At 70.2% G+C, this 56154-nt stretch carries 56 protein-coding genes (2 of these 56 cut by a window edge); 22 read left to right on the forward strand and 34 right to left on the reverse strand.

The genetic code is table 11. The features are described 5' to 3' along the window. Positions 1-711, forward strand: partial view of an RluA family pseudouridine synthase gene (locus AB0J91_RS13070; protein ID WP_363867633.1) — the 3' portion only. Its footprint begins 195 nt before the window's first position; 711 of the gene's 906 nt are visible here — the last part of the coding sequence; the start codon falls outside the window, past its left edge; its stop codon occupies positions 709-711. A gap of 318 nt (positions 712-1029) precedes the next feature. On the opposite strand, the gene AB0J91_RS13075 is transcribed toward AB0J91_RS13070, so the two are convergent. The 3 genes from AB0J91_RS13075 to AB0J91_RS13085 all read right to left on the reverse strand — a co-directional run bounded on the left by AB0J91_RS13075 (position 1030) and on the right by AB0J91_RS13085 (position 4363). Next, positions 1030-2079: a cyclase family protein gene (locus tag AB0J91_RS13075; RefSeq protein WP_363867636.1), complete on the reverse strand. Its 1050-nt coding sequence runs from the start codon at positions 2077-2079 to the stop codon at positions 1030-1032. Beyond that, positions 2030-3370 carry an MFS transporter gene (locus AB0J91_RS13080; protein ID WP_363867639.1) on the reverse strand — a complete coding sequence of 447 codons (1341 nt, stop codon included), beginning with the start codon at positions 3368-3370 and terminating at the stop codon, positions 2030-2032. The genes AB0J91_RS13075 and AB0J91_RS13080 overlap by 50 nt, the downstream gene beginning before the upstream one ends. Positions 3371-3469: 99 nt before the next feature. Then, the gene (locus AB0J91_RS13085) at positions 3470-4363 is read right to left on the reverse strand and encodes a LysR family transcriptional regulator (RefSeq protein WP_363867784.1); all 894 of its coding nucleotides are present in this window, start codon (positions 4361-4363) and stop codon (positions 3470-3472) included. A gap of 119 nt (positions 4364-4482) precedes the next feature. Between AB0J91_RS13085 and AB0J91_RS13090 the strand changes: the two genes are divergently transcribed. Genes AB0J91_RS13090 through AB0J91_RS13105 form a run of 4 tightly spaced genes read left to right on the forward strand, consistent with a single transcriptional unit; the run spans position 4483 to position 9405 of the window. Then, positions 4483-5421 carry a CoA-transferase gene (locus tag AB0J91_RS13090; RefSeq protein WP_363867642.1) on the forward strand — a complete coding sequence of 313 codons (939 nt, stop codon included), beginning with the start codon at positions 4483-4485 and terminating at the stop codon, positions 5419-5421. An 8-nt stretch (positions 5422-5429) separates the two neighbouring features. Next, complete coding sequence (locus tag AB0J91_RS13095; RefSeq protein WP_363788779.1) at positions 5430-6188, forward strand: CoA-transferase; 759 nt, start codon at positions 5430-5432, stop codon at positions 6186-6188. 57 nt (positions 6189-6245) lie between these two features. Beyond that, on the forward strand, positions 6246-7070 hold the full coding sequence (locus AB0J91_RS13100) for a hypothetical protein (protein WP_363867644.1): 825 nt from the start codon (positions 6246-6248) through the stop codon (positions 7068-7070). 58 nt (positions 7071-7128) lie between these two features. Continuing rightward, complete coding sequence (locus tag AB0J91_RS13105; RefSeq protein WP_363867647.1) at positions 7129-9405, forward strand: molybdopterin-dependent oxidoreductase; 2277 nt, start codon at positions 7129-7131, stop codon at positions 9403-9405. Positions 9406-9412: 7 nt separating this feature from the next. Here the strand turns inward: AB0J91_RS13105 and AB0J91_RS13110 are convergent, their stop codons facing one another. The 3 genes from AB0J91_RS13110 to AB0J91_RS13120 form a co-directional block, all read right to left on the reverse strand. Further along, positions 9413-10333 carry an AEC family transporter gene (locus AB0J91_RS13110; RefSeq protein ID WP_363788784.1) on the reverse strand — a complete coding sequence of 307 codons (921 nt, stop codon included), beginning with the start codon at positions 10331-10333 and terminating at the stop codon, positions 9413-9415. Between the two features lie 188 nt (positions 10334-10521). Further along, positions 10522-13677 (reverse strand): arabinosyltransferase domain-containing protein, encoded by a 3156-nt coding sequence (locus tag AB0J91_RS13115; protein ID WP_363867650.1) that lies wholly within the window; start codon positions 13675-13677, stop codon positions 10522-10524. A gap of 729 nt (positions 13678-14406) precedes the next feature. Further along, entirely contained in the window at positions 14407-14937 is a 531-nt protein-coding gene (locus tag AB0J91_RS13120) for a hypothetical protein (RefSeq protein ID WP_363867653.1), read from the reverse strand. A gap of 130 nt (positions 14938-15067) precedes the next feature. Between AB0J91_RS13120 and AB0J91_RS13125 the strand changes: the two genes are divergently transcribed. Continuing rightward, positions 15068-15625: an FABP family protein gene (locus AB0J91_RS13125; protein ID WP_363867656.1), complete on the forward strand. Its 558-nt coding sequence runs from the start codon at positions 15068-15070 to the stop codon at positions 15623-15625. A 144-nt stretch (positions 15626-15769) separates the two neighbouring features. Here the strand turns inward: AB0J91_RS13125 and AB0J91_RS13130 are convergent, their stop codons facing one another. Then, positions 15770-15973, reverse strand: a complete 204-nt coding sequence (locus AB0J91_RS13130; protein ID WP_125088080.1) for a cold-shock protein — start codon at positions 15971-15973, stop codon at positions 15770-15772. 349 nt (positions 15974-16322) lie between these two features. On the opposite strand from AB0J91_RS13130, the gene AB0J91_RS13135 reads away from it, so the two are divergent. Further along, entirely contained in the window at positions 16323-17435 is a 1113-nt protein-coding gene (locus AB0J91_RS13135; RefSeq protein WP_363867659.1) for an LLM class flavin-dependent oxidoreductase, read from the forward strand. A gap of 43 nt (positions 17436-17478) precedes the next feature. Here AB0J91_RS13135 and AB0J91_RS13140 read toward each other — a convergent pair whose 3' ends face one another. Further along, entirely contained in the window at positions 17479-18099 is a 621-nt protein-coding gene (locus tag AB0J91_RS13140; RefSeq protein WP_363788793.1) for an L-threonylcarbamoyladenylate synthase, read from the reverse strand. Between the two features lie 155 nt (positions 18100-18254). On the opposite strand from AB0J91_RS13140, the gene AB0J91_RS13145 reads away from it, so the two are divergent. Both AB0J91_RS13145 and AB0J91_RS13150 read left to right on the forward strand, forming a co-directional pair. Next, positions 18255-20315: a TRAP transporter fused permease subunit gene (locus tag AB0J91_RS13145; protein WP_363867662.1), complete on the forward strand. Its 2061-nt coding sequence runs from the start codon at positions 18255-18257 to the stop codon at positions 20313-20315. Further along, entirely contained in the window at positions 20305-21285 is a 981-nt protein-coding gene (locus AB0J91_RS13150; RefSeq protein WP_363867664.1) for a TAXI family TRAP transporter solute-binding subunit, read from the forward strand. The genes AB0J91_RS13145 and AB0J91_RS13150 overlap by 11 nt, the downstream gene beginning before the upstream one ends. A 46-nt stretch (positions 21286-21331) precedes the next feature. On the opposite strand, the gene AB0J91_RS13155 is transcribed toward AB0J91_RS13150, so the two are convergent. Together AB0J91_RS13155 and AB0J91_RS13160 are read right to left on the reverse strand one after the other, a co-directional pair. Next, positions 21332-21955, reverse strand: a complete 624-nt coding sequence (locus AB0J91_RS13155; RefSeq protein WP_363867667.1) for an HNH endonuclease family protein — start codon at positions 21953-21955, stop codon at positions 21332-21334. 116 nt (positions 21956-22071) lie between these two features. After that, complete coding sequence (locus tag AB0J91_RS13160) at positions 22072-23289, reverse strand: MFS transporter (protein WP_363867670.1); 1218 nt, start codon at positions 23287-23289, stop codon at positions 22072-22074. A gap of 220 nt (positions 23290-23509) precedes the next feature. On the opposite strand from AB0J91_RS13160, the gene AB0J91_RS13165 reads away from it, so the two are divergent. The 5 genes from AB0J91_RS13165 to AB0J91_RS13185 all read left to right on the forward strand — a co-directional run bounded on the left by AB0J91_RS13165 (position 23510) and on the right by AB0J91_RS13185 (position 27962). Then, positions 23510-25099 (forward strand): long-chain-fatty-acid--CoA ligase, encoded by a 1590-nt coding sequence (locus AB0J91_RS13165; RefSeq protein ID WP_363867673.1) that lies wholly within the window; start codon positions 23510-23512, stop codon positions 25097-25099. Next, positions 25096-25872, forward strand: a complete 777-nt coding sequence (locus AB0J91_RS13170) for an SDR family NAD(P)-dependent oxidoreductase (RefSeq protein ID WP_363867676.1) — start codon at positions 25096-25098, stop codon at positions 25870-25872. Before AB0J91_RS13165 ends, AB0J91_RS13170 begins: the two co-directional genes overlap by 4 nt. Before the next feature lie 145 nt (positions 25873-26017). After that, a complete protein-coding gene (locus AB0J91_RS13175; RefSeq protein ID WP_363867786.1) occupies positions 26018-26992 on the forward strand; it encodes a nitronate monooxygenase family protein in 975 nt (324 codons plus the stop codon). A 14-nt stretch (positions 26993-27006) separates the two neighbouring features. Beyond that, entirely contained in the window at positions 27007-27549 is a 543-nt protein-coding gene (locus AB0J91_RS13180) for a PadR family transcriptional regulator (protein ID WP_363867679.1), read from the forward strand. Next, positions 27546-27962, forward strand: a complete 417-nt coding sequence (locus AB0J91_RS13185) for a nuclear transport factor 2 family protein (protein WP_363867682.1) — start codon at positions 27546-27548, stop codon at positions 27960-27962. Before AB0J91_RS13180 ends, AB0J91_RS13185 begins: the two co-directional genes overlap by 4 nt. A 224-nt stretch (positions 27963-28186) precedes the next feature. On the opposite strand, the gene AB0J91_RS13190 is transcribed toward AB0J91_RS13185, so the two are convergent. From AB0J91_RS13190 to AB0J91_RS13245, 12 genes are all read right to left on the reverse strand, one after another. After that, positions 28187-28975 (reverse strand): endonuclease, encoded by a 789-nt coding sequence (locus tag AB0J91_RS13190; protein ID WP_363867685.1) that lies wholly within the window; start codon positions 28973-28975, stop codon positions 28187-28189. Positions 28976-29109: 134 nt separating this feature from the next. Further along, positions 29110-30234, reverse strand: coding sequence for an MFS transporter (locus AB0J91_RS13195; protein ID WP_363867688.1), 1125 nt, complete (start codon positions 30232-30234; stop codon positions 29110-29112). 210 nt (positions 30235-30444) lie between these two features. Then, on the reverse strand, positions 30445-31227 hold the full coding sequence (locus AB0J91_RS13200; protein ID WP_363867691.1) for a DeoR/GlpR family DNA-binding transcription regulator: 783 nt from the start codon (positions 31225-31227) through the stop codon (positions 30445-30447). Between the two features lie 23 nt (positions 31228-31250). Then, positions 31251-32243, reverse strand: a complete 993-nt coding sequence (gene pdxA, locus AB0J91_RS13205; RefSeq protein ID WP_363867694.1) for a 4-hydroxythreonine-4-phosphate dehydrogenase PdxA — start codon at positions 32241-32243, stop codon at positions 31251-31253. Further along, entirely contained in the window at positions 32240-33436 is a 1197-nt protein-coding gene (locus AB0J91_RS13210) for a four-carbon acid sugar kinase family protein (protein WP_363867697.1), read from the reverse strand. The genes pdxA and AB0J91_RS13210 overlap by 4 nt, the downstream gene beginning before the upstream one ends. Before the next feature lie 152 nt (positions 33437-33588). Next, complete coding sequence (locus tag AB0J91_RS13215; RefSeq protein ID WP_363867699.1) at positions 33589-36735, reverse strand: HAMP domain-containing protein; 3147 nt, start codon at positions 36733-36735, stop codon at positions 33589-33591. A 26-nt stretch (positions 36736-36761) separates the two neighbouring features. Beyond that, on the reverse strand, positions 36762-37418 hold the full coding sequence (locus AB0J91_RS13220) for a response regulator transcription factor (protein WP_363788820.1): 657 nt from the start codon (positions 37416-37418) through the stop codon (positions 36762-36764). Between the two features lies 1 nt (position 37419). Next, on the reverse strand, positions 37420-37839 hold the full coding sequence (locus AB0J91_RS13225; protein WP_363867702.1) for a CBS domain-containing protein: 420 nt from the start codon (positions 37837-37839) through the stop codon (positions 37420-37422). 138 nt (positions 37840-37977) lie between these two features. Continuing rightward, complete coding sequence (locus AB0J91_RS13230) at positions 37978-38214, reverse strand: hypothetical protein (RefSeq protein ID WP_363788824.1); 237 nt, start codon at positions 38212-38214, stop codon at positions 37978-37980. A gap of 87 nt (positions 38215-38301) precedes the next feature. Beyond that, positions 38302-40530, reverse strand: a complete 2229-nt coding sequence (locus AB0J91_RS13235) for a heavy metal translocating P-type ATPase (RefSeq protein WP_363867705.1) — start codon at positions 40528-40530, stop codon at positions 38302-38304. A 28-nt stretch (positions 40531-40558) separates the two neighbouring features. After that, positions 40559-40759 (reverse strand): heavy-metal-associated domain-containing protein, encoded by a 201-nt coding sequence (locus tag AB0J91_RS13240; protein WP_132677730.1) that lies wholly within the window; start codon positions 40757-40759, stop codon positions 40559-40561. Positions 40760-40937: 178 nt separating this feature from the next. Next, on the reverse strand, positions 40938-41180 hold the full coding sequence (locus tag AB0J91_RS13245) for a Rieske (2Fe-2S) protein (RefSeq protein ID WP_363867709.1): 243 nt from the start codon (positions 41178-41180) through the stop codon (positions 40938-40940). Between the two features lie 69 nt (positions 41181-41249). On the opposite strand from AB0J91_RS13245, the gene AB0J91_RS13250 reads away from it, so the two are divergent. Further along, entirely contained in the window at positions 41250-41420 is a 171-nt protein-coding gene (locus AB0J91_RS13250; protein ID WP_363867711.1) for a hypothetical protein, read from the forward strand. Here the strand turns inward: AB0J91_RS13250 and AB0J91_RS13255 are convergent. Further along, the gene (locus AB0J91_RS13255; RefSeq protein WP_363867714.1) at positions 41410-42162 is read right to left on the reverse strand and encodes a lipoate--protein ligase family protein; all 753 of its coding nucleotides are present in this window, start codon (positions 42160-42162) and stop codon (positions 41410-41412) included. The two genes, AB0J91_RS13250 and AB0J91_RS13255, sit on opposite strands and share 11 nt — an antisense overlap. Before the next feature lie 80 nt (positions 42163-42242). Beyond that, a complete protein-coding gene (locus tag AB0J91_RS13260; protein WP_363867717.1) occupies positions 42243-42761 on the reverse strand; it encodes a VOC family protein in 519 nt (172 codons plus the stop codon). Positions 42762-42884: 123 nt separating this feature from the next. On the opposite strand from AB0J91_RS13260, the gene ligD reads away from it, so the two are divergent. After that, on the forward strand, positions 42885-44447 hold the full coding sequence (ligD, locus tag AB0J91_RS13265; RefSeq protein WP_363867720.1) for a non-homologous end-joining DNA ligase: 1563 nt from the start codon (positions 42885-42887) through the stop codon (positions 44445-44447). Between the two features lie 165 nt (positions 44448-44612). On the opposite strand, the gene AB0J91_RS13270 is transcribed toward ligD, so the two are convergent. The 5 genes from AB0J91_RS13270 to AB0J91_RS13290 form a co-directional block, all read right to left on the reverse strand. After that, positions 44613-45311, reverse strand: a complete 699-nt coding sequence (locus AB0J91_RS13270; protein WP_363867723.1) for an iron-sulfur cluster assembly protein — start codon at positions 45309-45311, stop codon at positions 44613-44615. Next, positions 45308-46312, reverse strand: coding sequence for an amidohydrolase family protein (locus AB0J91_RS13275; protein ID WP_363867726.1), 1005 nt, complete (start codon positions 46310-46312; stop codon positions 45308-45310). Before AB0J91_RS13275 ends, AB0J91_RS13270 begins: the two co-directional genes overlap by 4 nt. Positions 46313-46325: 13 nt before the next feature. Next, on the reverse strand, positions 46326-47354 hold the full coding sequence (locus tag AB0J91_RS13280) for an NAD(P)-dependent alcohol dehydrogenase (RefSeq protein ID WP_363867728.1): 1029 nt from the start codon (positions 47352-47354) through the stop codon (positions 46326-46328). Positions 47355-47500: 146 nt separating this feature from the next. After that, complete coding sequence (locus AB0J91_RS13285) at positions 47501-47890, reverse strand: cold shock domain-containing protein (RefSeq protein ID WP_363867731.1); 390 nt, start codon at positions 47888-47890, stop codon at positions 47501-47503. A 101-nt stretch (positions 47891-47991) separates the two neighbouring features. Beyond that, positions 47992-48192, reverse strand: a complete 201-nt coding sequence (locus AB0J91_RS13290) for a hypothetical protein (RefSeq protein WP_132679479.1) — start codon at positions 48190-48192, stop codon at positions 47992-47994. 213 nt (positions 48193-48405) lie between these two features. Between AB0J91_RS13290 and AB0J91_RS13295 the strand changes: the two genes are divergently transcribed. Next, positions 48406-49110, forward strand: coding sequence for an enoyl-CoA hydratase/isomerase family protein (locus AB0J91_RS13295; protein WP_363867734.1), 705 nt, complete (start codon positions 48406-48408; stop codon positions 49108-49110). 157 nt (positions 49111-49267) lie between these two features. After that, positions 49268-49612 carry a hypothetical protein gene (locus AB0J91_RS13300; RefSeq protein ID WP_363867737.1) on the forward strand — a complete coding sequence of 115 codons (345 nt, stop codon included), beginning with the start codon at positions 49268-49270 and terminating at the stop codon, positions 49610-49612. Here AB0J91_RS13300 and AB0J91_RS13305 read toward each other — a convergent pair. Next, positions 49504-49965: a MarR family transcriptional regulator gene (locus tag AB0J91_RS13305; protein ID WP_363867740.1), complete on the reverse strand. Its 462-nt coding sequence runs from the start codon at positions 49963-49965 to the stop codon at positions 49504-49506. The two genes, AB0J91_RS13300 and AB0J91_RS13305, sit on opposite strands and share 109 nt — an antisense overlap. 58 nt (positions 49966-50023) lie before the next feature. On the opposite strand from AB0J91_RS13305, the gene AB0J91_RS13310 reads away from it, so the two are divergent. The 3 genes from AB0J91_RS13310 (at position 50024) to AB0J91_RS13320 (ending at position 51927) form a co-directional block, all read left to right on the forward strand. Further along, positions 50024-50431, forward strand: a complete 408-nt coding sequence (locus AB0J91_RS13310; protein ID WP_363867742.1) for a DUF5313 family protein — start codon at positions 50024-50026, stop codon at positions 50429-50431. A 62-nt stretch (positions 50432-50493) separates the two neighbouring features. Beyond that, positions 50494-51096, forward strand: a complete 603-nt coding sequence (locus AB0J91_RS13315) for an XRE family transcriptional regulator (protein ID WP_363867745.1) — start codon at positions 50494-50496, stop codon at positions 51094-51096. A 90-nt stretch (positions 51097-51186) separates the two neighbouring features. Next, entirely contained in the window at positions 51187-51927 is a 741-nt protein-coding gene (locus AB0J91_RS13320; protein WP_363867748.1) for an SDR family NAD(P)-dependent oxidoreductase, read from the forward strand. A gap of 27 nt (positions 51928-51954) precedes the next feature. On the opposite strand, the gene AB0J91_RS13325 is transcribed toward AB0J91_RS13320, so the two are convergent. From AB0J91_RS13325 to AB0J91_RS13340, 4 genes are all read right to left on the reverse strand, one after another. After that, positions 51955-52908: a threonine/serine dehydratase gene (locus tag AB0J91_RS13325; RefSeq protein WP_363867751.1), complete on the reverse strand. Its 954-nt coding sequence runs from the start codon at positions 52906-52908 to the stop codon at positions 51955-51957. Positions 52909-53055: 147 nt separating this feature from the next. After that, positions 53056-53454 carry an OB-fold domain-containing protein gene (locus tag AB0J91_RS13330; protein WP_363867754.1) on the reverse strand — a complete coding sequence of 133 codons (399 nt, stop codon included), beginning with the start codon at positions 53452-53454 and terminating at the stop codon, positions 53056-53058. Positions 53455-53464: 10 nt separating this feature from the next. Next, the gene (locus tag AB0J91_RS13335; protein ID WP_363867756.1) at positions 53465-54643 is read right to left on the reverse strand and encodes a thiolase family protein; all 1179 of its coding nucleotides are present in this window, start codon (positions 54641-54643) and stop codon (positions 53465-53467) included. A gap of 70 nt (positions 54644-54713) precedes the next feature. Then, on the reverse strand, positions 54714-55664 hold the full coding sequence (locus tag AB0J91_RS13340) for a phosphotriesterase-related protein (RefSeq protein WP_363867759.1): 951 nt from the start codon (positions 55662-55664) through the stop codon (positions 54714-54716). 91 nt (positions 55665-55755) lie between these two features. Here AB0J91_RS13340 and AB0J91_RS13345 point away from each other — a divergent pair, with 91 nt between their 5' ends. Continuing rightward, on the forward strand, positions 55756-56154 hold the 5' portion of the coding sequence (locus tag AB0J91_RS13345) for a gamma-glutamylcyclotransferase (protein WP_363867762.1). Its footprint extends 351 nt past the window's final position; the window shows 399 of its 750 coding nt (coding positions 1-399); it begins with the start codon at positions 55756-55758; the stop codon falls past the right edge of the window.

Consider the following 56154-nt stretch of genomic DNA (forward strand, 5'->3'; position numbering starts at 1 on the left):
GATTCCCCTTACCGGCCGGGCGGTTTCGTGTGGTTCCACCGCGACGTGGCGCCGGAGACGCCGGTGCCGTTCGAGCTGGAGATCCTGCACCGCGACGAGGAGATCCTGGTCGTGGACAAGCCGCACTTCCTGGCCACCACGCCGCGCGGCGGGCACATCACCGAGACCGCGCTCATCCGCCTGCGCAGGCAGCTGGACCTGCCGGACCTCTCCCCCGCGCACCGCCTGGACCGCGCCACGGCCGGTGTGGTGCTGTTCGTGGTCGACCCCGCGCTGCGCGGCGCGTACCAAACCCTCTTCCACGACCGGCGGGTGGACAAGACCTACGAGGCCGTCGCCGGCTACGACCCGGACCTGACGCTGCCCCGCACCGTCCGCAGCCGGATCATCAAGCACCGAGGCGTGCTGGCCGCCGTCGAGGAACCGGGCACCCCGAACGCCGAAACCCGCGTCGAACTCCTCGAACGCCGCGACGACCTCGCCCGCTACCGCCTGCACCCCCGCACCGGACGCACCCACCAGCTCCGCGTCCACCTCAACTCCCTGGGCCTGCCGATCGTCGGCGACGACCTCTACCCCGAGGTCCGCGCGAAGTCCCCGGACGACTTCACCGACCCGCTCCGACTCCTGGCCCGATCCCTGGAGTTCACCGACCCCAGAACCGGCGAACACCGCCACTTCCACTCCCGCCGAACCCTCCCCTGGCCCTAACCCCCACCCCCGCACCACGAAGCTGCGGCACACGGATTACCGGGTATTCCGGGGACGGGAGCGTCCAGACGCGTGTTGGTCACCCGGCTTCCCGGATTTCAGTGGAAATCCGGGTTCCGACTTCCACTGAAATCCGGCAGAGGATTTCCACTGAAATCGGGAAGCCCAGCTGGAGGCGAGGTCACGTGCACCGACAACCCGACCCCGGGGGCGGATTACCGGGGTGCTCGGGGGCCTGGGGCGGGACGTGACAGAGCCGGGCGGTTGCCGATTGTGAGCGGGCGGTTGCCGGTGGACGTTCGGCGGGGTTGGTCCGGGTCAGAGGGTGGCGACCGGGGTGGTCGGGGAGCCGACCGCTCCGGGGAGGTTGAGGGGTGGGGCCGTGAGCAGGAAGCGGGAGCGGGCGAGGCGGTGGAGGTCGTCCGCCAGGGGCGTGAGGTGCCAGAGCTCGCCGAGGTGCACGCCGAGCTTGAACAGGCAGTGGTGGTGCAGCGGCAGCGCCGGTGCCGGAGGGTCGGCCGGGCGTGACGGCAGGTTCTCGACGGCGTAGTTGTCGGCGATCAGGGCGCTCAGCCCGGTGTCGGTGATCCACTGCTGGAGCCGCTCGTCACGCCCGTCCAGGGCCGCGCACGAGCCGTGCAGGACGTCCGGGTCGGGGTCGCCGTCCATCTCGACGAGCCGCTGCGCGAAACCCGTGTGCAGGCACACCAGATCGCCCTCCTCGACCTCGACCCCGTCGGCGGCCATGATCTCGGCGAGGGTGTCGTAGCCGACGACGGTGCGTTCCTCGCCGAGGTGCCTGCGCAGGTCGATGAGCACGCCCCGGCCCTGCGCCCCGGTGCGCGCGAGGTTGTCGATGCCCAGCGCTCCGCCGGTGGAGGTGGTGCGCTCGTGCAGGCCGTCGAACCCGGATTCGTCCAGTTCGGACGGCCCGACGATGTCCTCATCGGCTCGGAACCCGTTGTAGAACACCGGTTCCGCGACTCCGTCGCCGTCGGCGTCGAACAGCGCTCCGGCGTGGGCGAAGGAGTCCCACTGCGTCGAGTACTGCAGGTGCAGCACGGCGAGATCGTCGCAGAGCACGTCGGTGGCACCCTCGACCCTGCGGCGCAGCTCGTAGTTGAAGTTGATCTCGCCGAAGCGGCGGGTGGGACGCAGGACCGGCGGGAACCGGTTGGGGTTCAACCCGTTCCCGCCGGGCAGCGTCAGCGGCATGCTCAGCGCATGGGTGATGCCCTCGCGCACCTCGGCAGCCGCAGCCCGGACCCGCTGCGGGGTCAGCAGGTTCATCCGGCCCAGCCTGTCGTCAGGCCCGAAGTCACCCCAGTTGGACCCTTCCGGCCGCCGGATCCAGCGTGCTCTGGTCACCTTCGCCTCCCGGGATGTCGCGTTCGTCATGACTGGGCCGCCGCAGCAGCAACAGCATGCAGCCCAGGGTCAGCAGCACCTGGAACAGCGCGTAGGCGATGACGACGTTGATCGAGCCCGACGCGCTCAGCAGGAACTGGCCCACCACCGGGGTGGTTCCGCCGAGCAGGGTGCCGCAGAGCTGGTAGCACAGCGAGAGCCCGGTGTAGCGCACCTCGGCCGGGAAGCGGCCGGCGAGGATGCCTGCCATCGCCGCGTAGTACAGGCAGTGCGGCACGGTGGCCACCGCGACGCCGATCATGGCGAGCCAGTAGTTCTCGGTGCCGATGAGCACGAACATCAGCGGCAGCAGCACCACTTCCGGGAGCAGCATGAACGTCACCGCGCGCGACAGGCTGCGCATCTTGGTGGCGATCACGGCGCCGAAGGGCTGCACGAGGATCTGGGCGATGTTGGCGACCAGGATGATCGTCAGGAAGTCGGTCTTGGCGAACCCGAGGTCGCTGGTGGCCCAGGCGAGCGCGAACGTCGACTTGAAGTAGGTGGCCGACAGGCCGATGGTGCAGGCGCCGATGCCCAGCGCCAGCAGTCCCGGGTGCGAGCGGACGACCTCCCACACCGGCAGCTTCGCCGTCTTCCTGGTCTGGATGAGCCGTTCCATCGCCGGGGACTCGGTGACGCGGAGCCGGATGAACAGGCCCACCACAACCAGTGCGGCCGAGGCCAGGAACGGGATGCGCCAGCCCCAGCTGAGCATGTCGGGTTCGGGCAGCTTGCTGATCAGCAGGAAGCAGACTGTGCTGAGCGTGTTGCCGACCGGCGAGCCCTGCTGGGCGAAGGCGCCGTAGAGGATCGACTTGCCCCTGGGGGCGTGCTCGGAGGCGATGAGCACCGAGCCTCCCCACTCGCCGCCGAGCCCGATCCCCTGGACCATCCGGATGCACACCAGCAGGATCGGCGCCCACACCCCGATCTCGGCGTAGCCGGGCAGCAGTCCGATGGCGGTGGTCGCGATGCCCATCATCAGCAGGGTGATGACCAGGGTCTTCTTGCGGCCCAACCGGTCTCCGACGTGGCCGAAGATGATGCCGCCGAGCGGGCGGGCGAGGAAGCCGACCCAGAACGTGGCGAAGGCGACCAGCGTGCCCAGGGCGCCGTCGAGCTCGGGGAAGAAGACCTTGTCGAAGACCAGCGCGGAGGCGGTGCCGTAGATGTAGAAGTCGAACCATTCGATGGTGGAGCCGATGAAGGCCCCGAAACCAGCACGGTTCGCCGTGCGCGCGCTGCTCATGCGTTCCCCTTTGAACCCGGTGTGATCGCGGCAACCGTGGCAGGCCGAACGCGGGGGCGTCCAATACAAAATCGACACCCCTTTGAGACGCAGCTCAGATCAATCGGGGGTGGGCAGGGCGGTTTCGGCGATGCCGAGGACGGTGTGCAGCGCGGCGTTGGTGTTGTCCTCGCGCCAGGCCAGCGCGGCCCGCAAGCGGGTCGGTTCGCCGGCGAGCGCGCGGTAGACCAGGCCGGTCTGCTGGATGTGCTGGCAGGAGGTCAGCGTCAGCGTGACTCCGACACCAGCCGCCACCAGGGCGAGGATCGTGTAGGAATCCGGTGCCTCCTGCACCACGCGCGGGGTGAATCCACCTGCCACGCACGCCTTGACCAGGGCGTCGCGCAGCGTGGACCCGGCGTTGGAGGGGAAGCTGACGAAGGGCTCCTCGGCGAGTTCGGCGATCGGGACGCGGTCCAGCTCGGCCAGCCGGTGGTCGGTGGGCAGGGCGCAGATGAGCTCTTCGACCTCGATGACGCGGGTGTTCACGCCGGGCTGGTTGACCGGCATCCGGACGAACCCGAGGTCCAGGGTTCCGTCGGCGACCTTGGCCAGGGCGACGTCGGCGTAGGTCTGCCCGCGCATCACCAGTTCCAGGCCCGGGTGGGCGGCGCGCACCGCGCGGGTGAGCACCGGCAGCGCCTCGTGGCTGGAGGCCCCGGCGAACCCGACGGTGACGCGCCCGCGTTCGCCTCGCCCGGCGGCTCTGGCCGCGCCGACGGCGATGTCGACGTCGTCGAGGACGGTGCGCGCGGGTTCGAGGAAAGACTCCCCCGCGTTGGTCAGCCGCACCGACCGCGTGTTGCGCTCGAACAGCCGCACGCCGAGCTCCTTCTCGAGCTGCCTGATCTGCTGGCTCAGCGGCGGCTGGGCCATCTGCAGGCGCTTGGCGGCGCGGCCGAAGTGCAGCTCTTCGGCGACCGCCACGAAGGCGGTCAGGTAGCGCAGCTCCACACCCATCCCCGATCTATTCGACTCCGCTCTGGATCTGACACTAATTCGGTATTGGACCTGTCTCAATCCGGGGTGGCAGGCTGAGGCGCAGGCGAACCGCAGAACCCCTGGGGGCATCGATGTCGCAGGTCAGCAAGTCGGACAAGACCACGTCGATGCGGGATGCCATCGCCGAGTTCGTCACCGACGGCGCCACGGTGTCGCTGGAGGGCTTCACGCACCTGATCCCGACCGCGGCCGGCCACGAGATCATCCGGCAGGGCCACCGGGACCTGACCATCGCGCGGATGACCGCGGACGTGGTCACCGACCAGCTCATCGCGGGTGACTGCGTGAGCAGGCTGATCTCCTCGTTCGTCGGCAACTCCACGGCCGGTTCGCTCGGCGAGCTGCGACGTCGGGTCGAGGCGGGCGCTCTGGACTTCGAGGAGTACAGCCACTACGGCATGATCTGCCGCTACCTGGCCGGTGCGCAGCGGCTGCCGTTCTACCCGCTGCGCTCCTACGCCGGCAGCGATGTTCCCGGCATCAACCCGGGAATCCGCAAGGTCACCTCGCCCTATCCGGATCAGGACGGCGGCGAGGAGCAGATCTACGTGGTCCCGCCGCTGAACCCGGACGTGACGATCGTGCAGGCGCAGCGCGCGGACCGGTCCGGCAACACCCAGATCTGGGGTCTGACGGGCATCCAGGCCGAGGCGGTCTACGCCGCGCGCAAGGCGATCGTGGTGGTCGAGGAGGTGGTGGCCGACGAGGTCGTGCGCTCCGACCCGAACCGCACGGTGATCCCCGCGCACGCGGTGGACGCGGTGGTGGAGTGCCCGCGCGGCGCGCATCCGGCGTTCGTGCAGGGCTACTACGACCGCGACGGCGAGTTCTACCGCGAGTGGTCGCGGATCAGCGGCGATCCGGACCGGTTGCGGACGTGGCTGGACGAGTGGGTGTTCGGCACGGCCGACCACTCCGAGTACGTCGCCAAGCTCGGTGAGCAGCGCTGGGCGGGCTTGGCCGTGGGCGAGGCGTGGAGCGAGCCGGTCAACTACGGCCGCAGGCTTTGAGGAGGATCATGTCCATCACGTCGTCGGAGCTGCTGGCTTCGGTCGCTTCGCGTGAACTCGCCGGTGCGAACACGGTTTTCGCCGGGATCGGCCTGCCGACGCTGGCGGTGTCGCTGGCGCAGCGGACGGTGGCGCCGGACGTGGAGATCGTCTACGAGTCCGGGGTGTGCGGAGCGCATCCCGACCAGCTGCCGGAGACGATCGCCGACGCGGTGCTGATCACCGGTTCGGAGGCCGTGCTGCCGATGACCGCGCTGTTCGGCTACGTGCTGCAGGGCGGGCGGATCGACGTCGGCTTCCTGGGTGCCGCGCAGATCGACCGCTTCGGCAACCTCAACTCCTCGGTGATCGGCGACTGGCACTCCCCCGCGGTCCGGCTGCCGGGTTCGGGTGGGGCCATGGAGGTCATGGCCAACTCCGGCGAGGTCTTCGTGGTGATGCGGCGCCACGACCCCCGCTCGTTCACCGCCGAACTCGACTTCTGCACCTCCCCGGGCCCGGATCGCGCCCTGGCCGACGGGATCCGCCCGCGCGGCAAGGGGGTCACCCGGGTCATCACCGACCTCGGGATCCTCGCGCGCGACGGGGCCGGTGAGGAGCTCCGCCTCGTGGCCACCCACCCGGGCGTCACCGCCGATCAGGTCCGCGAGGCCACCGGCTGGGACCTCCAGGTCGCCGACGACCTCAGCACCATCGCCCCGCCCACCGAGGCCGAGCTCCGCACGCTCAGGCACGAGGTGGATCCGGCCCGCGTCTACCTCCGCTGAGGCTTCCGGCATGTTTGGATGACCGGGGCACCTCGAAGGTCGACGAGGAGGTATCGGGTGTTGGAGGAGTTTCTGCGGGACTGGCGGCCGGAGGCCGTGGTCGAGCACGACTCGATGGGGCCGGAGCAGTCGCGGGCGCTGGCCAACGTGCTGGAGGTACCGGCGCCGGTCGACGAGCTGCCTCCGCTCTGGCACTGGGTGCACTTCCTGTCCTGGCCGCCGCACTCCGAACTGGGCCCCGACGGGCACCCGCTCAACGGCGACTTCCTGCCGCCGGTGCCCGATCGGCGCCGGATGTTCGCGGGCGGGCGGGTGACGATCGACGAGCCCCTGCGGTTGGGCACCCCTGCCGAGCGGACCACCGAGCTGGGCGGTGTCAAGGTCAAGCAGGGTCGTTCCGGCGAGATGGCGTTCGTGACCGAGCGCCGCGAGTTCCGCCAGGACGGCCGGCTGCGGATCGCCGAGGAGGTCGACTACGTCTACCGCAGCGGTGAGACCGACACCAAGAGCCCGGACCGGTTGCGGCCCACCGACTTCCCGTCCTCCGGCGCGCCGTGGCAACGGCGGTTCGTCGGTGAGCCGACGCGGTTGTTCCGGTTCAGCGCGCTGACCGCCAACACGCACAGGATCCACTACGACGAGCCCTACTGCCGCGAGGTCGAGGCCTATCCGGGGCTGGTGGTGCACGGACCGATGCTGGTGCTGCTCATGACCGAGCTCGCCCGCGAGCACGGGAGCCTCGGCTCGGTGTCCTACCGGCTGCGCCGCCCGGTGTTCTCCGGTGATCCGGTGCTGGTGTGCGGCGAGGAGGACGGGACGATGTCGGTGCGCTCGGATCAGGTCTCCGCCGAGGCGTCGGTGACGTTCTCCGAGCGCCGGTAACATCGGGGCCGACCACGAGTTCGCAGGTCGGAGCACCTCCGGCCACGGGAGGAGCCGGATGCCGACCGAGCGCTGGGTGCCGACGACCGCGCATTGGGGCGCCTACCGGGCGGCGGCCGACGCCGAGGGCGGTGTCCGGGTCCGCCCGCACCCCGACGACCCGGCCCCCTCGCCGCTGCTGGGCAACGTGCCGGGCATCGCGCGGCACGACACGCGCGTCATGCGCCCGGCGATCCGGCGCGGCTGGCTCACCGGTGGACCGGGTCCCTCCGCGCAGCGCGGCCGGGACGAGTTCGTCGAGGTCGAGTGGGACACCGCGCTGGACCTGGTCGCCGCGCAGCTGGACCGGGTGCGGGTCGAGTCGGGCAACGAGGCGATCTTCGGCGGTTCCTACGGCTGGGGCAGCGCCGGGCGGTTCCACCACGCGCAGTCGCAGCTGCACCGGTTCCTCAACACCATCGGCGGCTACACGTCCTCCCGGAACAACTACAGCTTCGGGACCTCGCAGGTCCTGCTGCCGCACGTGGTGGGCAGCTCGGCCGCGGTGCTCGGCTACGCCGACAGCTGGGCGACCGTGCGCGAGCACACCGACCTGATCGTGGCCTTCGGCGGGCTGCCGACGAAGAACCTGTCGGTCTCGCCCGGCGGCGTCACCCGGCACACCAGCGCCGCCGCGGCGGCCGATCCGGGAGTCGCGGTGGCCTCGATCAGCCCGCTGAGCGCCGACGTTCCCGCGGGCGGGCGCTGGTACTCGATCGAGCCCGGCACCGACGTGGCGATGCAGCTCGCCCTGGCGCAGGTCCTGCTCGCCGAGGACCTGCACGACACCGACTTCCTGTCCCGCTGCTGCACCGGGTTCGACGTCTTCGCCGACTACCTGCGGGGCGAGACCGACGGCGTCGCGAAGACACCGGAGTGGGCGGCCCCGATCTGCGGGATCGCGGCCGACGACATCCGCGAACTGGCCCGCCGGATGACCTCGGGGCGCACGCTGGTGACGGTCACCTGGTCGTTGCAGCGCGCCCGGGGCGGCGAGCAGCCGGTGTGGGCCGGGATCGCGCTCGCGGCGATGCTGGGTCAGATCGGCTTGCCCGGCGGCGGTTTCGGGCACGGCTACGGTTCGATGGCCGACGTCGGCGACGAAGGACCGGTGCTGTGGCTGCCGACGCTGCCGCAGGGCCCCAACCCCGTCGGCACGTTCATCCCGGTCGCGCGCATCGCCGACATGCTGCTCAACCCGGGAGCGCGGTACGACTACAACGGACAGCGGCTGACCTACCCCGACATCAGGCTGGTGCACTGGGCGGGCGGCAACCCGTTCCACCACCACCAGGACCTCAACCGGCTGCGTCGCGCGTTCGCCCGGCCCGAAACCGTGGTGGTGCACGAGACGCACTGGACCGCCACCGCCCGGCACGCCGACGTCGTGCTCCCGGCGACCACGACGCTGGAACGCGAAGACCTCGGCGCCGGGCGCCGCGACACGCACCTCACCGCGATGCACCGCGTCCTGGACCCGGTCGGCGAGGCGCGCGACGACTTCAGCATCCTGAGCGGGCTCGCCGAACGGCTCGGCGTGCGGCAGCGCTTCACCGAGGGGCGCAGCGCCCGGGGCTGGCTGGAGCACCTCTACGACAAGTGGCGGGACCAGCTGGGCGCCCAGGGCCACGAACTGCCGGACTTCGACACCTTCTGGGCGGACGGTGAGCTGCGACTTCCCGCGATGCCCGAGAACCCGCCGCTGGTGCGCTTCCGCGCGGATCCCGAGGGCGACCCGCTGCACACGCCCAGCGGACGCATCGAGCTGCACTCGGCGACGGTCGAGTCGTTCGGCTACGACGACTGCCCGGGGCACCCCGTCTGGCTGCCGCAGGAGCGTCGCGGTCCGCTGCACCTGATCGCCAACCAGCCACCGACCCGGTTGCACGGGCAGGGTGACGTCGGCGCGGTCAGCCGCGAGTCCAAGGTCGCCGGCCGCGAACCGGTCACGCTGCACCCCGACGACGCCGCCGCGCGCGGCATCACCGAGGGCTCGGTGGTGCGGGTGTTCAACGACCGGGGCTCGTGCCTGGCCGGTGCCCGCATCAGCGAGCGGGTGCGTCCCGGTGTCGCGGTGCTGCCCACCGGGGCGTGGTTCGATCCGCAGCCCGATCCGCAACAGCCGGGCCAGGAGTTGTGCGCGCACGGCAACCCCAACGTCCTCACCGAGGACGTCCCCGCCTCACGCCTCTCGCAGGGGTGCGCGGGCCAGCGCACCCACGTCGACGTCGAGCTCTTCACCGGCCCGCCCCCCGAGGTCGCGGCCCACACCCCGCCGCCGATGCACCGGGCTTGAGCGCGGGTCAGCCCAGCAGGGCGGTGACCGTGACCAGCACCGGGACCGACAGGATCGTGGAGAGCAGGATCGACTCCCGGGCCAGCCGGACTCCGACGTTGTAGCGGGAGGCGTAGACGAACAGGTTCTGCGCGGCGGGCAGCGCGGAGATGACCACCGCCGCGAACAGCGGGGCGCCTTCCATGCCGAACAGCCCCGCGCCGATCGCCCAGGCGATGACCGGGTGCACGAACGACTTCAGCCCGACCGACACCAGCACCGGCCACCGCTCGGCCCCGCCCGCCGGCAGTTGCGAGCCGCGCAGCGACACGCCGAAGGCGAGCAGCACGGTGGGCACCGAGAGGTGTCCGAGCAGCGTCAGCGGTTCGGAGACCGGCCCGGGGATGCGCCAGCCCAGCAGGGACAGCGAGACGCCCAGCAGCGAGCAGATCACGATCGGGTTCTTGAACGGTGCCAGCAGCCGCGACCACGTCGAGGTCTTCTCCCCGGCCTGCGCGAAGTCGATGACGGTCAGCCCGATCGGCGTCATCACCAGCAGCTGGAACAGCATCACCGGAGCCACGAGGGTCGCGTCGCCGAGGACGTAGACCGCCACGGGGATGCCCAGGTTGCCGGCGTTGACGTAGCTGGAGCACAGCGCGCCGATGGTGGTGCGCCGGACGTTCCACCGCCGCCACAACGCCACCAGCACGAACAGCGCCGCCGCCGCGAACGTGCTCAGCGCGGTGACCAGCAGCGGAGCGGAGAACAGGACGTGCACGTCGGACTCGGAGAGCATCTGCAGCAGCAGCGCCGGGGTGCCGACGTAGAACGAGATCTTCGCGAGCACCTCGCGCCCGTGGTCGCCGAGCACCTCGGTCCGCCCCAGCACGTAACCGACCAGAACGATGGCGCCGATGACGCCGAAGCCCTGGATCACACCCGACACGACGCCTCCACCCCCAGCGCGCGGTCCACTGTGGAAGCGCGCGCGAAGCATTGCTGTTCTTCAACGCGGTTTTCGGCGCTCACTGCGGCGTCATCGCCCGGGCGCCCACCCGTTAGCGATCCTAATCGATCACAACCGGTGGAGCGGTGTCCGAATGGCCACTCTCACACCACGAGGCGCTGCGAGGGTCAGCTCTCGTCGCCGATGATCGCCGGCTCCACCGGGCGCAGGTCTGTCCGGCCGTCGGAGGTGGGCACCCGGCCCGGGAGCTTGACGGCGTCGGTGAGCGGACCCGGGCTCCAGTCGCCCCAGTGCGTCTCGCTCCGCACCTGCATCGCCGCCTCGGCACCGACGGTGTCCGGGTTGTACGGGTCGACCACGTAGATCGTTCCCCAGTCCCGGTTCGGCGAGCCCTGCAGGTAGGCGGGCAGCTGCCGGACGCTGGCGCCGACGTTGAGCCAGCCGAACGGGCCGCCGCCGCCCGGGGCCGACCAGGACTGCCCCATGTCGCGCATGATGCCGCCGCCCGCGATCCGGAACCGCGGCATCTCGAACACGCCGTTGCGGATCTTCGCCGGCTGCAGGCACGGGTGCACCAGCGCCGCGGGCCACTCCACGAACGTCGGCTGGCTGCCGATCAGGTTGGTCATGGTCGTCAGCACCGGCACGCGAGGCGCGCTGAAGGCCAGCCACCCGCCCTCGTCGTCGCGCTGGTCGGCCGCCACGATCCGGACCTTCTGGGCTCCGGGGGCGTCGAACCGCACGTCCTGCCAGGCACCGCTGTTGAGCGGGAAGTCCCGGTGCCCGCTGATCTCGAAGCCGCCGGGCAGTTCGCGGCCCCACTCCACGCGCAGCGAGTTCCCGCCGGTCGAGGAGCCGGCGAACTGCATCACCACCGGTGTGGTGCCCTCGGTCGCCTGCGGCGGCAGGTCGTACCACGGGGTGCGGATCTCGCCGGTGCCGGTCGCGTCGGCGTCGAAGGTCCCCCAGACCGGCGCGTCGTCACCGCCGTAGCCGAACGGCGGCGTGTACTGCGCGCTGCCGGGATGGCCGAAGCGGTGGAAGCCCTGCTGCTCGGCGCGCAGGTAGTCCGGGGGCTGCGCGGGGTCGCTGGACGCGCGCGGCTGGTTGCCCGACGGGGTGAGCACTCCGCGGCGGGGGTCGGCTTCGACGTTGATGTAGTCCGACAGCCCGCAGCTGCTCCCGGTGATCTGCTTGACGTTGTCCGGGCCCAGGCTGTAGCTGCCGCGCTGCTTCTCGATGCCGACGGCGAACAGCCCGACCTCGCCGACCAGGCACAGCGCGCAGGTGATCGTCAGCGGTGCGGCGCCCAGGCTCAGCACGCGCTTGCGCGCGGTCGGGGTCACCACCGGCGGCTCGCCGTGGCGCACGTGCTCGACGAAGGCGACGACCAGGGCGAGGAACCCGACGACCAGGAACGCGGTGCTGGCGTGCCGCCCGTCGAGGCTGGGTGCCTTGTCGAACCACGGAACGCCCCAGCCGGAGACGTACCACCAGGAGTTGGTGCCGGTCACCGAGTACGCGCACACCACCATCAACCCGGCGAAGAACCCGGCCCGGTTGCGGCGGGAGCGCAGCACGGCGGCGCTGGTGGCCAGCGCGGTCAGCGCCGCCAGCACCGCTCCGATGGCGGCGAACACGCCGAAGTGGTGGGTGTGCTTGGTCGGGGTGGCGGCCAGAACCAAGAAGCACAGCACCGCGATGCCCAGCATCCGCCTGCTCGGCCCCACAGCGGCGCCGCGGATCTTGCCGCGGCGCAGGAACACCACACCGCTGGCCACGATGCACAGCATCAGCAGCAGGACCGGGAAGCGGCGGGTCAGCGAGCCGTCCGGCCACTTGTCGAACAGCTTCTCGTAGCGGCCGAGCTCCTCGTACCAGGAGTCGTTGGGGCCGAACTCGGTCTTGAGCTCGACGGAGTCCAGCACCGACTGCAGCGTCTGGTCGAAGAACACCCCGACCAGGATCACCAGACCGGCCGCGGCGATCGGGGCCAGCACGGGCAGCGCGCCGACCTCCCGGATGCGCCGCCACAGCAGCCGCAGCAGCGGTTTGGCCGCGGCGAGGAACGGCAGCGCCGCGACCATGCCGTGCGGGTTCGCGCCCAGCCCGAGGGCGGCGGCCAGCAGTCCCAGCGCCGCCGGGGTCAGCCGCTCGGTGGCCACGGCGCGTTCCACGGCGCAGACCGAGAGCAGGAAGAACAGCACCACGACCGGTTCGGGCCGCAGACCGTTGTTGTAGGGCAGCCAGAACGCGAGGAAGACCGCGGCGGCGGCCCACCCGGCCGATTCGCTGCGCCGGACCTGCTGGCCGAGCCGCGGCAGCACGCCGCGGCTGAGCAGCAACCAGCTCACGACGCCGAGGAACAGCGCGGGCAGCCGCACCCACGGGGTGGCAGCGGAGATGTGCACCCACAGCGCGTAGATCTCGTAGAACCAGCCGAAGGGCGATTCGGGGTTGCCGAACCAGCGGAAGTAGTTGGTGACGTAACCGGCGTCCGGGGCGGCGCGCAGCATCGTCAGGATGTAGCCGTCGTCGGCGGTCATGGCGCCGATGAGCCACCAGACCGCGAGCGCGGCGAACACCACGACGTCGCGCGCTCCCAGCCGCCACCAGCCCACCGGCAGCCACCGCACGGGTGCGCGGATCTCCAGCTTGCGCAGCGCGAGCAGGGAACCGATGAAGCACAGCACGGCCAGCACCATGGCCGTGGTCTTCAGCGCCGTCGGGGTCGTGGCGAAGCGGGTGTCGACGCCGGCCTGGAAGTCCAGTCCGCGCACGTCATCGCGCTGGTGGTCCAGCTGCGAGTAGATCCCGGTGAGCTGCGGCCGCTGGTCACCGCCCGCGGAACCCAGCGGCACGCCCGCGACGTCCGCGCGGGTCTCCCCCGCGTCGGAGTTGACGGTGATCGCGCAGTCCCCCGCCGGCAGGGCCGCCGCGCCGATCTGGTGGCCGCGCGAGAAGAAGCTGACCTGCCCGTTGTCGATCTGCAGGTGCATGCCGGTCAGGCCGCCGTAGGTGCCCGACGGCGCGTTGGTGGCCAGCAGCTCGCCCGCTCCGTTGACGCGGTCGTCGAGGTTGCGGGCCGCGGCGCAGGGCACGGTGGCGTTGAGCCAGAGGGGTTCGTGGGTGAGCAGCGGAGCCGACACCGCACGGGTGCCTTCGGCCGTGGGCCACTTCAGGGTCGTGACGTCGTGGTTCACCGGGAGAAGCGGTACCGCGACCGCCAGCAGCGCTGACAGCAAACCGAGTACCGCGGCCAGGATGCGCGCGCCTCGCCGCGCCGGGTCGCGACGCGTGAACCGCGTCGAACGCTGACTCACGCGCTCGCCACCTAACCTCGCAGGACTGCTCCTCGCAGAGCTTAAACGGTGACGACGGTCCACTTACCCCTGGCGGGTGAGAACCGGGAGTCTGCGTGGTCAGGCGAGCATCGAGGGCGCATCCTCGTCACCCGGCTTCCGCCGAGGACCGACGGGCGGACCAGCCACCGCGGAACGGGCGGAGGATCAGGCCGCGAGGGCCGGTTCCATGTCACCGGTCATCGGGTTGCGCCGGGCGTCGAACAAGTATCCGACCCAGAACCCGATGACTCCGGCACCAACGACAGCCAACGTTCCGACAGCACGCACCATGGGAGGATTCCTCTTCTCGGCGGCGCCCGATCCACTGGACCCGACTACCTGCTTCTCATGGGGAAATGCTCAACCCGTCGGGTGGCAGCGCCGTTGCACAAACGATAACCGGCAGTTAAATGACCGACCACGCCACCCCCCGCAAGCTTCCAATCACGGTCAGTCATCCCGCCGACCCGCGAACGGAGTAGCCGGTGCCCGTTGGGGCGTGCGGTGAAGGGCCTCGGTGAGCTGCGCGCGTGCGCGAGATCCGGTCTCGGGACCAGGCCACCACCCGGCCGTAGCCGTCGCCTCCGATGCGGACATTTCGCAACCGTTTGAGCGATGTCACTCTCTCGGGAAAGCGTTGCGAATAGCCCTCGGAATTCACGTTCTGCTCAGAACCGGCACGTTCTTGAAATCCACGATGCAACGGGGTCACATGTTGATCTGCGCCAATCCGCGTTCGTCGCGAGTCACCTCGGGCCAGGGTTTGCGGGCTTCGGCGAGGATCTTCGCGACCACGTCTGTGATCTCGCCCGCGGACTCGGCCATCGCGCTCACGTCGCCGACGTGCGCGGCGGGATCCAGCCCCGCGCGCCGCAGCAACGGGCCGACGTCGCGGAGGGCCCGCGCCATCCAGGCGATGGGGTCTGCCGACAGCTCGGCGTCGAAGACGCGCGCGCCGGGCTCACCGTCGGACATCTCCGGGTGCCAGTGCATGCGGTCGGCCGCGTGCGGCCGCGATTCCAGCAGGTCGAAGCGGCAGATGGCACGGCTGAGCCACGCCGCCCTGGAGGAGTAGATCGAGCCGGCCTCGGCGGACTCCGACAGGCCGCGCAGTTCGAGGCGAACACCTCGTTCACGCACGTCGGGTTCGTCGGCGAGCGCCGGGTCGGCGAAGTCGACGCCTTCCACGGTCACCGCGAGCTTCTGGAAGCAGTAGATCCGGTACACACTCGCAGACAAGCACAGCGTCGCCGGTGACGACAAGGACGATCACCTACCACGCGCAATGTCCACTGTGGATTTCCTAGATGCCGGTACACGCCGCCGTGTCGGTGCCAACACCGCTCGCACCGGCTTCTAGGCTGCCGGGGTGAGCACTCCCGAGGACTTCACCCGGTTGCCGATCCCCGCCGACACCGCCGAGCCGGGCAGCGGTCCGCCACTGCACGACGCGTGCGCGCCGCTGCGGGAGCTGGTCGGCGCATGGCGCGGCGAGGGCGAGGTGGACTACCCGACCATCGACGGCCCGTTCCGCTTCGGCCAGCAGGTGACGATCTCCCACGACGGGCGCCCCTTCCTGCGCCACCAGGCGCAGGCGTGGCTGCTCGACGCCGAGGGCCAGGTGCTGCGCCCGGCCGCCTGGGAGACCGGCTGGTGGCGCCCCGGCGCCGAGGGCCGACTGGAACTGCTGCTGACGCACGCCACCGGCCTGCTCGAAATCTTCTACGGCAGCGCGCAACCGGGGCTCTGGACGCTGGAGACGGAGACCGTGCTGGCGACGGCCACCGCCAAGGACGTTCGGGCGGCGCAACGCTCCTACGCGCTGCGCGGGGACGCCCTCGACTACGCCGAGAGCCGGGAGATGGTCGGGGAGCCGATGACTCCGCACGTCTCCGCGACCCTGCACCGGGTGAGCTCCGCCGGTTGAGACCAATCGGGTTGAACCGCAAGAAGCCCCGCACTCGTTTCCGAAGTGCGGGGCTTCTTGTCTGCGGGCCGTGTGACCGGCTCTTTGAAGTGGAACGGCTACCTCAATCGGCAGTTCGTTCCGGTATTACGTGAGACGCCGTGTTCAGATGACGCGGACGTCGGCCGCCTGCGGGCCCTTCGGGCCCTGGCTGACCTCGTAGCTCACCTTCTGGTCCTCGTCGAGGCTGCGGAAGCCGCGGGCGTCGATGGCCGAGTAGTGGACGAAAACGTCCGGGCCACCGTCGTCCGGGGCGATGAAGCCGAAGCCCTTTTCCGAGTTGAACCACTTCACGGTTCCCTGTGCCATGCTTGCTCTCTCCTTCTGGGAGCCGGTACTACATCAGACCGTCACACTGCGTGACGGCCTGGGCCGCGGATCGAACGGCGACTTGTCCAGCTACAACCAGAAAGCAGCACGCTCGCATCACCATCCTGCGAGTGTGCGCGAACACGACCCCAGAAAAATACGACCGCCACGAACACTACACGGTCCCTCGTGGACACGTCTGCCTCTTTCGCCCGGCCGTGTAGTGACCGGCGTCACATTTTCCTCGGTAGTCCGAGCGCGTGCGGGGACGCCGTTCCGGGAAGAAGAGGATCTTGTCCCAGCCCTCCCGTTCGAGGTGAAATCCATTCACAACCGGATGAGGAGAACCATGTCCAGCACGTTGCTCACCAGCCGGGACTTCAAGCTCGGCCTCTTCTCCCCCAACTGCTCCGGCGGTCTCGCCATCACCAACGTCGCCGACAGGTGGGGTGCGAGCTGGGCCGACAACCTCCGGCTGGCCCGCCTCGCCGATGACTCCGGGATCGACTTCCTCCTGCCCATCGCCCGATTCATCGGATATCCGGGCACTTCCGGCTTCCACGAGAGCGTTCTGGAGCCCATCCCCTGGGCCGCAGGACTGCTCGCCGCCACCCGGCGGATCACCGTGTTCGCCACCGTCCACACCGCTTTCAACCACCCGGTGGTCAGCGCCAAGCAGCTCGCCACGCTCGACCACGTCGGTGAAGGCCGAGCCGGGCTCAACGTCGTCGCAGGCTGGAACCAGCCCGAATACCAGGCGATGGGCCTGGAACTGCCCGAATCCCACGACGACCGCTACGCCCTCGCGCAGGAGTGGTGGGACCACGTCCGAGCCCTGTGGACCCGCGAAGGCCGGTTCGACCTGTCCGGCAGGTTCTTCGACCTCAAGGGAGTCGGAGCGAGCCCCAAGCCGGTCAACGGCACGCTGCCGCTGATCAACGCCGGATCCAGCCCGCAGGGCCGCGCCTTCGCCGCGCGCAACGCCGATTTCGTCTTCACCGCGCTCAGCGATCCCGGCCACGGCTCCGAAGTGGTCACCGAGCTGCGGCGGGACGCGCGCACCCGGCACGGCCGCGACGTCGGGGTGATGGCGCCGGCTTTCGTGGTGTGCCGCGAGACCCGCGCCGAAGCCGAGGAGTTCCTGCGCCACTACGCCGAGGAGAACGCCGACTGGGACGCGGTCGAGGAGCTGATGCGGCTGCAGGGCATGCACGCCCAGTCCTTCGCGAACGACATCATGGACACCCTGCGCACCCGATTCGCCGCAGGGCACGGGACCTGCCCGCTGATCGGCACCCCGCAGGAGGTCGCCGACGAGATCGAGCGCTACGCCCAGGCCGGTCTCTCGGGCATGACGCTGGCGTTCCTGGACTACGTCGGCGAGCTCGAGGACTTCGTCGCCGAGGTGCTGCCCCGCCTGGAGGCCAAGGGCATCCGGCTCCCGCTCGCCGCGCGGAGCTGAAAGCGGAAGCCGCCGCTTCGGATTCCGCCAACCGGGCCCTCGATCACTCGAACCGCGAAGGGTCGCCCGCGCCGACTCGCACCACCTCGGGTTCGTCGGTCGAGAAGTCGACGACCGTGGTGGGTTCGACGCCGCAGTCACCGGAGTCGATGACCGCGTCCAGGACGTGGTCCAGCTCGTCCTTGATCTGCCAGCCCTGCGTCATCGGCTCCTCCTGCCCCGGCAGCAGCAGGGTGCTCGACAGCATCGGCTCGCCCAGTTCGGCCAGCAGGGCCTGGGCGGCGACGTGGTCGGGGATGCGGACCCCCACGGTCTTCTTCTTGGGGTGCAGCAGCCGGCGCGGGACTTCCTTCGTCGCGGGGAGGATGAAGGTGTAGCTGCCCGGTGTGGACGCCTTGATCGCGCGGAACACCGCGTTGTTGATGATCACGAACTGGCCGAGCTGCGCGAAGTTCTGGCACACCAGCGTGAAGTGGTGCCGGTCGTCGAGGTTTCGGATGGAGCGGATCCGGTCCATGCCGTCCTTGTTGCCCAGCTGGGCGCCGAGGGCGAAGCAGGAGTCCGTCGGGTAGGCGATCAGTCCGTTGCCCCGGAGGATCTCCACCACCTGCCCGATCGAGCGCGGCTGCGGGTTGTCCGGATGAACGTCGAAGTACTTCGCCATGCGGCCCAGCATAGGAGTCGTGTCACGGTTGCCAAGCGCAACCGAACCCGGCGAGTCGATCTGTAGACATCCCCTGTTCGCCCGCGCATCCTGTTGCACCGGGAAGTGACCTCGGTTACATCCCACCGGAGCACAACGGGCCGAAAGGGCGAAGCATGAGCCGGGCGACACGGCCTGATCGCGAGGAACTTCCCGAAGACACCACCGATCCCGGCGAGATCGCCGCGACCCACGACGAGGAGAAACCCGCCCGTCGGCTCTCCCGCCGACCGGAACTGCTGGTCTACCTGGCGGCCCTGGCGGTCGCGCTGCTGGTGCTGCGGCAGGTCTTCTTCCCGCTGACCAAGGGCAACCAGTTCTACCTGGTCATCTTCCTCGGATGCACGCTGCCGCTGGTGTTCCTGTCCTACCGCCCCGGCGGCAGGCGCGGTTCCGGCGAACGCGACGATCCCGGCTGGTACGACTGGGCGCTGTCCGCGCTGGCGCTGCTGGTGGGCTTCTACCCGGTGCTGCCGTTCACCTCGGGCGGTTTCGACGCCTTCCTCGACCGGCAGGGCGGCCTGTCCGGTCTGGACATCCTCGCGGGGTCGCTGCTGCTGCTGTTGGTGCTGGAGGCGACCCGGCGCACCACCGGCTGGATTCTGCCGGTGATCTGCGCCGCCTTCGTCGGTTTCGCCTACTACGGCGGTTTCCTCCCGCAGCACTGGGGCATCGCGCACGCCGGGGTCGACTTCAGCCAGATCATCAACGCGCTCTACAACGACGCCAGCGGGTTCTACGGCACTCCCCTCGACGTCGCGGCCAGCTACATCGTGCTGTTCACCCTCTACGGGGCGGTGCTGTCGGCCAGCGGCGCCGGGCAGTTCTTCGTGGACTTCTCCTTCGCGGCGTTCAAGCGCTCGCGCACCGCTCCCGGCCGCACCGCGGTGCTGTCGGGTTTCCTGCTCGGCACCGTGTCCGGTTCGGGCACAGCGACGGCGGTGAGCCTGGGATCGATCACCTGGCCGATCCTGCGCCGCGCCGGATACCCGCAGGAGAACGCCGGTGGCCTGCTCGCGGCCTCGGGCATCGGGGCGATCCTGTCGCCTCCGACGCTGGGCGCGGCGGCGTTCATCATCGCCGAGTACCTCCAGACCTCCTACCTGACGGTGCTGATCTGGGCGTGCGTGCCCACGCTGCTGTACTACCTGGGCATCGTGTTCTCGGTGGAGGCCGACGCGCGGCGCTTCGGCGCCGAGGCCGTGGACACCGAGCACGGCAGCGCGTGGCGGATCCTGCTGCGCGGCGGGTACCACTTCCTGTCGCTGGCGATCATCGTGGTGTTCCTGGCGATGAACATCCCGCCGTTCGCCGCCGTCGTCTACGCCACCGGTGTCGCGGCGCTGTTCGCGCTGGTCTCGAACCTGGTGCGCGCCACCGGTGGTCCTGGCCGGGCGGTGCTGGACTGGGCGCGGAGCATGGTCGACGCGCTGTCGCTCGGGGTGCGCGGGGCGCTGCCGGTGGTGGCGGTGTGCGCGGCCGCCGGGATCATCACCTCGACGATCACCAAGACCGGCCTCGGCCAGGAGCTCGCCGACGCGCTGGTGCAGGCGGCGAACGCGATCTCGTCCGACCCGACGGTGATCCTGGTGCTCACGGTGGTGTTCTCGGCGCTGGCCGTCGGGGTGCTGGGGCTGGCGGTGCCGGTGACGGCGTCGTTCATCATCGCCTGGGTGGTCATCGGCCCTGCGCTCGGCGAGCTCGGGGTGGCCGACGCCGAGCGGGCGATGTTCATCTTCTACTACGCGGTGCTGTCCGAGGTCACGCCGCCGACGGCGCTGGCGGCGGTGGCCGCCGCCGCGATCACCGGCGGCCGGGTCATCAGCACGATGATGCAGGCCTGGAAGTACACGCTTCCCGCGTTCCTGGTGCCGATCGCGTTCGTGCTCACCGACAACGGCGCGGCGCTGCTGCTGCAGGCCGATGCGGTGACCGTGCTGTGGGTGCTGGCGGTGTCGGTCGTGGCGGTGGGCGCGTTGAGCGTGGTCACCGGCGGCTGGTTGTTCGGCCCGGTGCCCGCCCTGGTGCGAGCGCTGTTCGCGCCGGGCGCGCTGTGCCTGCTCTACCTCGAACCCCCGGTCATCGCCGTGGGGCTCGGTTTCTGCGTGCTGGGCCTGCTCGCCCAGCTGGTGTTGCGCCGCAAGGCGAAGTTCAAGGAGGAGCTCGATGCGGATTAAGGCATTGCTGGCGACCGCGGCCGCGGCGGCGCTGGTGCTCACCGGCTGCGGTGGCAAGCAGGTCCAGGAACCACCCGCCGGGCAGGCGGCGTCCTGCGAGGCCGGTGACGGCAGGCTGACCATCGCCACCGGCAACACCGGCGGCGTGTACTACGTGCTCGGAGGTGGTCTGGCGCAGGTGATCAGCCAGAACACCAAGCTGCGCGCCACGGCCGCCGAAACCGGTGCCTCGGTGCAGAACATCCAGCAGCTGGTGGCCGGCGACTACGACATCGCCTTCACCCTGGCCGACACCGCCGCCGACGCGGTGGCGGGCAAGGGCGCCTTCGACGGCCAGCAGCAGTCGATCCAGGCGCTGAGCAGGATCTACCCGAACTCCACGCACGTGGTGGTGAAGGCGGATTCGGGCATCAACAGCGTCGCGGACATGCGCGGGAAGCGGATCTCGACTGGGTCGCCGAAGTCGGGCACCGAGGTGATCGCGAACCGTATGCTGGAGTCCGCGGGCCTGAACCCGGGTGCCGACATCCAGGCGCAGCGGCTGGCGCTGGGCAAGTCGGTGGACGGGATGAAGTCGGGCACGATCGACGGGCTGTTCTGGTCGGGCGGTCTGCCGACGCCGGAGATCACCGATCTGACCACGACGCTGGGCGGTGCGGTGAAGTTCATCGACATCACCCCGCTGCTGCCGGAGCTGAACAAGATCAGCCCGGTCTACGAGCAGGGCACCATCCCGGGGGCGACCTACGGTCTTCCGGCGGACGTGCCCACGGTCGAGGTGCCGAACCTGCTGGTGGTGCGGGATGACTTCGCGGCCAACAACGCCTGCGCGGTGACCAAGCTGCTGTTCGACCGGAAGGCGGACCTGGAGGCCGTGCACCCCTCCGCGAAGCAGATCGACCGCGGCCAGGCGACCAAGAGCGACCCGGTGCCGCTGCACCCGGGCGCGAAGCAGGCCCTGGGCGGCTGAGCGCGGCGGGTGGGGGAAGCCGAGCTCGATCCCCCACCCGCGCAGCTCACTCGCAGGTGGCGAGCATGTCCGTCAGCGCCTTCTTCTCGGCGTCGGTGACGGACAGGCCGTAGCTCTTCTTCACCGTGATCCAGTCCGTGGCGTAGACGCACCACTGGCCCTGGGCGGTGGGCTTCCAGGTCGACGGGTCCTGGTCGCCCTTGCTGCGGTTGGAGCTGGAATCCACCGCGACCAGCTGCGGCAGGCTCATGTCGTTGGCGAACTGCTGGCGCTTGGCGTCGTCCCACTTGCCGGCACCGCTGCGCCAGGCGTTGGCCAGCGGAACCATGTGGTCGATGTCCACGCCCTTTGCCTGAGCGACCTTCTCGCCGGTGTAGAGACTCGTCCACGAACCCGAGGTGACCTCGCACGCCGAATTGGCCTTGACGCTCTGGCCGTCGCGCGCCAGCACCGCTTCGCGCGTGTTGCAGTTCTTCCCGGCGTCCGGCTGCGGGATCCAGTGCTTGAACTTCTCCCGCGAGTACCCGGTCATCGAGCCGGCCGGAGCGACCGCGAGCTCCGCGAGCTGGTCGCCGGCGGGACCGGTCGCCGCGCTGACCTTCGAATCGAGCAGCCCGGACTCGAAGACGAGCCACATCGCGCCCAGCAGCACCGCCGCCACGACCGACATCCAGACAGGTTTCTTGCTAGCCGACACCCGACTCCCCCTTCTCGGCGAGGTGTTCGACCAATTCGATCATCCGGGGTGTCCAGCGATCACTCCACCACGCGGGCCATGTGTCCCAGCTAACGATCACTCGGCAGGCTCAGCGCGGGCTGGCGCGGTACGTAGCGCGGCGTGTACCGCAGCAGCAGACCGGCGCCGAGGATTCCGAGGACTCCCATGCCCGCACCGGCGATCCCGACGCCGGCCAGCGCGGTGAGACCGGAGATGACCAGTGGTCCGACGGCCTGGCCGAAGTCGCCGGTGAAGCGCCAGGCGCCGAGGAACGGGGCGGGTCCGGGGTGCGGGGCGAGGTCGGCTCCGAGGGTCATCAGGATGCCGCTGCTGGTGCCGTTGGCCAGCGCGAGCAGGACCGCCACGGCGGCGAAGGTCGGCACGTCGGTGACCGCGAACAGCAGCATGTGCCCGATGGCCAGGCCGGTCATCGACGGCACCGCCGCCCAGAGCCGTCCCCAGCGGTCCATGATCTGCCCGGACGAGTAGGACAGCGCGAAGTCCACACCGCCCGCGATGCCGATGATCAGGGCGGTGGTCGACGGCGGGAGTCCGGCGGCGACGGCGACCAGCGGCAGCACCACGTTGCGGGAGGCGCGCAGTCCGCCGAGCAGCGCGGCGCAGGAGCCCATCCGCAGCAGCACGCCGCGGTGGCGGGTCATGGTGGGCAGCAGGCCGTGGTGGGCTTCGCGCCTGCCGGGGTCGTCGGCGCCGGTGAGGTTGCCGGTGAACAGCAGGAGCACGAGCGTGGCGACGGCGAAGCCGACGTGGATGAGGAACACCGATCGCTTCTCGGGGCTGATCACCAGCACCAGCGAGGACACGAAGGGGCCGATGAAGTAGCCGGCGCGGAACAGCCCGCCGAGCACGCTCAGCGCTCGGGCCCGGTAGCGCAGCGGAACGCCGGTGGTGATGAACGCGTGCCTGGCCAGTGCGAACACCGCCGTGGCCAGCCCGACGAGGAAGACGCTGGCGCCGAGCAGCCACGGGTTGGTGGAGAAGTAGCAGCCGAGCAGTCCGGCGATCGACACCAGCGAGGCGAGGATCATCGCGGTGCGTTCGCCGAGCCGGTGCACGAGCGCGCCGCTGGGCAGGTCGCCGACGAGCTCACCGACCATGATCATGGCCGCGATCAGGCCGAGCGCGCCGAGCCCGGCGCCCTGGTCGGCGGCGATCAGCGGGATCATCGGCAGGATCGCGCCTTCGCCGGTCGCGAAGAGCAGGGTGGGTCCGAAGGCCGCGAGGGCAACGGTTCTCAGCTCGAAGGGCTGCTCTTTCTCGGTCACTCTCCGTTGACACCTCGCCGCGACAATGGCTCGACCACTTGCTCCGAGATCAGCCTTGCACGCCGAAGACCAGGCCTGGAACAAGAGGAGCTCCCGAAACCCCTTCGCGCAGCGTGAAGTTCATTACGCCGGGGTGGACAAAACGCCCAGTCTTCGCCTTGACCGCCTCCGGTCGCGCCCGCACGATGAGTTGGCCCATCCCCTCAACGGCGAGGTGACGATGTCCGCACAGCCCGGCCAGGGCATGACGCTCAGCGACCAGCTCGCGCGTCACGCCCGCAAGATCCCCGACGAGATCGCGCTGCGGCACGGCGAGGTCTCCCGCAGCTACGCCGAGTTCGACGAGCGGGTCACGCGGCTGGCCGGCGCCCTGCGCGACCGCGGGTTGAGCGCGGGTGACCGCTTCGCGGTCGCCACGCTCAACCACCTGGAGACCATCGAGGCGTTCGTGGCCGGTTCGCGCATCGGGGCGATCTGCGTGCCGGTCAACTTCCGGCTGGTGGCCGACGAGATCGCCTACGCCCTCACCGACAGCGGCGCGAGCGCGGTGATCACCGATTCGTTCCTCGCCGAGACCGTGGCAGAGGCCCGCCAGCGGGCTCCCGAGACGCGGTTCGCGCTGGTCATCGGAGGCGGCGACGCCGGTCCGGGGTCGGCGGACTTCGAGCAGGCGCTGGCCGCTGCCTCGCCCGAGCACGACGAGGTCGAGGTGGACCTGCACTCCCCCGCGTTCATCATGTACACCTCCGGCACGACCGGGCGCCCCAAGGGCGCGGTGCTGTCCCACTACAACCTGCTGATGCACACCTGCAGCCTGCTGATCCACAACGGGGTCTCCGAGGACGACCGGGTGTACCTGGTCGGGGTGCCGCTGTTCCACATCGCCGGGGTGTCGGGGCTGATGGGGCCGCTGCTGCGCGGCGGCCGGATCGTGCTGTCGTCCTCCGGGCGGTTCGACCCCCGCGAGACGGTGGAGATGCTGGCGCGGGAGCGGATCTCGGGCTGCTTCTTCGTGCCGGCCCAGTGGCAGGCGATCTGCTCGCTGCCCGACATCGCCGAGTACGACCTCTCGGCGTTGCGGCGGATCAGCTGGGGCGCGGCACCGGCGTCGACGACGCTGCTGCGGGAGATCATGGCGACGTTCCCGCAGGCGGAGCTGAGCACGGTGTTCGGGCAGACCGAGTGCAGTCCGGTGACCACGGCGCTGCGTGCCGAGGACGCGTTGCGCAAGATCGGTTCGGTGGGAACGCCGATGCTCAACGTCGAGGTGCGCATCGTCGACGACGAGATGAACGACGTCGCACCCGGCGAGGTCGGCGAGATCGTCTACAGGGGACCGACGGTGATGAGCGGCTACTGGAACAAGCCGGAGGAGACCGCGGAGTCCTTCCGCGGCGGCTGGTTCCACTCCGGCGACCTGGTGCGCCAGGACGCCGACGGCTACATCTACGTGGTGGACCGCAAGAAGGACATGATCATCTCCGGCGGCGAGAACATCTACTGCGCCGAGGTCGAGGAAGCGCTCTCGGGACACCCCAAGGTCGGCGAGGTGGCGCTGATCGGCGTTCCGGACCCGCGATGGGGCGAGACCCCGCTGGCGGTGATCGCTCCGCGCGAGCCCGGCGATCCGCCGACCGACGAGGACATCGAGAGCTGGTGCCGCGCCCGCCTGGCGGGTTACAAGCGGCCCAGGCAGATTCGCGTGGTCGAGCAGCTGCCGCGCAATCCCAGCGGCAAGGTCCTCAAGACGACGCTGCGCAGCCGGTACCGCGAGCAGTCCCACACCCCGCAGGGAGGCGGCACCCCGTGAGCGAGAAGCCCAATCCGTTCGACCTGACCGGGCACGTTTCGCTGGTCACCGGCGGCAACTCCGGGATCGGCCTGGCGATGGCCGACGCGCTGGCCGCGGCCGGGGCTTCGGTGTGCGTCTGGGGCACCAACGCCGAGCGCAACGAGGTCGCGGCGCGCGAGCTCGAAGGGCACGGCGGGAAGGTGCTCGCCGTGCGCTGCGACGTCGGCGACGAGGAGCAGGTCGAGCAGGCGATGGCGCGGACGGTGGAGACCTTCGGGCGGTTGGACTCCTGCTTCGCCAACGCCGGGATCGGCGGCACCGGAAGTCGTTTCGTCGACACCGAGCTCAGCGAGTTCCGGCGGGTCACGCGGGTGGACCTGGACGGGGCGTTCCTGACGCTTCGGGCGGCGGCGCGGCAGATGCTGGCGCAGGGCGAGGGCGGGAGCCTGGTGGGCACCTCCAGCCTGGCGGCACGGCAGGGCCAGCCGCGCGGGCAGGCGTACGCGGCGAGCAAGGGCGCGCTGGTGTCGATGATCAAGTCGATCGCGATCGAGCTGGCCCGTCACGGCATTCGCGCCAACGCGGTGCTGCCGGGCTGGGTGAGCACTCCGCTGGCCGATCCGATGCTCGACTCGGAGGCCTTCCACCGCAAGGTGCTGCCGAGGGTTCCGGTCGGCCGCTGGGGCGAGCCGGGCGACTTCGGTTCGCTGGCGGTGTACCTGGCCAGTCCCGCCAGCGCGTACCACACCGCCGACGCGCTCACCGTCGACGGCGGCTACGTGAACTTCTGACCCGCGGATCTCTCGCCGTCCCGCGAGCGCCCTCCGGGAGTCCACCCGATCGCGCACCTATGCAACCAGTTGCATTGCAACTCGGTGCACAGTACCGTCGAGGTTCGCCGGAGCGGTTTTGACTTTCAGAAGGGCAGTGAGCATCGTGCTGCGGACCAGGTTCACCGAGGAGTTCGGCGTCGAGCACCCCATCGTGCAAGGCGGCATGCAATGGGTCGGCCGCGCCGAGCTGGTGGCTTCGGTCGCCAACGCCGGCGCTCTGGGCATGATCACCGCGCTGACCCAGCCCACGCCGGAAGATCTGGTCAAGGAGATCGCGCGCTGCCGCGACCTGACCGACAAGCCCTTCGGCGTCAACCTCACGATCCTGCCCGCGATCACGCCACCGCCCTACGCGGAGTACCGGCAGGCGATCATCGAATCCGGCATCACGATCGTGGAGACCGCCGGGTCCAACCCGGCCGACCAGGTCGCGGCCTTCAAGCCCGCCGGGGTGAAGGTCCTGCACAAGTGCACGAGCGTGCGGCACGCGCTCAAGGCCCAGCAGCTGGGCGTGGACGGCGTGAGCATCGACGGCTTCGAGTGCGCCGGGCACCCGGGCGAGGACGACATCCCAGGTCTGGTGCTCATCCCCCGGGCCGCCGACGAGCTCAACATCCCGATCATCGCCTCCGGAGGCTTCGCCGACGCCCGCGGCCTGGTCGCGGCGCTGGCGCTCGGCGCCGACGGGGTGAACATGGGTACCCGCTTCATGTGCACCCAGGAGTCGCCGATCCACGACGACGTCAAGAAGCGCATCACCGAGGCGGGCGAGCGCGACACCGAGCTGATCTTCCGCCCGTTGCGCAACACCGCGCGGGTGGCCAGCAACTCGGTCAGCCGCGAGGTCGTCGCCAAGCTCGACGACGGTGGCGCGTTCGAGGACGTCCGGGAGCTGGTCGCCGGTGCCCGGGGCCGCCAGGTCTACGAGCAGGGTGACACCGAACTGGGCATCTGGAGCGTCGGTATGGTCCAGGGACTGATCAACGACGTTCCGACCGTCGGGGACCTGGTCGACCGCATCGTCACGGAGGCGGGCGAGCTCATCCACCACCGGCTCGGGAAGCTCGTCGCCGGCTGAGAGGGAGGCTGCCGTTGTCTCTGGAGTACGCGATCCTGGTGTCGTTGCGGGAACGCGCGGGCTCGGGCTACGAGCTGGCGCGGCGGTTCGACAAGTCGATCGGGTACTTCTGGGCGGCGAGCCACCAGCAGATCTACCGCAGCCTCAAGCGCATGGTCGAGCTCGGCTGGGTCGACTGCGACGAGGTCGCTCAGCAGAAGCGGCCGGACAAGAAGGTCTACCGGGTCAGCGAGTCCGGCGGCGAGGAGCTCGCGCGCTGGATCGCTGAACCCGCCTCCACCCGCAACGACCTGACGGTCAAGCTGCGCGGGGCGTCGTTCGGCGACGTCGCGCAGGTGCGGGAGGAGATCGCGCGCCATCGAGACCAGCACGCCGCGCGGCTGGCGATCTACCGCGAGATCGAGCGGCGGGACTTCCCCGACACCGCGAAGCTGTCCGGCCAGGCGTTGCACCAGCACTTGGTGCTCAGCGGCGGGATCCACACCGAGCAGGCGCTGCTGGAGTGGTGCGAGGAGACGATCCGAGCACTCGACGACGACCAGGATCGAGGAACATGAACGCCGCAGAACGCTTTCGCGCAGCCATCGAAGCGGGCGACTTCGACGCAGCGGTCGAGGAGTTCACCGAGGACATCCGCTTCTTCAGCCCGGTGAAGTTCACGCCGTTCGAGGGCATCGACACCGTGCGCGCGCTCTTCCGGGTGCTGCAGCGGACTTTCGAGGACTTCCGCTACGTCGGCGAATTCCCCGGCGAGGGGCAGACACCCGACGGCGAGAACACCCGGGCCCACGTCCTGCACTTCCGCACGGTCGTCGACGGCAAGCAGGTCGAGGGCATCGACCTCATCCACCTCAACGCACAGGACCGGATCACCACCTTCACGGTGATGATCCGGCCCATGTCCTCGCTGCAGGTCGTCAGCGAAGCCATCTACCGAGGCCTCGTCCAAGACGGAGTCATCCCGGGCTGACCGAGAAGGCGAATGGCGCACGTCAGGCAAGCGACGAAGTCGCTTTCTCCTCACCCCACCTGAGCAACTCGCACCGCCGCGGGTTCTGAGGCGGTTCTCCTGTGAGGACGCCTCGACGCCGTGTATTGGCATACATGAGTCGAGGCGCCCGGAGCAGGAGGGCCGCCTCAGGTTCCGCTACCCGCACCGCCGAGCAAGCCGATCAGCGAAGACTCAAAAAGAGATCACCAGATTTCTTCGACCCATTCCGGGTGGTCCACGAACGGGTTCCTGTTGTGCTGGATGTCGGTGAAGATGACCTCGTTGCGGCGCTGCTCGAAGGCGTCCGGCGGGTCCTGCTCGTTCCACTGCTTGAGGACCGAGAGCTTGCCGATGTTGGGGGCGCTGCCGTTGCCGACCTGGTCGTTGACCTCGAGGTCGGCGAAGCCGTCGGTGCCCTCGTAGCGCACGGACATGTAGAAGATCATCCGGGCGACGTCGCCCTTGACGGCGTCGCGGGGCTCCCACGAGTCGTCGTCGGTGAAGTTGCCGGGGGCTTCGGCGGACTCGGTGCCGCCCATGTCGAAGTCCTTGCTGCCGCGGTCGGCGTTGACCGTGACGTCGGTGGGCCGCAGGTGGTGGACGTCGGTGCCCGGTCCGGGCACGGTGTCGAAGTCACCGTGGGACTTGGCCCAGACGTGCTCGCGGTTCCACTGGTCGGCGTCGCCGCCGTTGGTGTCCTTGGCCTGGGAGCGGCCGGTGTAGAGCAGGACGACGTTGCCGGTGTTGTTGGGGTCCTCGTCGGTGACCTTGAGGGCTTCCCAGACGTCGTCGTAGTTCAGGGTGGTCACGCCGTTGCTGATGATGCCGTGCAGGGCGGCTTCCAGCTCGGGGCCGGTCTTGCCGATGGCGTCCTGGTAGTAGTCCTCGGCGGTGGGCTGGGCGGGCGAGGCCACCGCGACGGCGGCGGTCGGCACGGCCACCAGAACCGCTCCGCACAGCAGCGATAATGGCTTCCAGCGGGTGATCTTCATGATTCCCTCTCCCCGTGGTCGAGTCGGGGGAAGCGTGACACAGAAACGATCACCATTGGGTGACACAAATCTGGTGACGAGATGGCGTGAAATGGACGCTTCGGTGCCCGAAATCCGCTGCGAGCTGCGATAAGTCAGTCGGAGGCGCGGGGCGTCCGAGGCCACCAAATGGAAACAACGGGAATCATGAGTGCCAGCAGCAGGCCCGCGAGCCCGAATCCGAGGGCGGGATCGCGGTAGTACAGCCCGGTGAACACCGCGGGTGCGGCCGACATCCCGAGGAAGCGCCATGCGGTGACCACCGAGATGGCCCCGCTCCCGCCGCTTCCGCCGAGCACGGTGGAGTGCACGGCGACCAGGATCAGCTGTCCGCACACCCCGGCGGCGGCCCAGGCGAGCACGACCACGGGCAGCGAGTCGACCAGGCCGATCGCGGCGACGGCGACCGCTGCGGACAGGACGCCGGTGATCAGCATGGCTCGCACGCCGAAGCGGTCCACGGCGCTGCCGGTCAGCCGGGCGCCGAGCACGCCGGCGACGCCGTAAGCGGTCAGCGCCAGGCCGCGCGCGCCAGGGCTGAGGGCGAAGGCGTCGTCGAGGCGGAAGGAGACCAGGAACGGCAGTCCGGCCGAGCACATCCAGGCGACGCCGGCGATTCCGCCGCTGAGCAGCACCATCGGCGTCCAGGCGTCGCGCAACGCCGCAGGTGCGCGGGTGCCCGCGGGCTCGGAGTCGGGTGGCAGCGGGCTGACGGCGAGCAGCGCGGCGACGACGGCGACGCCGACGAAGGCGAGCTGCCAGGCGCTCTCCGCGGCGAGCCCGCCGACCAGCGGTGCGGTGGTCTGACCGATGGCCTGCATCGCGCCGTAGGTGCCCATCGCGCGGCCGAGTCGTTGCCGGGGTGTCCCGGCGGCGATCTTGGAGAGCAGCAGCGGCGTGGTGAAGGCGTTGGCCACGCCCTGCAGCGCGCGGGTGACCTGGAACAGCCAGAACCACGGCGCGATGGCCCCGAGCACCGCGACCACGGCGTACCCGATGTAGGCGACGCGGATGGTGCGGCTGCTCCCCCACCGCTCGCCGAGGTTGCCGGACACGAGCATGACCAGGGCGAAGGGCAGCAGGTAGGCGGTGGTGGAGGTCGCGGCCAGGCTCGGCGTCACGGCGAAGTCGGCGCTGAGCTCCGGCAGCATCGCGGCGACGATGCCCGCGCCGAAGGGCCCGAGCAGCCCTCCGATGTACAGCGCGACCCGGGAGTTCACCGCGTCACCTCCACACCGCGACGGTCGTTAGCCGCGCGAACGGTAACACCGGGAACGCGACCGCGAAGTCCACTGTGGCCGAGATCCCGGGCAGCGGGCGGTTGTGGTCCGGACCGACCGGGCGAAAAGGACATCGACCACGGTCAGTTCAGACCACAACCGCCCGCTGCGCACCACCACCGCTGGGCGGCGACACCGTGAACCCCGAGGTCAGACGGTGATGATGCTGACCCCGGCGAGGCAGCGGAACGGAGCCAGGTCGGTCTCGTCCGCGTTGGTGTCGGTGACGAGGGTCCACGTCGCCGGGAGCGGCGCCCAGGCGTTGAAGGGCTTGGCGCCGAGCTTGCTGCTGTCGGCGAGGATGAAGACCTCGCGGGACTGGGCGATCATCTGCTCCTTGAGGCGGGTCTGCAGCAGACTCGCCTCGCAGATGCCGTGGCGGGAATCGAGGCCGTCGGCACCCAGGAACGCCTTGTCCGCGGTCACCCGGGACAACGTCAGCTCCGCCAGCGGACCGACGAAGCCCTGGCTGATGTGCCGCAGCTCGCCGGCCAGCGAGACCACCTGCACCGGGTCGGCGTCGACCAGCTCGGTCAGCGCCATCACGCTGTTGGTGATCACCGTCAACCCGGAGCGATCGCGCAGCCGGTGGGCCAGCTTCCCGGTGGTGGTGCCGGCGTCGAGGATCAGCGTGTCGCCGGTGGAGACCTGGTCGGCCGCCCACGCGGCGATGCGATCCTTCTCCGCCGAGGCCAGCGCCGTGCGCTGCCCCAGCGAGGGTTCCGCGCTGGTCGCCGGCATCGCACCGCCGTAGGTGCGGGCGAGCTTGCCCTGGTCGGTCAGCAGTTGCAGGTCGCGCCGGATCGTCGATGGCGTGACCGCCAGCGACGCGGCCAGCTCCTCGACCTGGACCGCGCCCTGCTCGGTCACCAGCCGCTCTATCAACGCCCGGCGCTGCCCTGCCGAGAGGCGTCCTTCGACTTCCGCGCTCACGTCGCGATCCTCCCAGAACCGGATCATGGTCTTCCGGCCAGTGCCGCCGCTTGGCGCAGGGCCTCCAGCATGCTGCCCGCCTCGGCCGTGCCGGTGCCCGCGATGTCGAAGGCCGTCCCATGATCCACCGAGGTCCGGATGACCGGCAGCCCCACGGTGATGTTCACCCCTGCTTCCAGGCCGAGGATCTTCACCGGCCCGTGCCCCTGGTCGTGGTACATCGCCACGACCAGGTCGAAATCGCCTCGTCCGGCGCGGAAGAAGACCGTGTCGGCAGGCAGCGGGCCCTGCGCGTCGATGCCGTCGGCGCGGCAGGCGTCCAGCGCCGGCTCGATCTTGGCCTCTTCCTCGCCGTGCCCGAACAGGCCGTTCTCCCCCGCGTGCGGGTTGATGCCGCACACCGCGATGCGGGGCGCGGCGACGCCGGAGTCCACCAGCGTGCGGTGGCCGCGTCGCACGGTGCGCTCGACCAGTCCGGGTTCGATCCGCTCGATGGCGTCGATGAGCCCGATGTGCGTGGTCACGTGGATGACCCGCACCGTCCCGGTGGACAGCATCATCGACACCTCCGGCACACCGCACAGCTCGGCGAGCAGTTCGGTGTGCCCGGGGTAGCGGTGCCCGGCGGAATGCAGCGCGGCCTTGTTCAGCGGCGCGGTGCAGATCGCCTGCACCTGCCCTGCCATCGCCAGCTCGGCGGCCTTGGCGACGTAGCGGTAGGCGCCTTCACCGGCCAGCGCGGAGAGCTCCCCGAAGGGCAGGTCCGGCGGGATGCCGCCGAGGTCGAGCACCTCGATGGTGTCCGGGTCCTCGGTGGCCTCGGCCGGTCCGGAGACCGGTTTGACGCGCACGTCGATCCCGCAGATCTCGGCGGCCCGGGTCAACCGGGCGGCATCGCCGATCACCACCGGGCGGGCCAGGCCCTGCAGCTCGGGTTCGGCGAGCGCGCGCACGATCACTTCGGGCCCGACTCCAGCGGCGTCGCCCATGGTGACGGCGATGGCAGGCAAGGTCACGCGACGGCCCTTCCGCAGCGCACCGCGGACACCGCGCGGTGCAGGGTGTCCGGCGCACCGAACGCGCCGGCCTTGGTGATGACGTAACCGGGCTCCTTCTCGATGGTGCGGCCCAGCACCACACCGGGTTCCAGCTCGTTGAGCAGCCGTAACCCGCTGACCCCGCGTCTGCCGAGGACGGCGCGGGCGGTTTCGCCGCCGGTGAGCACCAGCAGCCCGGCCCGTTCGGTCGCCGGTGCGCACACCTCCGCGAGCGCGGCGGTGAGCTCTCGTGCCAGGCACGCTTCCACCGGGCCATCCACGGTGACCAGCACGTCACCGGTGCACAGCGCGTCGTGGAGTTGTTCGCCGATGCGCGCGAGCGCGGCGGGCTCGGCGTCGACGAGGGCGCGCGCCGAGAGCCGACGGGTGTGCCCGAAGCGTTCGGCGAGGTAGTCGGCCTGCTGGCGGGAGACGCGGTGGGCGCTGCCGACCACGGCCAGCACGGGTCCGTCGACCGGAGGTGGCGGTTCGATGTCGTATCCGGGGCGCAGCAGTTCGGCCAGCGCGTCGGCCAGGCCGGCGGCTCCCACCCAGTGCGGCGGGGTGGCCGCGGCGGAGCCCGCGGTGGCCACGGCGCGCAGGTCGCTCTCCGACACCGCGTCGCAGATGACCACGTCGGCTTCGGTGAGCAGCTGCGCGACCCGTTGGCGCAGCTGCGCGGGCTTGCCGCGCACCGAGGCCAGGGCGACGTGGCGGACTTTCAGCCCGTCCAGCGCGGAAGCGATGTCCGCCGGAGGGTCGTCGGGTTCGGTGTTCCAGGAATCGGTGTGGTGCAGCGGGATTCCGTTGATGTGCACGACTCCGCCGAGCACGGTGCGACCGGTGGCCGGCGAGGCCGGGCACAGCAGCACCCCCGCTCCGTCGGCGTGCTCGACGATCGCACCGACTTCGGCGGACACGTTGCCGCGAAGCGTGGAATCGATCTTCTTGAAAACGACGCGGCCTTGCGCGTGCCCGTCCAGTGCCTCGTGCACGCGCTTGGCGGCGAGATCGGGTTCGATGTGCCTGCTGTCGGTGTCGGCCACGAACACCTCGGCGTCACCGGTGTCGTCCAACGCCAGCAGAGTGCGCATTTCGCGCAGCGCGAAGGGGACTCCGGAATCACCGGCACCGCTGAGGTCATCGGCCACGACCAGGACTCGCGATCCCATGATCACCTGCTCTTCTGCTCGCCGAAACACCCAACGAGCACCCCCCGTCGGGCTTGGTCTAACCATAGAGATCGCTGCGCGAATCACGCAATAGTCCTATCCAGCGAGTGCACAGTGCGCAACGTTGTGCGCGATGTGGCAGACGGCGGGCGCTAGTCGACTTCGGTGACCATTCCCGCTGGTAGGTGTTCCGAGAGCAGGTCCAGGAGCCGGTCGGCGTCGACCGGTTTGGTCAGGTACTCCGTTGCGCCCGCCGCGATGCTCTGCTCGCGGTCGCCCTTCATCGCCTTGGCGGTCACGGCGATGATGGTCAGATTCCGGTAGCGGGGCATCTCGCGGATCATGCGGATGGCCTCGTTGCCGTCCAGCTGCGGCATCATCACGTCCATCAGCACGATGACGATGTCGTTGTGCCTGCGCAGTTCCCGGAGCGCGCCCAGCGCGTTGTCGGCGTGCACGACCAGCAGCCCGTGCTGTTCCAGCAGCACCCGCATGGCGTGCACGCTACGCTCGTCGTCGTCGACGACCAGCACCTTCTCCGAGTTGAACTGCAGCGCGCCGCGTTGTCCGGGCTCGGCGGTGCGGTGCACGTGCGGCTTCGTCTCCCGGTTGAGCAGCTCGCTGGAGCGCAGCGGCGGATCGATGCCTTCGGCGGAGACGTCCAGGCTGCTCTCGGCCTCGGACGGAACCCGCTGGTGCGGCGGTATTTCGGTCACGGAGGCTTCGACCGCGGGCGTCTCGATCGCGAGCGTCTCGTCGTCCGCAGGCGCTACCTCGGGAGCTGTTTCGTCGTCCGCGGGTTCCACCACCTGAGGCGGTGTGTCGGCAGCGGGTTCGCTCGGCAGGAAGAGGCTGAAGGTGCTGCCCTGGCCGGGTTCGCTGCGCACCTGCAGCTCGCCGCCGAGCAGCGTGGTCAGCTCCCGGCTGATCGACAGCCCCAGGCCCGTGCCGCCGTACTTGCGCACCGTGGTGCCGTCGACCTGCTGGAACGCTTCGAAGATCAGCGACAGCTTGTCGGCGGGGATGCCGATCCCGGTGTCGCGCACCGAGAACACGATGCGCTGCCGGGCCCGGCGCAGCGCCCCGCTGTTGACCTCGGTGGGCTGGGCCGGGCGGATCCGCAGTTCGACGCTGCCTCGGTCGGTGAACTTCACCGCGTTGGCCAGCAGGTTGCGCACGATCTGCTCCAGCCGGCTGCGGTCGGTGTGCACGCTCGACGGCAGCGACGGCGCGACGACGACCCGGAAGTCCAGGCCCTTCTCCGCGGCGACCGGCCGGTACATGGACTCCACGCTGCGCGCCAGCTCGCCGAGCTCGACGTCCTCGGGCAGCAGGTTCATCTGCCCGGCTTCCACCTTGGAGAGGTCGAGCACGTCGTTGATCAGCTGCAGCAGGTCCGATCCGGCCTGGTGCACCGTCTTGGCCAGGTCCACCTGCTGCGGGGTGAGGTTGCCGTCCATGTTGTCGGCGAGCAGCTTGGCCAGGATCAGCACGCTGTTGAGCGGTGTCCGCAGCTCGTGGGACATGTTGGCCAGGAACTCCGACTTGTAGGCCGAGGCCTGCGAGAGCTGGCGGGCGCGTTCTTCGAGCTCCTGCCGAGCCTGCTCGATCTCGATGTTCTTGAGCTCGATGTCCTTGTTCCGGCTGGCCAGCAGCGCGGCCTTGTCCTCCAGCTCGATGTTGGAGCGCTGCAGCTCGTCCTGCTGGTTCTGCAGCTGCTCGGAACGGGCCTGCAACTCGCTGGCCAGGTGCTGGGACTCACCGAGCAGCGCTTCGGTGCGCGTGTTGACCACGATGGTGTTGACCTCGACGCCGATGGACTCCTTGAGCCGGTCCAGCAGGTCCAGGTGCACCGAGCTGAACCGGTGGATCCCGGCGAGCTCGATCACGCCGAGCACCGCGCCCTCGAACAGCACCGGCACGATGGCCACGCTGATCGGCGCCGAGGCGCCCAGCCCCGAGGTGATGTGGATGTGGTCCGGCGGCGCGTCCTCCACCAGGATCGACCTGCGGTCCACGGCCGCCTGCCCCACCAGGGACTCCCCGAACTCGAACCGCAGCGGCGGGCCCTCGCGCGCCGGCGGGCTGCCGTAGCCCGCGGTGTGCTCCAGGTAGCGGTGGCCGTCCTCGGCGGTGCGGGTCAGGAAGAACGCGCCGTGGTGGGCCGACACCAGCGGCGCGAGCTCGGACATGATCAGCTGCGCGAGCGCGTCGAGGTCGTGCTGGCCCTGCATCAGCGCGGAGATCCGCGCCAGGTTCGTCTTGAGCCAGTCCTGCTCCTGGTTGGCGCGGGTCGTCTCCTTGAGGTTGCTGATCATCGCGTTGATGTTGTCCTTGAGCTCAGCTACCTCGCCGGAGGCGTCGACGGTGATCTGCCTGGTCAGGTCCCCTTCGGTGACCGCGGTGGCGACCTGGGCGATGGCACGGACCTGGGTGGTCAGGTTCCCGGCGAGCCGGTTGACGCTCTCGGTCAGCCGCCGCCACGTGCCGGAGACGTCGGCGACCTCCGCCTGGCCGCCGAGCTTGCCCTCGGTGCCCACCTCGCGGGCCACCCGCGTGACCTCGGCGGCGAACGCCGAGAGCTGATCGACCATCGTGTTGATCGTCGTCTTGAGCTCCAGGATCTCGCCGCGCGCGTTGACGTCGATCTTCTTGGACAGATCGCCGCGCGCCACGGCCGTGGTCACCTGGGCGATGCCGCGCACCTGGTTTGTCAGGTTGTCGGCCATGATGTTGACGTTGTCGGTGAGGTCCTTCCAGATCCCCGCCACGCCGTACACCCGCGCCTGGCCGCCGAGCTTGCCCTCGGTGCCCACCTCGCGGGCCACCCGCGTGACCTCGGCGGCGAACGCCGAGAGCTGATCGACCATCGTGTTGATCGTGTTCTTGAGCTGCAGGATCTCGCCCTGCGCGTCGACGTCGATCTTCTGCGTCAGATCACCGGCCGCCACCGCCGTGGCGACGTTGGCGATGTCGCGCACCTGGCTGGTGAGGTTGTCGGCCATGAAGTTCACCGAGTCCGCCGACAGCGCCCACCCGCCCTCGACGTCCCCGTCGAGGGCGACCGGGGCGACCGGCAGCTGACCGCGCGCCACCGACTCCCCCACCCGCTGCAGCTCACCGGCCAGCCGCTGGTTGCGCTCGGCCACCTCGTTGTAGATCGCGGCCGCTTCCGCCGCGGCACCGTCGCCGGTGACCACCAGGCGACGCCGGAAGTTGCCGTCACGCAGCTCCCGCAGGGCGGGCAGCAACCGGGCCAGCACCTGTTCGGCGTCGTCGCGGTCCGGCGGTTGTGACATCGACGCCCTCCTCCCGCTCCGGCGCCTCAGTGCTTGTTGCGGGAATCGCGGTCCAGCCGCAGTTCGGTGGCCAGCACCGCGGCCTCGCTGCGGTGCCGCATCGCCAGCTTGGCCAGCATCTGCGACACGTAGTTCTTGATTGTCTTCTCGGCCAGCACCATCCGCTCGGCGATCTCGCGGTTGGTCATGCCCTCGCCGATGAGCTCCAGCACCTGCCGCTCGCGGGCGGTGAGCTCCCGCAGCGGGTCGGCCTTCTCCTGCTCCTTGCGCAGCCAGTTGAGCATGGCCTCGGTCCGCTGCGGGCTCAGCAGCGACTTGCCCGCGCCGACCGTGCGCAGGGCGCTGACCAGCTCCTGGCTGACCACGCCCTTGAGCACGAATCCGCTGGCGCCGGCCATGATCGCGTCCATCAGGGCCTCGTGATCGTCGAACGAGGTCAGGATCAGGCAGCGCAGCTCCGGCAGCTGGGAGCGAAGCTCGCGGCACAGCTCGACGCCGTTGCCGTCGGGCAGACGCACGTCGAGCACCGCGACCTGGGGGTTCCGCTTCGGCACCCAGGCCAGCGCCTCGGCCACGCTGCCCGCCTCTCCCACCAGTTCCAGGTCTTGCTCGGCATCGACCAGCGCGGCGATGCCGCGCCTGATCACGTCGTGGTCATCGACCACGAACACCCGTGTCGTCATCTCACTTCCCGGCGCAGATCGTCTCCACGAAGTGCGCGAGCTGGTCTTCGCCGATGTGCTGGGCGAGATCGGCCTGACTGATCATGCCTACCAACCGGTGGTCGGATATCACCGGCATCCGGCGGATCTTGTGCTCTTCCATCATCGTCAGCACCTGGTCGACGTCCGCGCGCGCATCGATCCAGTGTGGCGCTCCCTGCGCCAACTCGCCCGCTTTGACCTGTGCCGGGTCGCGGCCCTCCGCGCAACAGCGGAGCACGATGTCGCGATCGGTGATGATGCCGTGCAGCCGGTCGTCCTGCCCGCAGATCGGCAGCGAACCGACGTCGAGATCGCGCATCATCTGCGCGGCCTTGAAGAGGGTTTCGTTCTCCCCGATGCACTCCGCACCAGGATGCATGATGTCGCGAGCCGTGGTCATGATCGGCCTCCTCTTCGTTGCGTTTGTGGGACGTTCCCGCACTACCCGAGGTCCGTGTGACCGAAACCCGCGTGATCGGATACAGAATCCGAAACCGGCGTCGAGCCCTCGACCGCCTCGACGCCGGGTGCGCCGGACTCAGTACTCGTGCATCAAGCGGTCGAACGCGGAGTTGGCCGCCGACCACTCGAGCGTGAGCACCTCCGCGGGAACCTCCGAGCGCGGTTCTGCGTCCACGGTGACGACGAAGCCGCGGTCGGCGCGCCGGCGGCGCAGCTGCACCAGCCGACCACCGGTCGACCTGCCGATGCGCTCGCCCTGGTCGTTGGACTCGATCTGCCCTGGTTGCAGGGTTGCTGTGCTGAATTCCGCCATGCCCCCATTGGACCGCACCTGGTCAAGCGGGGCACGCGCGAACGCCCACCCGATCATCGACCGGGTGGGCGTTGTGCGGTGAGCCGGTCACCGCGCCGTGGTGCGGAAGCGACGCAGGCGCAGGCTGTTGCCGACGACGAACAGGGAGCTGAACGCCATCGCCGCACCGGCGATCATCGGGTTGAGCAGCCCGGCCGCCGCCAGCGGCAGCGCCGCCACGTTGTAGGCCAGCGCCCAGAACATGTTGCCCCGGATGGTCGTCAGCGTGCGCCGCGACAGCCGGATCGCGTCCACCGCGGCGCGCAGGTCTCCGCGCACCAGCGTCAGGTCACCGGCTTCGATGGCGATGTCGGTGCCGGTTCCCATGGACAGGCCGAGGTCGGCCTGCGCCAGGGCCGCGGCGTCGTTGACGCCGTCGCCGACCATCGCCACCGCCTTGCCCTCGCCCTGCAGGCGCTTGACGACCTCGACCTTGTCGGCGGGCATGACCTCGGCGATGACCTCGTCGATGCCGACCTGCGCGGCGACCGCGGCGGCCACCGCCGCGTTGTCGCCGGTGAGCAGCACCGGGGTCAGGTCGAGCTCGCGCAGCTGCGAGATCGCCTGCTGCGACGTCGGTTTCACCGTGTCGGCCACGACCAGCACGGCACGCACCGCGCCGTCCCAGGCCACGACGATCGCGGTCTTGCCCTCGGACTCGGCCGCCGCCTTGGACTCCGCGAGCGGTCCGTCGAGGCGCAGGCCCCACTGCTCCAGCAGCGCCGCGCGACCGGCCAGCGCCGCACGCCCCTCGACGACCCCCTGGACGCCGAGACCTTCCAGGTTGGCGAACTCGCCGACCTCCGGGAGCTCACCGACCTCGTGGCGCGCACCGGTGGTGATGGCGCGGGCGATGGGGTGCTCGGAGGCGTTCTCCACGGCTCCGGCCACGCGCAGCGCCTCGTCGCGACCGGTGCCCTCGGCGGTGTGCACGTCGAGCAGCTGCATCCGCCCGGTGGTCACGGTTCCGGTCTTGTCCAGCACGACCGTGTCGATCCGCCGGGTGGACTCCAGGACCTGCGGTCCCTTGATGAGCACTCCCAGCTGCGCGCCGCGACCGGTTCCCACCAGCAGCGCGGTCGGCGTGGCCAGGCCCATCGCGCAGGGGCAGGCGATGATCAGCACCGCCACCGCGGCGGTGAACGCCGCCGTCACCGGTTGCCCGGCGACCAACCAGCCCAGCAGGGTCAGCAGCGCCAGGCCGATCACGATCGGCACGAACACCGCCGACACGCGGTCGGCGAGCCGCTGGATCTGCGCCTTGCCGGTCTGGGCCTCCTCGACCATGCGCGCCATCTGCGACAGCTGGGTGTCGGACCCGATCTGGGTGGCGCGCACGACCAGCCGGCCACCGGCGTTGACGGTCGCACCCACGACCGCGTCACCCGGGCCGACCTCGACGGGAACGGATTCACCGGTGAGCATCGAGGCGTCGACGGCCGAACCGCCCTCCTCCACCACGCCATCGGTGGCGATCTTCTCCCCGGGGCGGACCACGAAGCGATCGCCGACGGCCAGCTGCGCCGTGGGCACCCGGACCTCTGCACCCTCGCGGAGCACCGCCACGTCCTTGGCGCCCAGTTCCAGCAGCGCCCGCAGCGCGGCTCCGGCACGACGCTTGGCGCGCGACTCGAAGTAGCGCCCGGCCAGCACGAACGTGGTGACCGCGGCGGCGACCTCCAGGTAGATCGAGCTCGTGGCATCGCCGCGTTCGATGGTCAGCGCGAACGGGTGGGTCATGCCGGGCATGCCCGCGTGCCCGAACAGCAGCGCGTAGAGCGACCAGAGGAACGCCGCGAGCGTGCCCATCGACACCAGGGTGTCCATGGTCGCCGCGCCGTGCCGCAGGTTCAGCCAGGCCGCGCGGTGCAGCGGCCAGCCGCCCCAGACCACCACCGGCGCGGCCAGCACGAGCGAGATCCACTGCCAGTAGGTGAACTGCAGGGCCGGCACCATCGCGAGCACCACGACCGGCGCCGACAGGGCCAGCGAACCGAGCAGCCGCTGCCGCAGCGCGTCGGCAGGTTCCTCCTGCTCCGGCTCCGCGGTGGGCAGCGCGGCACCGTAACCGGCCGCTTCGACGACCTCGACCAACCGCTGCGGATCGAGGCCGTCCGGCGCGGTGACCTGCGCCTTCTCCGTGGCGTAGTTGACGCTGGCGGCGACGCCGTCGAGCTTGTTGAGCTTGCGCTCGATCCGGTTGGCGCACGAAGCGCAGGTCATGCCGGTGATCGCCAGCTCGACGGTCCGGTCCGTGGAGCGCTCTACCGTGGTCATGCCAGTTCCCTTCGCGCCGTCCGGTCCGTCATGAGGCCAGCTCGTAGCCGGCCTCTTCAACAGCCGCGCGCACAGCGGCCTCCTGCGCGCTGCCGACGACGGTGACCGCACCGCTGGGCAGGTCGACCTTCACGTCGGTCACACCGTCGATGGCGCCGACCTCCTCGGTCACCGAAGCCACGCAGTGCTGGCAGGTCATTCCGGTCACGTGGTAGGTCGTCTCGCTCATCGGTCCATCCCTCTCGGTTCGCGGGTTGCACGCCGACGCCTCGCGCCGACACCCCGAATCTATACCCCCAGGGGGTACCTCTTCAAGCCAGGTCCGATGTCAATTCAGAATACCCCTCCGGGGTAGTACCACCTGCGGTGGAGCCGGGAGTCGGCGACGCCCGGCTCCACCGGCGGACTCACGCGGTCACGATCTGGTCGCCCTCCACCCGGACCGGGATCGAGGCCAGCGGGCGATCCGCCGGACCCTTGTTCCCCGAGCCGGACAGCGCGTCGAAGACCGAACCGCGGCAAGGGCACGTCAGCTCCGCGACCTCGGGCTTGACCGGGCAACCCTGGTGCGTGCGGGCGGCGTCGAAGGCCACCACCGCGGAGTCGTCCGGCCTGGCCACTATGGCCTGCCTGCCGTCGGGCACCTGCACCGGGACCACACCCCCGACGGGTACCGAGGCCGGCGGGGTCAGCGACTACCCCGACGGCGCGGGCTGCTGGTGCGGAGCGGGCTGCTGCGGCTGTCCACCGAGATCACCGAGACCGGGCCGGGGACCGAGAAGACCGCCGTGCTCGAGGTGACGACACCCGTGCGACGCAACGACACCCGTTCGCTGGAACTGCGCACGCCCAACGGCCCGGCGATGCTGACGCAGGCCGTCACGCGATGACGCGGTGGTCCTCGGCCAGCGCCTTGGCGCGGGTCAGCAGTTCCTCCGGCAGCGCCGCCGGATCGAGCCCGCAGCGCTGGTCGTAGGCGGCGATGACCGAGTCCTCGAACCCGTCCAGCGAACGACCGGGGGCCTCATCGGCGATGGAACCGACCGAGTCGTCGTCGAAGGGCAGGTCCAGGGCGCGGTAGACCTCGGTGAGCAGCGGTCGCAGCACGTCGGCGTCGTCGAGGATCGCCACCGCGCTGAACAGCCACGCGCCGCGCACCATCCGCTGCGCCGTGCCGACGAGCTTGACCTGTCCCCGGGCGTTGACGCTGTGCGCGCCAGGGCAGTACTCCCCCGGCACCGCCCCGACCTGCGCGTCGATTCCGTGCTGAGCGAGGACCTCGGACCACAGCTCGGCGTAGCCGACGAACCGCTCCTCCAAGCCCGCCAGCCGCCCCGGATCGGGCCCGGCGTGGTCGACGACCAGCGAGTTCTCGGTGTAGGCGACCGCCCGTCCCCCAGGCGCCCGCAGCACCGGCGTGAACCCGGCGTCCCGCGCGGCGGCGACGGCGTCCGGGAACCCCGGCAGCAGGCTGTCCCGGCGGCCGAAGGCCACCACCCGCGCCTCGGGCCGGTAGATCCGGAGCGCCGCTCCGGCCTCGCCCGCGCTGATCCGCCGCAGCATCGCGTGCGCCGTGGCCACCTCCAGCGCTTGATCCCCGCCCACGCCCAACGCCCCGCGCAACAACTCCACGGCGACAGTCTACGCAGCGCAGAACGCCGCGATCGCAGCGGAAACCGCGCGGCCGACCTCCGCTGGACGCGCGGGAACCGTCAGCCCAGCAGCGGCGTTCCGTTGAACACCGCGAGCTCCTCGCGGTAGAACTCCAGGCCGATCCCGTTGGGGTCGCGGATGTAGAGGCTGTCGTCGATGCCCCGGTCCGGACCGACGTAGCTGATGCCGGCCTCGTCGAGCCGCTCGCGGGCGGCGGCGAAGTTGTCGGCGTCGGTGGACAGCGCGATGTGCTGCACCGCGCCGATCGTCTCCTCGAACGGCGGGTGGTCGTGACCGGGGAAGTCGAAGAACCCCAGGAGGTTGCGGTTGCCGACGTCGAAGAAGAAGTGGCTGGAACCCGCGTAGTCGCGGTTCTCCACCAGCTCGACCAGCGGGAAGCCCAGCAGCTCCTGGTAGAAGCGGATGGTCTCCTCGACGTCCTTGCAGATCAGCGCGACGTGGTGGAAGCCCTTGACGGTCGGCGCCGGACGCTTCCCGCTCGGCATCAGGTACTGGTCGCGAAGCTCGTCGCGGCGGGTCCGGATGGCCTCCAGCTCGGCCCCTTGCGGCTGCGGCATGGTCAAACTCCTTTCGATTTCAACCAATCTTATGCCAACCCGGCGACCCGGCGATCAGCCGAACTCCGGCGAGCCGCTCGTCACGACGCGCTGACCTGCGCTCGCCCGTGTCAGGCTGAACCCGTGAACGAAGGCCGACTGGCGACCTACCGGCGGAAGCGCGACTTCGAGCGCACCGCCGAGCCCCGCGGCGACGGCACCACCGGAACCGGCGACCGCTTCGTCGTGCAGCGCCACCGCGCCCGCCGCAGGCACTACGACCTGCGGCTGGAGTTCGACGGCGCGCTCCTGAGCTGGGCGGTGCCCAAGGGGCCGACGCTGGACCCCTCGGTGCGCCGGATGGCCGTGCAGGTCGAGGACCACCCGCTCGAGTACACCGACTTCGAGGGCACCATCCCGGCGGGCGAGTACGGCGGCGGCGACGTGATCGTCTGGGACCGCGGCACCTGGACTCCGGGAGAGGACGACACGGCCGCCGCCCTCGAAGCCGGCACCCTGCACTTCGAGCTGCACGGCGAGAAGCTGCGCGGGCGGTTCGTGCTGGTCCGGCGCGGCGAGAAGCAATGGCTGCTGCTGCACAAGCGCGACGAGCACGCCGAGGACGGCTGGGACCCCGAGCAGCACCCGAGGTCGGTCAAGAGCGGTCGCACCAACGAGGAGGTCGCCGCCGACCCGGATGCGATGTGGCGCGGAGACCTGCCGGCCGACCAGGCCGAGATCCGGCTCCACCCGAGCTGGGAACCACCGACCGATTCCGAGCTCGCCGAGCTGGAAGGACTCAGGCCCAAGGGGACCTGGAACCTGCAGGGCCACCGGATCTCCCTGACCAACCTGGACAAGGTCCTCTTCCCGGGCCGCGACGGCGAGGAGCCGATCACCAAGCGCGAGCTGGTCGCCTATTACGCTCAGATCGCGCCGGTGATGCTGCCGTACCTGGCCGGACGGGCGCTCAACAGCCACCGCTTCCCCAACGGCGTGGACTCCCCCGGCTTCTGGCACAAGCAGGCTCCGAGCCACGCCCCGGAGTGGCTGTCGACCTGGGAGTACCCCGGCGCCGACGCCGACGACGTGCAGCGCTACATCGTCCCGGACAGCCCCGCCGCACTCGCCTGGCTGGCCAACTACGCCGCGCTCGAACTGCACCCGTGGACCTCGCCGACCAGCGACGTGGACCATCCGAGCTGGGCGCTGTTCGACATCGACCCCGGCGAGCAGACGAGCTTCGACGAGGTGCTGACGCTGGCGAGGCTGCACCGGGCGGCGATGGATCACCTGGGCGTCGTCGCGAAACCGAAGGTGACCGGCCAGCGCGGCATCCAGATCTGGGTTCCGATCGAGCCGCGCTACACCTACGCCGAGACCCGGGCGTGGGTGGAGAAGGTGTCGCGCGCCGTCGGCAACACCGTCCCGGAACTCGTCAGCTGGGCGTGGACGAAGACCGAACGGCGCGGGCTGGCGCGGCTGGACTACACGCAGAACGTCCTCAACAAGACGCTGGTCGCCCCCTACAGCGCCCGCCCCCGGCCCGGCGCCCCGGTCTCGGTCCCCCTCGAGTGGGACGAGCTCGACGATCCCGACCTCACCCCGGACCGCTGGACCATCCGCACCGTCCTCGACCGCCTCGCCACCACCGGCGACCCCTTCGCCGACCTCCTCAACCACCCCCAACCCCTCCCCGCGGTCTGACCCCCAACCCCAACCCGACCTCCCAAACCGACCCCACTCACGGTCAATTTCACTCCCCACTGAACCCATCATCACTACCGATTCAACTTCGTCGACCGGAGTTCCACTGAAATCCGGGACCGGAGTTCCACTGAAATCCGGACCCCGAGTTCCACTGAAATCTGGTCAGTGGGGGTGGGTTGGGGGTTGCGGGTGGGGGTAGCGGGTGTCGAGGAGGCCTTGGCACCAGGCCTGGTTGGCTTCGATGCTGATCCGGGTGGTGCGGGCGATCCTCAGGCGGAGCGGGAGGTCGTCCTGCGTGAGCGGATCGCCTGCGTCGTCGGTGAGCAGCGGCGCCCGGTCGTCGTCGCGGAGGCCGAGTCGCCGGCGGAGGCGGCGGAGCGCCGTCGTGTCCGGGAGGTCGGCCAGGGTCAGGGCGGTCAGGTCTTCGTGGGTGCGGCCGGACTTGAGCAGGATTCCGGCGAGGCGCTCCTGCTCCGCCGCGTGGGCCTTGCGCAGGAACACCGCGCGGAGCTCGTCGAGCTCACCGGCGGCGAGGCCGGGGAACGCCGCGTCGAAGCCCTCCCCCGCCGCGACGCCGGCGTTGATCTCCTCGGCCGCGAAGTGGTCGAGCAGGCGAACCGAGACGCGGCCGACCCCGGGCAACGAGCTCAGCGCGCCGTGGGCGTCGGCGACCATCAGGTAGGCGAAGTTCGGTGCGCAGAAGTAGGTCGGCAGCCGCAGGTCGACCTCCACCCCGTCGCCGCGCACCTCGCACCGGGCGACGAACCCGAGCTCGGTGATCGGCCGGTCCAGCTCCGGATCGACCACCGAGCCCAGCGCCCGCACCACCACGTCGGTGTCCACAGTGGAGGCCGCGGTCATCGGGCCACCGCCTCCCGCGCGGACGGGATCTGCACCGGCACCTCGATGTCGTAGAGCTTGGCCATGTTCAGGCCCAGGACCTTGCGCTTGACGTCGGGGGTGAGCACGCCGTACTCGGACTGCATGTCCTCCGGGATCTGGAAGTCCACGAACTTCTCGATCAGCCACTGCGGCGTCCAGATCGCGTAGTCGCTGGCGAAGGTCAGCCGGTTCTCGTCCAGCCAGTAGAGCAGTTCACCGATGATCTGGGCGAAGTAGCGCGGCCGGGAGTGGATGAACGGCATCGCCACCGCCAGACCGCCGTAGACGTTGGGCTCCTGCGTGGCGATCCAGCAGAAGTCCTCCAGCCTCGGCAGGCCGCAGTGCTCGACGATGAAGTTCAGCTCCGGGAACTCGGTGGCCGCGTCGTCGACGTCGGCGACGTCGAAGGCGTCCCGGTTGAGCGGGTAGATCGTCGGCCCCTTGTGCACGTGGATGTTGCGGATCCCCAGCTCCTGGCACTTGTCCAGGTACCGGTATGACCACGGGTCGGAGAGCTTCCAGCCCTTGGAGGCGCCCTTCCACTCGGCGGTGTAGAGCTTCACGCCGCGCAGGTTCCAGCGCTCCGCCTGCCGCTCCAGCGCGGTCAGGCCCTCCTCCTCGTCGCGCGGGTCCCAGCTGCCGTTGACGATGAAGCGATCCGGGTACTTCTCGGCGAGGGTGCCGTCCCGTTCTGTCGTGTTGAAGCCGTTGACGAAGAAGTCGGTCAGGTAGGTCGGCTGGAAGATGGCCTTGTCGACGTAACCGACCTCGAACAGGTCGTGCAGCACGTCCTGCTCGCTCTGCAGCTGGAAGTGCTCCAGCGACCACTTGTGCTCCTCCGGGCTGAGGTTGGAGTGGTAGTCGTAGAAGCAGTTGAGGAACCCCGTGCCGTAGCGGTTGGCCTGGTTCGCGGGCGTGCCATCCCAGAAGTGGATGTGCCCGTCCACGATGAAGTACTGCTCGTCGCCCTTGACGTACATGTCCGGTTCCTTCCTATGGCACGAGAATCGCTCGACCGCCGGGAATGCGGCCTGCGTCGAGATCGGCGAGCGCGCCGAGCGCCTCGTCCAGCCCGTACTCGCGGGTGCGCAGCGAGACCTGGCCTCGCGCGGTCAGCGCCATCAGCTCGTCGAGGTCGTTGTAGGAGCCGACGAGGTTGCCGATCACGTTGATCTCGCGGGAGATCACGTCGATGGTCGGGATGTCGACCCGCCCGCCGTAGCCGATGACGAAGTACGAGCCCGCCTGCCTGGTCATCGCCACGCCTTCGGCTTCGGTACCGCCTTCACCGACGAAGTCGAGCACCACGTGGGCACCCTTGCCTGCGGTGATCTCCAGCGCGGTGTCCACGTGCGAGCCGTCGGCGAGCACCGAGTGGTGGGCACCGAGCTGCGTCGCGAGGTCCAGCGCCTCCTGCGAGCGGTCGATGACGGTGATCTCGGCGGGCGTCATGGCCAGCAACGACTGCAGACCGATGTGGCCGAGGCCGCCCGCGCCGATGAGGATCACGTGGGTGCCCGCGTGCAGCAGCGGCACGGCCTTGCGCACCGCGTGGTAGGCCGTGAGCCCGGCATCGGCCAGCGCGGCGACGTCGGCGGGCGCCAGGCCGTCGTCGAGGCGCACCACCGAGCGGGCGTTGGTCAGCATCAGCTCGGCCATGCCGCCGTCGGCGTTGATGCCCGGGAAGCTGGAGTTCTCGCAGTGCACGTCGTCGCCGGAGCGGCAGGCCCGGCAGAGCCCGCAGGTCACCAGCGGGTGCAGGATGACGCGGTCACCGGGAGCGGTGTTGCTGACGGCGGAGCCGACCTCGCGGACCGTTCCGGCGTTCTCGTGGCCGATGACGTAGGGCAGCGCGACGCCGCTCTTGTCCTTCCACTGGCCTTCGATGATGTGCAGGTCGGTCCGGCACACCCCGGCCGCGTTGATCTCCACCAGCACGTCCCAGGGGCCGGTGACCTCGGGATCCGGGACCGATTCGACGACAGGCTTCTGCTCGTACTCGTGCACGCGTACCGCTCGCACCGCCGACCACCTCCGGCTCGACCAGGACGGGTCCGTCCCAGGTTGCGCCGAAGCGGCCATGACCGCCCGTCGGGCCGGACCGTCTGGTTCGGTCAAGTCGGGCGATCAGCGATGCCGCTCGCGGGATGCTCACCGCGCCGAGCGGATCAGGCGTCGACCCAGCCGTGGCGGACGGCGATCTGGGTGAGCTTCTGGCGGACCTGCAGGATCTGCTCTGCGGTCATCGTCGGCGCGGAGGTCAGCAACGCTTCGGTGACGGTCTCGTGGAACTCCTTCGCCGAGAGCACGTCGAAGAGCTCCTCCTCCGGCGGCTGCTCGCCGGGAGGGGCCGACTGGCGCAGGATGTGGACGTTGGAGGCCTTGGGGCCCCGGTCGCTGTCCTCGGGGTCGAACTCGACGACCACACCGGGGGCGACCAGCCGCTTGTCGAAGGTCAGGTCGTTGACGTGGATGAAGACGTCCTCGCCACCGCCGTCGGGTGCCACGAACCCGTATCCGCGCACCTCGTCGAACCGGACGACCTTGCCCGTGACCATCTGCCGCTCCCCACCTTCACCCCGTACCCGAACCGCAGGTCAGGCACTCTACCCGCGGTCACATCGGCGAGGCGAACCCAGTGGCGGTGCGGACCTCGGCACTACCGTCGCGGCATCGGTATGTCGGTGTCGGGCCGGCTGCGTTCCTTGGGACCGTGCTCGATGAAGTCCGCGGCGAACTTGATCCCCGCCTGGTAGGCCTCCACCCGGGCACGCCCGATCTCGGCCTCGATCGTCTCCGGGTGCAGCTCCTCCGCCAGCGAGCGCATCTCCGCCAACCTGCTGCGGGTCTCCTCATCCATCCTGTGCGCCATCCTTCCGCGTGAACATCTCCGGAGATCCTCACTGGTTTTCACGTTCTTCGCACGGCCGACGGTCAGGCTAGACCCGAGCCGCGGGCGATCCCGATCAGGTGAGGACCGCACTGCCGTTACCCCGGACACGACCCTGGGTCACCGGTGACGATCTGCGGATACGATCCGCCGGGCAGCAGGCGGCAACGGCGCGGAGGCGGCATGAGCAACGGGGAACTGCGGCTGGAAGTCGATCAGAAAGTGGCCCAGATCACGATCGACAACGCCGGCAAGCGCAACGCGATGAACGCCGCCATGTGGCGACGGCTGCCCGAACTGCTCGCCGAGGCCACCGCCGACCCCGAGGTCCGGGTCGTGGTCCTCACCGGCGCCGGAGACGCGTTCTGCGCCGGTGCGGACATCTCCGAGCTGCACGAGATCGAGGGCCCGGAAGGCAGCGCCACCGAACCGGCGGAACGGGCTCTGCTGGAGTGCCCGCTGCCGACGATCGCGCTGGTCAACGGCCTGTGCATCGGTGGCGGCTGCCAGCTGGCGGCGGCCTGCGATCTGCGCATCGCCGCCGAGTCCGCCGTTTTCGGCATCACCCCGGCCAAGCTCGGCGTGGTGTACCCGCCTTCGAGCATCGCGCGGCTGACCGAGCTGGTCGGTCCGTCGGCGGCGAAGTTGCTGCTGTTCTCCGCGGACTTCTTCAACGCGCCGCGCGCCCTGGCCATGCGACTGGTCGACGAGGTCGTCGCCGATCCGGCGGAGCGGGTGGCCGAGCTGGCCGGGACCATCGCGGCACGCTCCCAGCTGAGCGTGCGCGCGGCCAAGGAGCTGGTGGACCTGGCCGGACGCGGCGCGCCGCTGACCGAGCGGGCCGAGCACTGGCACGAGGTCGCGGTGAAGACCGGCGAGACCGCTTAGGGCGTCGGCGCGTTCCTCGAACGCCGGTTGCCGGTTTTCCCGTTCGCTTAGCGGAACTCCCGATCAGAGCACGTCATCTCGCGTTTCACTCCTCCGTGGACGGCACAGCGGTACCACCGGTCACCGCGCGCTACGCGCACTGTTCGTCCTTTTCGCGATGATCAGTCCACGCGCGCCGCTCTACCGTCGCGGTACTCGAGCACAACGCATTCCCACCGCGCACCGGACGGCGACGCCCTGCTTCGCCGACGGCGACGGCTCGATCTACGTCTCCAACTCCGAGCTCCCGCTGGGCACCGGTGGTGTCAGCGCGCTGCGCTTCGACGCGGCGGCCACCGTCACCGGCGCCTACCCGATCCTGTCCGGCACCACGCTGAACTGCTCGGGCGGTGGTCACCGGGCGTCCAGGGCTCGGCGGCTGGCCGAGATGACCTTGGTCAGCGCCTCGTGGAGCTCTTCGAGCTCGGAGAGCTCCACGCCCAGGGTCTCGACGATCTCGTAGGGGATCTTCTCGGCTTCGGCGCGCAGCCGCGCGCCTTCCTCGGTGAGCGCGACCTCCAGCCTGCGCTCATCGCTGCGGCTGCGGGTGCGCAGCACGTAGCCCACTGATTCCAGGCGTTTGAGCAGCGGCGACAGCGTAGCCGCGTCGGCGTGCAGGACGTCGCAGAGATCGGTGACCGAGCGCGGCGAGCGTTCCCACAGCGCCAGCATCACCAGGTACTGCGGGTGCGTGAGGTTCATCGGCGCCAGCAGCGGCCGGTAGAGCGAGATGACGTTGCGGGAAGCGACCGACAGCGCGAAGCACACCTGGCGGTCGAGGGCGAGGGGGTCCTCGCCCAGGTCGGGAGTCTGCACGGGGTCAGCTTACTCACCTTCCGCTACGCGCTAATAGTTAGTGTGCTAAATATCGGGTGTGAGCCAACACCCCGAAGCCCGCCTGGTGCGACCGAATCCGCTGCGGTGGGTCTGGTACGCCTTCGGCGGCCGCCTGCCCGCACGGCACCGCGCATGGGTGCTCCACGACGTGACCTGTCGGACCTGGGTGCTGCGGCACACCGCGCGCAGCCTCGTCCAGATCTCCCCCGGCCTGCTGTTCCTGCTGCTCCCGGGCCCGCTGTGGATCCGGGCGATGGCGGTGCTCGGCGGAGTCATCCTCGCGCTGTGGTACTCGCTGTCCTACATGGAGCACACCTGCGAGTACCGGCTGCACAAGCACGGCTACCCCATCGGCACCGGCCGGGCGACGCGCGAAGCCGCCCACGCCGAAGCCCGCGCCCAGCGGGCCTCCCGCTACGACGAGATCTACCGCAACAACGGCTGAGCGCTCGTGCGCCCGGGTGAGCATGGTGGCAATCCCGGTTGCCGCAGTGGCAAGGTGGAGGGGTGGACGCGGAATTCGGGCAAGCGCTGGACGCCGTCGGGCCGAGGTTGCGGGCGCTGAGACGGCAGCGGGAAACCACCCTCGCGGACCTCTCGAACGCCACCGGGATCTCGGTGAGCACCCTGTCGAGACTCGAGTCCGGCTCGCGGAAACCGACCCTCGAACTGCTGCTGCCGCTGGCCAAGGCGCACGGGGTCACGCTCGACGAGCTCGTCGACGCCCCACCCACCGGCGACCCGCGGGTGCACATGCGGCCGGTCAAGCGGGGCGACCTGACGATGCTGCCGCTGACCCGGCGCGCGGGCGGCATCCAGGCGTACAAGCTGATCCTCCCGGCCGGGAGCGGCCGCAACGAGCCCGCTCCGCAGACCCACGAGGGCTACGAGTGGCTCTACGTCCTCAACGGGCGTCTGCGCATGGTGCTCGGCGAGCACGACCTGGTGCTCTCCCCCGGTGAGGCCGCCGAGTTCGACACCCGCGTTCCGCACTGGTTCGGCGCCGCCGACGACCAGGCCGTGGAGTTCCTGAGCCTGTTCGGCAAGCAGGGCGAACGAGCCCACCTCCGCGCCCGCCCGAAGCACGATCCCGACAGCCCGGGGTCGTGATCTCGTCCCCGCGCGGTCACCACGAGCGACCCGATCTTCCTCGGCCGGTTAGGTTGAGCGCTGACGGCTGAGGTTCGAGGAGGAGTTTCGATGGGCAAGCCAACGCCGGTAGCGGTGGTCACCGGGGCCAGCAGCGGGATCGGCGCCGCCAGCGCCAAGGCCCTGGCCGAGGCCGGCTTCGATGTGGTGCTCGGCGCGCGCCGGCTGGACCGGTTGCAGGAGGTCGCCGACTCGATCGGGGCCCGGGCGCTGGAGCTCGACGTCACCGACCAGTCCTCGGTCGACGCGTTCACCGACGCCGTCGAGCGTTGCGACCTGCTGGTGAACAACGCGGGCGGCGCGGTCGGCTCCGAGACCATCCTGGACGCCAAGGACGAGGACTGGCAGTGGATGTACGAGACCAACGTGATGGGCACCCTGCGGGTGACCCGCGCGCTGCTGCCGAAGTTGCTGGAGTCCGGTGACGGGCAGGTCATCAACATCGGATCGGTCGCGGGCCGCGAGCCCTACGCCACCGGCGGCGGCTACAACGCGGCCAAGCACGCGGTCGCGGCGCTGACCCGCGTGCTGCGGCTGGAGATGTTCGGCCAGCCGATCCGGGTGTGCGAGATCGACCCCGGCCTGGTCCAGACGGACTTCAGCCTGGTCCGCTTCCGCGGCGACCAGGAGAAGGCCGACGCCGTCTACCAGGGCACCAACCCGCTCACCGCGGAGGACGTCGCCGAGACCGTCTCGTGGGTGGCGACCCGTCCCCCGCACGTCAACGTCGACCAGATCCTGCTGCTGGCCCGCGACCAGACCTCGGCGCGCGTGATCCACCGCTCGGAGTGACCGGCACCGGGGCTGGGCGCTGCGCGTTCAGCCCCGGAAGCGGTCGGCCCAGGCCATGACGTCGGCCGGGGTGGCGTTGCCGCCGCAGACGACGAGGCCGAGCTTGACGTCCTCGCGCTCGGCGATGATCCGGCGTGCGGCCGGGAGCAGGCAGCCGGCGGCCGGTTCAGCCCACAGCTTCGCGTGCCCGGCGAGGTCCAGAACGCCCTGCACCGCTTCGGAATCGGGCACCACCAGCACGTCTTCGACCATCTCGCGAACGTGCTGGTAGGTCAGTTCGGAGACGGCCGGGGCGCTGAGGGTCGACACGATCGAGGACAGCTCGACGGCCACCGGGCCACCGACCGCCAGCGCGGCCGACATCGCCTCGGCCCCTTCGGTTTCCACGCCCCAGATCCGCACGCCGGGGCGCTTCGCGCGCAGCGCGGTCGCCACGCCCGAGATCAGACCGCCGCCGCCGATGCTGACCAGGACGTCGGTGAGTTCACCCGCGTCCTCTGCGAATTCCAGCCCGACCGTTCCCTGGGCGGCGATCACCGCGGGATCGTCGAAGGGGTGCACCAGCGTGCTGCCCTCGGCCCGGAGCTGGTCGGTGAGCGCGAACGCCCCGGCCATGTCGTCGGCCAGGCGGACCGTGGCCCCGGCGGACTCGGCCACCTCCACGGCACGCTCGGGCGCCGAGCGCGGCATCACCACGGTCGCCTTGACGTGCAGGGCACCGGCCATCACCGCCAGGCCGATGCCGTGATTGCCGCCGCTGACCGCGACCACACCGGCCGCGCGCTCGGCCTCGGTCAGCGACAGCAGCTTGGCCACCGCACCGCGAGCCTTGAACGACCCGGTGCGCTGCAACAGCTCCAGCTTCGCGGTCACCGGTGCGCCGAGCAGCTCGGACAGCCCCGGACTGGTCACCGTCGGCGTGCGCACCACGTGCCCTTCGATGACACCCGCAGCGGCTTCGACGTCCTCGATCCCGATCACAACGCGCCTCCCCAGCACTCCTTGCCCGCACGGTAGTCATCCGCACGGCGCAACGCGCGATCGGGTCAGGTTGTCCATTGTGGACATAGTGGAACCGCACCGGATTTCCCGCGAACGGACCATCGCGCGACATCGGCGTGGGAACCGTCAACCTCTCTCCGGGCGGAAGTACGGGATGACCTCGTGCTCCGGTTCCGGGCCCGAGGGTTCGAAGGCGACCTCGACCCGCAGGTCGCTGAGGTCGGCGTCGGGGTCGACCCCGTCGAGCCGGGTCCACCACCACGGGCCTTCGTCGAGCTCGACGATGCCGACCACGAGCCGGAACGTGCCGCCGTCGGGCAGCTTGTGGTGCACCGCGCTCCAGGACACCACCCGGCCGGTTCCGCTCGCCGCGACCTGCTCGACGTCGTCGTCCGGGGCGATCGGGGTGTGGGGGCTCAGGTACTCGCCGGTGTCGCGGCTGCGGGGAAGGCGGAGTTCACCGATGCGGGTTCCGTCGAAGAACTCCGCGCTGGCGTGGTCTCTGGCGACCGGGACGAGGGCCATGGAACCTCTTTCAGGCGGACAGCACCAGCGTGCTGTGGTGGGAGAAGATGCCGCCGTTGCCGGACACCAGCACCAGCTCGTGGTCGGGGACCTGGCGGGCGCCCGCCTGACCGCGGGCCTGGATGATCGCCTCGGACAGCGGCGTCATGCCCCACATGTAGTAGGACGACAGCTGCCCGCCGCCGGTGTTGACCGGCAGCGAGCCGCCGGGACCGAGCACGCCGGGGGTGGAGACGAACTCGCCGCCCTCGCCCTTGGCGCAGAAGCCGTAGTCCTCCAGGGTCAGCAGGACCGTGAAGGTGTAGCAGTCGTAGAGCTCGGCGATGTCGATGTCGGCCAGCGACACCCCGGCCATCCGCAGCGCCTGCGGGCCCGCCTGGGCCGCGCCGCTGACGAGCCCCAGGTCGTCATCGCGGCGCAGCGAGCCGCCGGGGTGGGCCTGGGCCCAGCCCAGCACCGACACCGGGGGCTGGGCCAGCGAGGCAGCGCGATCGCCGCGGGTGACGACGACCGCGATGCCGCCGTTGGACACCAGGCAGCAGTCCAGGAGGTGGAAGGGCTCGGCGACCAGCCGGGACTCCTGGTGGTCGGCGATGTCCATCGGCTCGCGGAACCGGGCCAGCGGGTTCATCGCGGCCCACTCGCGCTGCGCCACGGCGATCTCGCCGAGCTGCTTGCTGGTGGTGCCGCAGGCCTGCATGTGCCGTCGCGCGGCCAGCGCGTAGAACGAGTTGGGGCCGGTGAACCCGCTGCTGGCGACCATCCCGCCCCAACCCTTCGGCGAGTACCGGTCGGCCGCGTACGCCGCGCCGGTCGAGGTCCCCTCGCGCAGCGGGGCGTCGGCGAACACGCAGACCACGGTGTCGGCCATGCCCGCCTCGACGGCCATCGCCGCGTGCTGGACCATCGCGCCTGCGGTGGACCCGAACGACTGCATCTGGCTGAGCAGCCGCAGGTCCACCAGCCCCAGGTCGTCCTGCAGGCTCAGGTCGACACCGCCGGCCAGTCCCGCCGAGACCAGCAGGCCGTCGACATCGCCGAGCCGCAGCCCCGCGTCGGCCACGGCCCGGCGAACCGCCTCGGCGGCGAACTGCTGCGCGGTGCGACCGTAGACCTTGCCCATCTCGGTCATGCCGAGACCGGCGATCGCGGCCCTCCGGTGCGCAGGCAGGTCACTGCGACTGCTCATCTGCCCCCCTTGCGGAACGATCTCGATCCGAAAGTAGGTCAGGGCATCCGCTTTGTAAACGCCCGCGGGCTCAGCCGAAGTAGCGGCGCGGGTTGTCCACCAGCATCGTCGTCAGCTGCTGCTCGGTGACGCCCGCTTCGCGCAGCGCCGGGAGCACCACGTCGTGGATGTGCGTGTAGTGCCAGTTCGGCAGGGCCTGCTCGACCACCCCTGACGGGAACCAGTCGATGTGGCAGGACGCGTCGTGGGCCAGCACCATCCGATCGGCCAGTCCGCCGCGCGCGAGCTCGGCGATGGTGGCCACGCGCTCGTCGGTGGGCAGCAGGACGTCCAGCCCGAAGCGGTCCATGCCGATGTAGGAACCGTTGTCGATGAGCTGCTGCAGGTAGTCGGTGTCGGTGGTGTCGCCGCTGTGCCCGATCACGACCCTGCCGAGGTCGACTCCGTTGCGCCGCAACACCTCCTGGGCGACGAGGCCGGTGCGGTGGGCGGGGCTGGTGTGCACGGTGATCGGCGCACCGGTCCTCACGTGCGCCTCGGCGACGGCGTTGAGCACGCGCTCCACGCCCGGCGTGAGCTCCTCCTCGATGGCGCACTTGAGGAACGCGGCCTTGATCCCGGTCTCCGCGATGCCCTCGGTGATGTCCTTGACGAACATCCGCACCATCACCTCGTCGCCGCCGAGCAGCGTGCCTGGGCCGTGCAGGCGGAAGAAGAACGGCACCGAGTCGTAGGTGTAGAGGCCGGTGGCGGCGATGATGTTGAGGTCGACCTCGGCGTTGATGCGGGCGACGCGCTCGACGTCGCGGCCGAGCCCGATCACGGTCGGGTCGACGATGGTGTCCACCCCGCGCGAGGCCAGCTCGCGCAGGCGCTTGATCGCGTCGGCGACCCGCTCCTCCTCGTCCCAGAACTCGGGGTAGTTGCGGCGGATCTCCTCGTTCAGCACGAAGACGTGCTCGTGCATGAGCACCGTGCCCAGCTGATCGGCCGGAACCTGTCCGCGCACTGTCTCGACCATCTTCGTCCTCCTCGACGAACGGCAGCGTGCCCGGCACCCTAGACGCCCGATCGGCTTGCGCGGACCCGTCCGAGGTGGGCATGTTGGAGCGGTGACCGTGGTCAACACCTTGGGCGCCGCGACGTTCCGCGACGAGGAGTTCCCCGCCGACCCCTACCCCGGTGCGCGTCCCGCCCACTCCTACCTGCACCTGGACGGAACCGGATGGCGCCTGACACCTGACGCCTCGCTGCCCTCGGGCTGGCGGGTGGGCGCGGGCTGCCTCGACGAGTTCCTGACCGGTGCGGGTGCCGAGCCGCTGTCGGCCCGGTGGCCGGTGCTGGCCTACGGCTCCAACGTCTGCCCGAGCAAGATCACCTGGCTGCGTTCCGAGCTCGGCCTCCGGGGCCCGGTCGTGGTCCTCAGCGCCACCTGCACGGGCCTGTCCGCGGTGTGGGCCTCCGGGGTGCGCGCTCGTGACGGCCAGCGGCCGGCCGTGCTGGTCTCCTCT

The sequence above is a fragment of the Saccharopolyspora sp. NPDC049357 genome, assembly GCF_040677225.1.
Taxonomy (GTDB): domain Bacteria; phylum Actinomycetota; class Actinomycetes; order Mycobacteriales; family Pseudonocardiaceae; genus Saccharopolyspora.

Coding starts and splice junctions, on each gene's coding strand:
- AB0J91_RS13080 (WP_363867639.1), bottom strand. CDS start 3,370: ATGAGCAGCGCGCGCACGGCGAACCGTGCTGGTTTCGGGGCCTTCATC.
- AB0J91_RS13090 (WP_363867642.1), top strand. CDS start 4,483: ATGTCGCAGGTCAGCAAGTCGGACAAGACCACGTCGATGCGGGATGCC.
- AB0J91_RS13095 (WP_363788779.1), top strand. CDS start 5,430: ATGTCCATCACGTCGTCGGAGCTGCTGGCTTCGGTCGCTTCGCGTGAA.
- AB0J91_RS13105 (WP_363867647.1), top strand. CDS start 7,129: ATGCCGACCGAGCGCTGGGTGCCGACGACCGCGCATTGGGGCGCCTAC.
- AB0J91_RS13130 (WP_125088080.1), bottom strand. CDS start 15,973: ATGGCACAGGGAACCGTGAAGTGGTTCAACTCGGAAAAGGGCTTCGGC.
- AB0J91_RS13135 (WP_363867659.1), top strand. CDS start 16,323: ATGTCCAGCACGTTGCTCACCAGCCGGGACTTCAAGCTCGGCCTCTTC.
- AB0J91_RS13140 (WP_363788793.1), bottom strand. CDS start 18,099: ATGGCGAAGTACTTCGACGTTCATCCGGACAACCCGCAGCCGCGCTCG.
- AB0J91_RS13145 (WP_363867662.1), top strand. CDS start 18,255: ATGAGCCGGGCGACACGGCCTGATCGCGAGGAACTTCCCGAAGACACC.
- AB0J91_RS13150 (WP_363867664.1), top strand. CDS start 20,305: ATGCGGATTAAGGCATTGCTGGCGACCGCGGCCGCGGCGGCGCTGGTG.
- AB0J91_RS13155 (WP_363867667.1), bottom strand. CDS start 21,955: ATGTCGGTCGTGGCGGCGGTGCTGCTGGGCGCGATGTGGCTCGTCTTC.
- AB0J91_RS13165 (WP_363867673.1), top strand. CDS start 23,510: ATGTCCGCACAGCCCGGCCAGGGCATGACGCTCAGCGACCAGCTCGCG.
- AB0J91_RS13185 (WP_363867682.1), top strand. CDS start 27,546: ATGAACGCCGCAGAACGCTTTCGCGCAGCCATCGAAGCGGGCGACTTC.
- AB0J91_RS13190 (WP_363867685.1), bottom strand. CDS start 28,975: ATGAAGATCACCCGCTGGAAGCCATTATCGCTGCTGTGCGGAGCGGTT.
- AB0J91_RS13210 (WP_363867697.1), bottom strand. CDS start 33,436: ATGGGATCGCGAGTCCTGGTCGTGGCCGATGACCTCAGCGGTGCCGGT.
- AB0J91_RS13215 (WP_363867699.1), bottom strand. CDS start 36,735: ATGTCACAACCGCCGGACCGCGACGACGCCGAACAGGTGCTGGCCCGG.
- AB0J91_RS13220 (WP_363788820.1), bottom strand. CDS start 37,418: ATGACGACACGGGTGTTCGTGGTCGATGACCACGACGTGATCAGGCGC.
- AB0J91_RS13225 (WP_363867702.1), bottom strand. CDS start 37,839: ATGACCACGGCTCGCGACATCATGCATCCTGGTGCGGAGTGCATCGGG.
- AB0J91_RS13230 (WP_363788824.1), bottom strand. CDS start 38,214: ATGGCGGAATTCAGCACAGCAACCCTGCAACCAGGGCAGATCGAGTCC.
- AB0J91_RS13235 (WP_363867705.1), bottom strand. CDS start 40,530: ATGACCACGGTAGAGCGCTCCACGGACCGGACCGTCGAGCTGGCGATC.
- AB0J91_RS13240 (WP_132677730.1), bottom strand. CDS start 40,759: ATGAGCGAGACGACCTACCACGTGACCGGAATGACCTGCCAGCACTGC.
- AB0J91_RS13260 (WP_363867717.1), bottom strand. CDS start 42,761: ATGCCGCAGCCGCAAGGGGCCGAGCTGGAGGCCATCCGGACCCGCCGC.
- AB0J91_RS13270 (WP_363867723.1), bottom strand. CDS start 45,311: ATGACCGCGGCCTCCACTGTGGACACCGACGTGGTGGTGCGGGCGCTG.
- AB0J91_RS13275 (WP_363867726.1), bottom strand. CDS start 46,312: ATGTACGTCAAGGGCGACGAGCAGTACTTCATCGTGGACGGGCACATC.
- AB0J91_RS13285 (WP_363867731.1), bottom strand. CDS start 47,890: ATGGTCACGGGCAAGGTCGTCCGGTTCGACGAGGTGCGCGGATACGGG.
- AB0J91_RS13290 (WP_132679479.1), bottom strand. CDS start 48,192: ATGGATGAGGAGACCCGCAGCAGGTTGGCGGAGATGCGCTCGCTGGCG.
- AB0J91_RS13295 (WP_363867734.1), top strand. CDS start 48,406: ATGAGCAACGGGGAACTGCGGCTGGAAGTCGATCAGAAAGTGGCCCAG.
- AB0J91_RS13300 (WP_363867737.1), top strand. CDS start 49,268: ATGATCAGTCCACGCGCGCCGCTCTACCGTCGCGGTACTCGAGCACAA.
- AB0J91_RS13320 (WP_363867748.1), top strand. CDS start 51,187: ATGGGCAAGCCAACGCCGGTAGCGGTGGTCACCGGGGCCAGCAGCGGG.
- AB0J91_RS13330 (WP_363867754.1), bottom strand. CDS start 53,454: ATGGCCCTCGTCCCGGTCGCCAGAGACCACGCCAGCGCGGAGTTCTTC.
- AB0J91_RS13335 (WP_363867756.1), bottom strand. CDS start 54,643: ATGAGCAGTCGCAGTGACCTGCCTGCGCACCGGAGGGCCGCGATCGCC.
- AB0J91_RS13340 (WP_363867759.1), bottom strand. CDS start 55,664: ATGGTCGAGACAGTGCGCGGACAGGTTCCGGCCGATCAGCTGGGCACG.